The organism is Rhizobium sp. BK619 (assembly GCF_014195245.1).
Taxonomy (GTDB): Bacteria; Pseudomonadota; Alphaproteobacteria; order Rhizobiales; family Rhizobiaceae; genus Rhizobium; species Rhizobium acidisoli.
On sequence record NZ_JACIBH010000002.1, the window covers coordinates 230,259 to 286,138 of the forward strand.

The 55,880-nt window shown below is 62.3% G+C and carries 55 protein-coding genes and 1 tRNA gene (2 of these 56 cut by a window edge); 29 read left to right on the plus strand and 27 right to left on the minus strand.

Annotated features, from left to right (window positions below):
- The 5 genes from FHX14_RS04445 to FHX14_RS04465 form a co-directional block, all read left to right on the plus strand.
- Window positions 1–903, plus strand: the 3' portion of a protein-coding gene (locus FHX14_RS04445) for an FAD-binding oxidoreductase (RefSeq protein WP_184376423.1). The gene continues 381 nt to the left of window position 1, outside the view; the window shows 903 of its 1,284 coding nt (coding positions 382–1,284); the start codon falls outside the window, past its left edge; it ends in the stop codon at window positions 901–903.
- A gap of 25 nt (window positions 904–928) precedes the next feature.
- Window positions 929–2,467 carry an aldehyde dehydrogenase family protein gene (locus FHX14_RS04450; RefSeq protein WP_184376424.1) on the plus strand — a complete coding sequence of 513 codons (1,539 nt, stop codon included), beginning with the start codon at window positions 929–931 and terminating at the stop codon, window positions 2,465–2,467.
- Window positions 2,468–2,785: 318 nt separating this feature from the next.
- The gene (locus FHX14_RS04455; RefSeq protein WP_184376425.1) at window positions 2,786–3,808 is read left to right on the plus strand and encodes an iron ABC transporter substrate-binding protein; all 1,023 of its coding nucleotides are present in this window, start codon (window positions 2,786–2,788) and stop codon (window positions 3,806–3,808) included.
- 63 nt (window positions 3,809–3,871) lie between these two features.
- Window positions 3,872–5,539, plus strand: a complete 1,668-nt coding sequence (locus FHX14_RS04460) for an iron ABC transporter permease (RefSeq protein ID WP_184376426.1) — start codon at window positions 3,872–3,874, stop codon at window positions 5,537–5,539.
- Complete coding sequence (locus FHX14_RS04465) at window positions 5,536–6,573, plus strand: ABC transporter ATP-binding protein (RefSeq protein ID WP_184376427.1); 1,038 nt, start codon at window positions 5,536–5,538, stop codon at window positions 6,571–6,573. Before FHX14_RS04460 ends, FHX14_RS04465 begins: the two co-directional genes overlap by 4 nt.
- Window positions 6,574–6,575: 2 nt before the next feature.
- On the opposite strand, the gene FHX14_RS04470 is transcribed toward FHX14_RS04465, so the two are convergent.
- From FHX14_RS04470 to FHX14_RS04480, 3 genes are all read right to left on the minus strand, one after another.
- Entirely contained in the window at window positions 6,576–7,910 is a 1,335-nt protein-coding gene (locus FHX14_RS04470) for a glucoamylase family protein (protein WP_184376428.1), read from the minus strand.
- Between the two features lie 266 nt (window positions 7,911–8,176).
- Complete coding sequence (locus tag FHX14_RS04475; protein ID WP_184376429.1) at window positions 8,177–9,958, minus strand: gamma-glutamyltransferase family protein; 1,782 nt, start codon at window positions 9,956–9,958, stop codon at window positions 8,177–8,179.
- 71 nt (window positions 9,959–10,029) lie between these two features.
- Window positions 10,030–11,472 (minus strand): M81 family metallopeptidase, encoded by a 1,443-nt coding sequence (locus tag FHX14_RS04480; protein ID WP_184376430.1) that lies wholly within the window; start codon window positions 11,470–11,472, stop codon window positions 10,030–10,032.
- 258 nt (window positions 11,473–11,730) lie between these two features.
- On the opposite strand from FHX14_RS04480, the gene FHX14_RS04485 reads away from it, so the two are divergent.
- Window positions 11,731–12,630: an HNH endonuclease gene (locus FHX14_RS04485; protein WP_012559280.1), complete on the plus strand. Its 900-nt coding sequence runs from the start codon at window positions 11,731–11,733 to the stop codon at window positions 12,628–12,630.
- A 129-nt stretch (window positions 12,631–12,759) separates the two neighbouring features.
- Here FHX14_RS04485 and FHX14_RS04490 read toward each other — a convergent pair.
- Window positions 12,760–12,834 (minus strand) — tRNA-Gly (locus FHX14_RS04490).
- A 256-nt stretch (window positions 12,835–13,090) separates the two neighbouring features.
- On the opposite strand from FHX14_RS04490, the gene FHX14_RS04495 reads away from it, so the two are divergent.
- From FHX14_RS04495 to FHX14_RS04510, 4 genes are all read left to right on the plus strand, one after another.
- Window positions 13,091–13,600, plus strand: a complete 510-nt coding sequence (locus FHX14_RS04495) for a prolyl-tRNA synthetase associated domain-containing protein (protein WP_054182521.1) — start codon at window positions 13,091–13,093, stop codon at window positions 13,598–13,600.
- 56 nt (window positions 13,601–13,656) lie between these two features.
- The gene (gene trxA, locus FHX14_RS04500) at window positions 13,657–14,631 is read left to right on the plus strand and encodes a thioredoxin (protein WP_003589702.1); all 975 of its coding nucleotides are present in this window, start codon (window positions 13,657–13,659) and stop codon (window positions 14,629–14,631) included.
- A 178-nt stretch (window positions 14,632–14,809) separates the two neighbouring features.
- Window positions 14,810–15,496, plus strand: coding sequence for an LON peptidase substrate-binding domain-containing protein (locus FHX14_RS04505; RefSeq protein WP_184376540.1), 687 nt, complete (start codon window positions 14,810–14,812; stop codon window positions 15,494–15,496).
- 9 nt (window positions 15,497–15,505) lie between these two features.
- Window positions 15,506–15,694, plus strand: a complete 189-nt coding sequence (locus tag FHX14_RS04510) for a Trm112 family protein (protein WP_003589705.1) — start codon at window positions 15,506–15,508, stop codon at window positions 15,692–15,694.
- Window positions 15,695–15,713: 19 nt separating this feature from the next.
- On the opposite strand, the gene FHX14_RS04515 is transcribed toward FHX14_RS04510, so the two are convergent.
- Window positions 15,714–16,928, minus strand: a complete 1,215-nt coding sequence (locus tag FHX14_RS04515) for a ubiquinone biosynthesis hydroxylase (RefSeq protein WP_184376431.1) — start codon at window positions 16,926–16,928, stop codon at window positions 15,714–15,716.
- An 84-nt stretch (window positions 16,929–17,012) separates the two neighbouring features.
- On the opposite strand from FHX14_RS04515, the gene tesB reads away from it, so the two are divergent.
- The 7 genes from tesB (at window position 17,013) to FHX14_RS04550 (ending at window position 25,386) form a co-directional block, all read left to right on the plus strand.
- Window positions 17,013–17,897, plus strand: a complete 885-nt coding sequence (gene tesB / locus FHX14_RS04520; protein ID WP_184376432.1) for an acyl-CoA thioesterase II — start codon at window positions 17,013–17,015, stop codon at window positions 17,895–17,897.
- 210 nt (window positions 17,898–18,107) lie between these two features.
- The gene (locus tag FHX14_RS04525; RefSeq protein ID WP_003543684.1) at window positions 18,108–18,458 is read left to right on the plus strand and encodes a P-II family nitrogen regulator; all 351 of its coding nucleotides are present in this window, start codon (window positions 18,108–18,110) and stop codon (window positions 18,456–18,458) included.
- 25 nt (window positions 18,459–18,483) lie between these two features.
- Window positions 18,484–19,917: an ammonium transporter gene (locus tag FHX14_RS04530; protein WP_003589710.1), complete on the plus strand. Its 1,434-nt coding sequence runs from the start codon at window positions 18,484–18,486 to the stop codon at window positions 19,915–19,917.
- A gap of 281 nt (window positions 19,918–20,198) precedes the next feature.
- Window positions 20,199–22,886 (plus strand): DNA translocase FtsK, encoded by a 2,688-nt coding sequence (locus FHX14_RS04535; protein ID WP_184376433.1) that lies wholly within the window; start codon window positions 20,199–20,201, stop codon window positions 22,884–22,886.
- A gap of 141 nt (window positions 22,887–23,027) precedes the next feature.
- Window positions 23,028–23,696: an outer membrane lipoprotein carrier protein LolA gene (locus FHX14_RS04540; RefSeq protein ID WP_003589714.1), complete on the plus strand. Its 669-nt coding sequence runs from the start codon at window positions 23,028–23,030 to the stop codon at window positions 23,694–23,696.
- A gap of 101 nt (window positions 23,697–23,797) precedes the next feature.
- Window positions 23,798–24,601: an exodeoxyribonuclease III gene (locus FHX14_RS04545; RefSeq protein WP_003589715.1), complete on the plus strand. Its 804-nt coding sequence runs from the start codon at window positions 23,798–23,800 to the stop codon at window positions 24,599–24,601.
- Entirely contained in the window at window positions 24,601–25,386 is a 786-nt protein-coding gene (locus FHX14_RS04550; RefSeq protein WP_003589717.1) for an ATP-grasp domain-containing protein, read from the plus strand. Before FHX14_RS04545 ends, FHX14_RS04550 begins: the two co-directional genes overlap by 1 nt.
- A gap of 32 nt (window positions 25,387–25,418) precedes the next feature.
- Here FHX14_RS04550 and FHX14_RS04555 read toward each other — a convergent pair whose 3' ends face one another.
- Window positions 25,419–25,874, minus strand: coding sequence for a cyclic nucleotide-binding domain-containing protein (locus FHX14_RS04555; protein WP_003589718.1), 456 nt, complete (start codon window positions 25,872–25,874; stop codon window positions 25,419–25,421).
- 114 nt (window positions 25,875–25,988) lie between these two features.
- Complete coding sequence (locus FHX14_RS04560; protein WP_003582964.1) at window positions 25,989–26,672, minus strand: response regulator transcription factor; 684 nt, start codon at window positions 26,670–26,672, stop codon at window positions 25,989–25,991.
- 167 nt (window positions 26,673–26,839) lie between these two features.
- On the opposite strand from FHX14_RS04560, the gene FHX14_RS04565 reads away from it, so the two are divergent.
- Both FHX14_RS04565 and FHX14_RS04570 read left to right on the plus strand, forming a co-directional pair.
- On the plus strand, window positions 26,840–27,361 hold the full coding sequence (locus FHX14_RS04565) for a L,D-transpeptidase (RefSeq protein WP_184376434.1): 522 nt from the start codon (window positions 26,840–26,842) through the stop codon (window positions 27,359–27,361).
- A 129-nt stretch (window positions 27,362–27,490) separates the two neighbouring features.
- Window positions 27,491–28,321 (plus strand): aldo/keto reductase, encoded by an 831-nt coding sequence (locus tag FHX14_RS04570; RefSeq protein WP_184376435.1) that lies wholly within the window; start codon window positions 27,491–27,493, stop codon window positions 28,319–28,321.
- A 202-nt stretch (window positions 28,322–28,523) separates the two neighbouring features.
- On the opposite strand, the gene FHX14_RS04575 is transcribed toward FHX14_RS04570, so the two are convergent.
- The 11 genes from FHX14_RS04575 to ffh all read right to left on the minus strand — a co-directional run bounded on the left by FHX14_RS04575 (window position 28,524) and on the right by ffh (window position 37,095).
- Window positions 28,524–28,877, minus strand: coding sequence for a cell surface protein (locus FHX14_RS04575; protein ID WP_184376541.1), 354 nt, complete (start codon window positions 28,875–28,877; stop codon window positions 28,524–28,526).
- A gap of 257 nt (window positions 28,878–29,134) precedes the next feature.
- Entirely contained in the window at window positions 29,135–30,544 is a 1,410-nt protein-coding gene (gene leuC / locus FHX14_RS04580) for a 3-isopropylmalate dehydratase large subunit (RefSeq protein ID WP_184376436.1), read from the minus strand.
- Between the two features lie 75 nt (window positions 30,545–30,619).
- Entirely contained in the window at window positions 30,620–30,784 is a 165-nt protein-coding gene (locus FHX14_RS04585; protein WP_164918664.1) for a hypothetical protein, read from the minus strand.
- A 34-nt stretch (window positions 30,785–30,818) separates the two neighbouring features.
- A complete protein-coding gene (locus tag FHX14_RS04590; RefSeq protein WP_003589726.1) occupies window positions 30,819–31,631 on the minus strand; it encodes an amino acid ABC transporter permease in 813 nt (270 codons plus the stop codon).
- Between the two features lie 16 nt (window positions 31,632–31,647).
- Window positions 31,648–32,445 (minus strand): basic amino acid ABC transporter substrate-binding protein, encoded by a 798-nt coding sequence (locus tag FHX14_RS04595; protein WP_184376437.1) that lies wholly within the window; start codon window positions 32,443–32,445, stop codon window positions 31,648–31,650.
- Window positions 32,446–32,608: 163 nt separating this feature from the next.
- Window positions 32,609–33,160, minus strand: a complete 552-nt coding sequence (gene rplS / locus FHX14_RS04600; protein WP_012559267.1) for a 50S ribosomal protein L19 — start codon at window positions 33,158–33,160, stop codon at window positions 32,609–32,611.
- Between the two features lie 212 nt (window positions 33,161–33,372).
- Window positions 33,373–34,074: a tRNA (guanosine(37)-N1)-methyltransferase TrmD gene (trmD, locus tag FHX14_RS04605; RefSeq protein ID WP_003589729.1), complete on the minus strand. Its 702-nt coding sequence runs from the start codon at window positions 34,072–34,074 to the stop codon at window positions 33,373–33,375.
- The gene (rimM, locus tag FHX14_RS04610) at window positions 34,074–34,643 is read right to left on the minus strand and encodes a ribosome maturation factor RimM (protein WP_184376438.1); all 570 of its coding nucleotides are present in this window, start codon (window positions 34,641–34,643) and stop codon (window positions 34,074–34,076) included. The genes trmD and rimM overlap by 1 nt, the downstream gene beginning before the upstream one ends.
- Before the next feature lie 115 nt (window positions 34,644–34,758).
- Window positions 34,759–35,130 (minus strand): 30S ribosomal protein S16, encoded by a 372-nt coding sequence (rpsP, locus tag FHX14_RS04615; protein ID WP_003589731.1) that lies wholly within the window; start codon window positions 35,128–35,130, stop codon window positions 34,759–34,761.
- 44 nt (window positions 35,131–35,174) lie between these two features.
- On the minus strand, window positions 35,175–35,495 hold the full coding sequence (locus FHX14_RS04620) for a chorismate mutase (protein WP_003543666.1): 321 nt from the start codon (window positions 35,493–35,495) through the stop codon (window positions 35,175–35,177).
- A 16-nt stretch (window positions 35,496–35,511) separates the two neighbouring features.
- A complete protein-coding gene (gene ffh / locus FHX14_RS04625) occupies window positions 35,512–37,095 on the minus strand; it encodes a signal recognition particle protein (RefSeq protein ID WP_012559264.1) in 1,584 nt (527 codons plus the stop codon).
- A gap of 403 nt (window positions 37,096–37,498) precedes the next feature.
- Here ffh and FHX14_RS04630 point away from each other — a divergent pair, with 403 nt between their 5' ends.
- The 6 genes from FHX14_RS04630 to FHX14_RS04655 all read left to right on the plus strand — a co-directional run bounded on the left by FHX14_RS04630 (window position 37,499) and on the right by FHX14_RS04655 (window position 42,915).
- A complete protein-coding gene (locus tag FHX14_RS04630; protein ID WP_172643263.1) occupies window positions 37,499–37,723 on the plus strand; it encodes a hypothetical protein in 225 nt (74 codons plus the stop codon).
- Window positions 37,724–37,834: 111 nt separating this feature from the next.
- Window positions 37,835–38,740, plus strand: a complete 906-nt coding sequence (dapF, locus tag FHX14_RS04635; protein ID WP_003589734.1) for a diaminopimelate epimerase — start codon at window positions 37,835–37,837, stop codon at window positions 38,738–38,740.
- Complete coding sequence (gene mtaB, locus FHX14_RS04640; protein ID WP_184376439.1) at window positions 38,737–40,011, plus strand: tRNA (N(6)-L-threonylcarbamoyladenosine(37)-C(2))-methylthiotransferase MtaB; 1,275 nt, start codon at window positions 38,737–38,739, stop codon at window positions 40,009–40,011. Before dapF ends, mtaB begins: the two co-directional genes overlap by 4 nt.
- Window positions 40,012–40,027: 16 nt before the next feature.
- Window positions 40,028–41,608, plus strand: a complete 1,581-nt coding sequence (gene ftsY / locus FHX14_RS04645) for a signal recognition particle-docking protein FtsY (RefSeq protein WP_184376440.1) — start codon at window positions 40,028–40,030, stop codon at window positions 41,606–41,608.
- A gap of 78 nt (window positions 41,609–41,686) precedes the next feature.
- Window positions 41,687–42,331: a septation protein A gene (locus tag FHX14_RS04650; protein WP_003589739.1), complete on the plus strand. Its 645-nt coding sequence runs from the start codon at window positions 41,687–41,689 to the stop codon at window positions 42,329–42,331.
- Window positions 42,328–42,915, plus strand: a complete 588-nt coding sequence (locus tag FHX14_RS04655) for a DUF2585 domain-containing protein (protein ID WP_003589741.1) — start codon at window positions 42,328–42,330, stop codon at window positions 42,913–42,915. Before FHX14_RS04650 ends, FHX14_RS04655 begins: the two co-directional genes overlap by 4 nt.
- A gap of 18 nt (window positions 42,916–42,933) precedes the next feature.
- Here the strand turns inward: FHX14_RS04655 and FHX14_RS04660 are convergent, their stop codons facing one another.
- The 5 genes from FHX14_RS04660 to ccmA form a co-directional block, all read right to left on the minus strand.
- Complete coding sequence (locus FHX14_RS04660) at window positions 42,934–43,542, minus strand: DsbE family thiol:disulfide interchange protein (RefSeq protein WP_003589742.1); 609 nt, start codon at window positions 43,540–43,542, stop codon at window positions 42,934–42,936.
- Window positions 43,539–43,706, minus strand: coding sequence for a heme exporter protein CcmD (ccmD, locus tag FHX14_RS04665; RefSeq protein ID WP_003589744.1), 168 nt, complete (start codon window positions 43,704–43,706; stop codon window positions 43,539–43,541). The genes FHX14_RS04660 and ccmD overlap by 4 nt, the downstream gene beginning before the upstream one ends.
- 3 nt (window positions 43,707–43,709) lie before the next feature.
- A complete protein-coding gene (locus tag FHX14_RS04670; protein WP_003589745.1) occupies window positions 43,710–44,471 on the minus strand; it encodes a heme ABC transporter permease in 762 nt (253 codons plus the stop codon).
- A gap of 48 nt (window positions 44,472–44,519) precedes the next feature.
- Window positions 44,520–45,179 carry a heme exporter protein CcmB gene (gene ccmB / locus FHX14_RS04675; protein ID WP_003589746.1) on the minus strand — a complete coding sequence of 220 codons (660 nt, stop codon included), beginning with the start codon at window positions 45,177–45,179 and terminating at the stop codon, window positions 44,520–44,522.
- Window positions 45,180–45,417: 238 nt separating this feature from the next.
- Window positions 45,418–46,065: a heme ABC exporter ATP-binding protein CcmA gene (ccmA, locus tag FHX14_RS04680; protein WP_184376441.1), complete on the minus strand. Its 648-nt coding sequence runs from the start codon at window positions 46,063–46,065 to the stop codon at window positions 45,418–45,420.
- A gap of 262 nt (window positions 46,066–46,327) precedes the next feature.
- Here ccmA and acnA point away from each other — a divergent pair, with 262 nt between their 5' ends.
- From acnA to FHX14_RS04695, 3 genes are all read left to right on the plus strand, one after another.
- Window positions 46,328–49,018: an aconitate hydratase AcnA gene (gene acnA, locus FHX14_RS04685; RefSeq protein WP_003589748.1), complete on the plus strand. Its 2,691-nt coding sequence runs from the start codon at window positions 46,328–46,330 to the stop codon at window positions 49,016–49,018.
- Between the two features lie 235 nt (window positions 49,019–49,253).
- Entirely contained in the window at window positions 49,254–49,994 is a 741-nt protein-coding gene (locus FHX14_RS04690; protein WP_184376442.1) for a thioredoxin family protein, read from the plus strand.
- A 349-nt stretch (window positions 49,995–50,343) separates the two neighbouring features.
- Window positions 50,344–50,745, plus strand: a complete 402-nt coding sequence (locus tag FHX14_RS04695; protein WP_097624950.1) for a DUF2794 domain-containing protein — start codon at window positions 50,344–50,346, stop codon at window positions 50,743–50,745.
- Between the two features lie 42 nt (window positions 50,746–50,787).
- On the opposite strand, the gene FHX14_RS04700 is transcribed toward FHX14_RS04695, so the two are convergent.
- From FHX14_RS04700 to FHX14_RS04715, 4 genes are all read right to left on the minus strand, one after another.
- Window positions 50,788–51,345, minus strand: a complete 558-nt coding sequence (locus FHX14_RS04700) for a GNAT family N-acetyltransferase (protein ID WP_184376443.1) — start codon at window positions 51,343–51,345, stop codon at window positions 50,788–50,790.
- Between the two features lie 105 nt (window positions 51,346–51,450).
- On the minus strand, window positions 51,451–52,179 hold the full coding sequence (locus FHX14_RS04705) for a Bax inhibitor-1/YccA family protein (protein ID WP_003589753.1): 729 nt from the start codon (window positions 52,177–52,179) through the stop codon (window positions 51,451–51,453).
- A 180-nt stretch (window positions 52,180–52,359) separates the two neighbouring features.
- Window positions 52,360–54,903 carry an ABC transporter permease gene (locus tag FHX14_RS04710; RefSeq protein ID WP_184376444.1) on the minus strand — a complete coding sequence of 848 codons (2,544 nt, stop codon included), beginning with the start codon at window positions 54,901–54,903 and terminating at the stop codon, window positions 52,360–52,362.
- Window positions 54,900–55,607 (minus strand): ABC transporter ATP-binding protein, encoded by a 708-nt coding sequence (locus FHX14_RS04715; RefSeq protein WP_183692602.1) that lies wholly within the window; start codon window positions 55,605–55,607, stop codon window positions 54,900–54,902. The genes FHX14_RS04710 and FHX14_RS04715 overlap by 4 nt, the downstream gene beginning before the upstream one ends.
- Before the next feature lie 72 nt (window positions 55,608–55,679).
- Between FHX14_RS04715 and FHX14_RS04720 the strand changes: the two genes are divergently transcribed.
- Window positions 55,680–55,880, plus strand: partial view of an arylesterase gene (locus FHX14_RS04720; RefSeq protein ID WP_184376445.1) — the beginning only. 444 nt of this gene lie beyond the right edge of the window; 201 of the gene's 645 nt are visible here — the first part of the coding sequence; its start codon is at window positions 55,680–55,682; its stop codon lies beyond the right edge, outside the window.

The following is a 55,880-nucleotide window of genomic DNA, read 5'->3' on the forward strand; positions in this document are numbered from 1 at the left end:
CTGCATTGCGCTGTCGGGGCGGAGGGGCTGAAGGAGATCGAGGACCGAGCGGCGCAATGGGCCGCGCGCGGCGCGCCCGTAAAACTGCTCGATGCGGCGGAGACGGCCAGACGCATCGGCAGCGATGCCTATACCGGTTCGTTGCTCGACATGCGCGCCGGCACGCTGCAGCCGCTAGCCTATGCGCGCGGCCTTGCCCATGCCGCCGTCAAATCAGGCGTCGCCATCCATACGTCGAGCCCGGTCATCGCAACGGAGCAAAACGGCAGCCGCTGGACCGTGAAGACCGCAAAGGGCGAGGTCAGCGCGGACTGGATCATCGTCGCGACCGATGCCTACAGCACCGGCCCCTTCGAGCAGGTGCGCAACGAGCAGGTCTATCTGCCCTATTTCAATTTCGCCACTGTGCCGCTCGGCCACAATCTGCGTCAGTCGATCCTGCCGGGGCGGGAAGGCGCATGGGATACCAAGGAGATCCTTTCCTCCTTCCGCATGGACCAGGCCGGGCGTCTCGTTTTCGGCAGTGTCGGGGCGCTGCGCAATACCGGGCTTGCCGTGCACAAGGGTTGGGCCAAACGCGCCCTGAAGCGGCTCTTCCCTATTATCGGCGATGTCGAATTCGAGTGCGAATGGTATGGCCAGATCGGCATGACCGACAATGCGCTGCCGCGCTTTCATAAATTCGCGCCCGGTGTCATCGGCTTTTCGGGTTATAATGGCCGCGGTATTGCGCCCGGCACGGTCTTCGGCCGGACGCTGGCGGAGCATATCCTCGGCCGGCTGACCGAAGCCGATCTGCCGCTGCCGCTGACATCACCGACCGAACCGAGCTTCCGCGCGCTCAAGGAACTATGGTACGAAGCCGGCGCTCAGGTCGCCCATTTCGCCGATGCCCGCTTCTGAGAACAACAAGATTGGAAACACGACAATGAACATCGCCGTCCTCGATCTCGCCACCGAAACCGCCAAGCTGCTTGCCGAACTCGGCGTTGACGCCGGCCGCTATCACGGCGGCACGCTTTCCGTCGCCTCACCGGTGACGGGCAAGGAAATCGGCAAACTCAGGGAGCATACTGTTTCCGAAACCAAAGCGGCGATCGAAGCGGCGCACAAGGCCTTCCTCGAATGGCGTGACGTGCCGGCGCCGAAGCGCGGCGAGCTGGTCCGCCTGCTCGGCGAGGAGCTGCGCACTGCGAAGACCGCGCTCGGCCGTCTCGTCTCGATCGAGGTCGGCAAGATCACCTCGGAAGGTCTCGGCGAAGTGCAGGAGATGATCGATATCTGCGATTTCGCCGTCGGCCTGTCCCGCCAGCTCTACGGCCTGACGATCGCCACCGAGCGCTCCGAGCACCGGATGATGGAAAGCTGGCATCCGCTCGGCGTGGTCGGCATCATCTCCGCCTTCAACTTCCCGGTCGCCGTCTGGTCGTGGAATGCGGCACTGGCCATGGTCTGCGGCAATTCCACCGTCTGGAAGCCCTCGGAAAAGACACCGTTGACCGCACTTGCCGTGCAGGCGCTGTTCGAAAAGGCGCTGAAGCGTTTCATCGCCGAGGGCGGCACGGCGCCGGCCAATCTGTCGACATTGATCATCGGCGGCCGCGAGGTCGGCGAAGTCCTCGTCGACCATCCGAAAATCCCGCTCGTCTCCGCCACCGGCTCGACCGCGATGGGCCGTGCCGTCGGTCCGCGCCTGTCGCAGCGTTTTGCCCGCAGCATTCTCGAACTCGGCGGCAACAATGCGGCGATCGTCTGCCCGAGCGCCGATCTCGACCTGACGCTGCGCGGCGTTGCCTTCTCTGCCATGGGCACGGCCGGCCAGCGCTGCACGACGCTGCGCCGTCTCTTCGTGCATGAAAGTGTCTATGACCAGCTGGTGCCGCGGCTGCAGAAGGCCTATGGCTCCGTCACCATCGGCAATCCGCTCGAAACAGGCACGCTTGTCGGACCGCTGATCGACGGCCAGGCTTTCGAGAAGATGCAGGCAGCACTCGGCGAGGCGGCATCGGCCGGCGGCAAGGTGACGGGCGGCGATCGCGTCGGCAACGGTTTGACCGATGCCTTCTATGTTCGCCCGGCGCTCGTCGAAATGCCGGCGCAGACCGGCCCGGTCGAGCACGAGACCTTCGCGCCGATCCTCTATGTGATGAAATACAGCGATTTCGATGCGGTGCTGGCCTTGCACAACGCGGTGCCGCAGGGACTGTCGTCGTCGATCTTCACCAACGACATGCGCGAGGCCGAAACCTTCGTTTCGGCGCGCGGATCGGATTGCGGCATTGCCAACGTCAATCTCGGCCCGTCGGGTGCGGAAATCGGCGGCGCCTTCGGTGGCGAGAAGGAAACCGGCGGCGGCCGCGAATCCGGCTCGGATGCCTGGAAAGCCTATATGCGCCGCTCCACCAACACGATCAATTACGGCAGAACGCTGCCGCTCGCCCAGGGCGTCAAGTTCGACGTCGAATAATCCGGCTTGCAGAAAAGCTCGAAAATGGAGGGCGGCACCCCCTAAAGCGCGTCGCACGCAATTCGATTCATGCGACGCGCTTTAGCTCTTCTTTTGATGCATGTCATTGTCCCGGAACCGCTTCACACTTCCGGGCGACATGCATGGAATGCCGCCTTGTTCGACCGATCGAGATTTATTCCCTTTTAATATGAAATATTTAGTCAAGATATTGTGATGACTTTTCCTTGCAGGCGAAACTTGAAATCGACAGTCAGGAAAAATATACGCCTCTGATCGCCCTTGCGAAGCTCGGGCGGCATTGCCACGGAGGCCATCATGAACTTTGCTCTCAACCGTTTTTCGCAGGCGCTTGCGCTTGCCGCCTCGTTTCTCTCCGCAACTGCGCTCGCCGGCAGCGCCAATGCGCAGGACGAAGGTCTCGTCGTCTACAATGCCCAGCACGAAAGCCTCGGCCGCGAATGGATCGACGCCTTCACCAAGGAGACCGGCATCAAGGTCACCATGCGCCAGGGCGGCGACATGCAATTCGCCAACCAGATCATCCAGGAAGGCGACGCCTCACCGGCTGACGTATTCCTGACCGAGAATTCGCCGGCGATGACGCTGGTCGATGGCGCGGGCCTCTTTGCCCCCATCGAAAAGGACACGCTGGATCAGGTTCCTGATCAGTACCGGCCGTCCGACGGCATGTGGACCGGCATTGCTGCCCGCACCACGGTTTTTGCTTATGACAAGACGAAGCTCACCGAAGACAAGCTGCCGAAGTCGATGCTCGACCTCGCAGACCCGGCCTGGAAGGGCCGCTGGGGCGCGGCGCCTGCTGGCGCCGACTTCCAGGCCATTGTCGCTTCCCTGCTGCAGCTTAAGGGTGAAGACGCCACCAAGACATGGCTGAAGGGTCTCAAGGACAACGCCACGCCCTATAAGGGCAACAGTGTCGCCATGAAGGCGGTCAACGCAGGCGAAGTCGAAGGGGCTGTTATCTATCACTATTACTGGTTCGGGGATCAGGCGAAAACCGGCGAGAACAGCAAGAATGTCGGCCTGCACTATTTCAAGAACCAGGATCCAGGCGCTTTCGTCAGCGTTTCGGGCGGCGGTATCCTGAAGTCCACGCAGCACATGAAGCAAGCCCAGGCTTTCCTCAAGTTCGTCACCAGCAAGGCAGGCCAAGCTGTGCTCAAGGACGGCACGTCCTATGAATATGCCATCGGCAAGGATACACCCTCCAACGACAAGCTCACGCCGCTTGCCGATCTCAACGCTCCGAAGGTCGAAGCTTCGACGCTGGACAGCAAGAAGGTCGTCGAGCTGATGACGGCCGCCGGCCTGATCTGACGCTTCTGCCGCAGGCTTGCCATGGCCAAAACTATTGCTTTTGGCTCAAGAAAACCTTAGGGCATGACGATATCCGGCAACCGCTCCTCAAAGGCGGTTGCCTTCCTTTTTCGGCGTATGAAGGCATCGGCCTTGCTGCAGGACAATAGATTGCTCGCATCCGGCAACGAGGCGCCGGTCGCGCCGAAGGCCGTGCGCATGGGTTTGCCGCGCGCACGCATGCCGCACGCCTCCGTGCTCCTGCTTGCCACCATCGTCGCGATCTTCAGTCTGGTGCCGCTCGGCTTCATCGGCTGGGTCACCTACGATGTCGGCTGGGACACTGTGAAGGCCCTGGTTTTCCGGCCGCGCGTCGGCGAACTGCTCGTCAATACGGTCCTGCTTGAGACGATCACCATTCCGCTGTCGATCGCGCTTGCGGTGACGCTTGCCTGGCTGACCGAGCGGACCGACATTCCTTTCGCGAGGCTCTGGGCCTGGCTTGCCATCGCCCCACTCGCCGTGCCCGCTTTCGTGCACAGCTATGCCTGGGTCAGCCTCCTCCCCGGCATGCGCGGCCTGCAGAGCGGTGTCTTCATCTCGGTGATCGCCTATTATCCCTTCCTCTATCTGCCGGTCGCCGCAGCCCTGCGCCGTCTCGATCCGGCGATCGAAGACGCCGCGGCCTCGCTCGGCCTTAATCCCTGGCGGGTGTTCTTCAGGGCGGTGCTGCCGCAGCTCCGGCTCGCAATCTGCGGCGGCTCGCTGCTGATCGGACTGCATCTGCTGTCGGAATACGGCCTGTTCGTGATGATCCGCTTCGATACCTTCGCGACGGCGATCGTCGACCAGTTCCAGTCCTCCTACAACAGCCCTGCCTCCAACATGCTCGGCGGCGTGCTCGTCGCCTGCTGTCTTTTTCTGCTCGGCTTCGAGGTGCTGGTGCGCGGCAACGAACGGTATGCCCGCGTCGGCACCGGCTCGCCGCGTCCCACGGACCGCCGGCGGCTCGGCTGGTTCATGCTGCCCGCCATTTTGCTGCCCGTCGCCCTGGCGGTGCTGACGCTCGGCGTGCCGCTGGTGACGCTTGGCCGCTGGCTTTATCTCGGCGGCGCCGAGATCTGGCGCATCGAGGTCGGCAGCGCCTTCCTGCAGACGATCGTGCTTGCCATTGTCGGTGGCGTGCTGGCGACGATTGCCGCGGCCCCGATGGCCTGGCTTTCCGTGCGTGCGCCCGGCCGCTTCCAGCGCGTGCTCGAAGCCTGCCACTATTATGTCGGCTCGCTGCCGGGCGTGGTGGTGGCGCTGGCGCTGGTGACGATCACTGTGCGTCTGGTGCTGCCGCTCTATCAGACATTCGCAACGCTGCTCGTCGCCTATGTGATGCTTTTCCTGCCGCGGGCCATGGTCGGGCTGCGCGCCAGCATCGCCCAGGCGCCGGTGGAGCTGGAGCGCGCCGCGATGGGGCTTGGCCGCACGCCCGGCCAGGCGGTGCGGCAGATCACCATGCGGCTTGCCGCACCCGGCGCGGCCGCCAGCGTGGCGCTGGCGGCCCTCGGCATCACCAACGAACTGACGGCGACGCTGATGCTGTCGCCCAACGGCGTCGATACGCTGGCGACGAAATTCTGGTCGCTGACCAGCGAGATCGATTATGTCTCGGCGGCACCTTATGCTTTCATGATGGTCGTTCTGTCGCTGCCGCTCACCCTTATGCTCTATACCCAATCGAAACGGACCGCCGGCCAATGACGCTGCTTACGATCGAAAACATCAGCAAGCGCTATGGTCCCGTCCAGGCGCTGAAGGATATTTCGCTCGAGGTCCAGGCGGGCAGCCGCACCGCCGTCGTCGGCCCCTCCGGTTCCGGCAAGACGACGCTACTCCGCATAATCGCCGGCTTCGAACAGCCCGATATCGGCCGGGTGACGTTAAATGACGAGGTGCTCGCCGACGGGCCCGCGACGGTGCCGGCCCATAAACGCGGCATCGGCATTGTCTCCCAGGACGGGGCGCTGTTTCCGCACTTAAGCGTTGCCGAGAATATCGGCTTCGCCTTCGAGCGGGGGGCTGTGGATCGCGAGAAGCGCATCGTCGAGCTGCTCGATATGGTCGAGCTCGACCGCGGCATGCTGGCGCGGCGCCCGCATCAGCTCTCCGGCGGTCAGCAGCAGCGCGTGGCGCTGGCGCGCGCGCTCGGCCGCAAGCCGCGGCTGATGCTGCTCGACGAGCCTTTCTCGGCCCTCGATACCGGGCTGCGCGAGAATATGCGCAAGGCGGTTGCGCGCGTTCTCAAGGCGGCCGGCATCACCGCCATTCTCGTCACCCATGATCAGGAAGAGGCGCTGACCTTTGCCGATCAGGTGGCGGTGCTGCGGGAAGGGCAACTGATCCAGGCAGGGTCGCCGCAATCCCTCTATCTGCATCCGAGGGACCGCGAGACGGCGCTGTTTCTCGGCGATGCCGTGCTGCTTCCCGCCATCATCCGGAATGGTATGGCCGACTGCGCGCTTGGCAGCGTCGCCGTTGAAGGCAATCGGCAGGGCAAGGCGGAGATCATGCTGCGGCCCGAGCAAATCCGCGTCGTTGCCGATGAAGGCGATCGTCGTTATGGCGGGCGTGTCGTCGAGGTGGAGTTCGGCGGCGCGGTCTGCACCGTTGCCGTTTCGCTCGACGGCGTCGCGCTGCCGCCGATCCTGATCAAGACCTCAAGTGTCGCGCTTCCCTCACGAGGCGATCTCGTTCGCTTGGATATCGCTGGTAAGGCGCATGTTTTCGAAAGCTAAATTCAGCCGAACTTGCGCACCACTTCTTCCGGCTCGATACCTTCGAGCCAGCCGCCGGTGAAGCCGGCGCGCTCGAGCCCGAGGCGGATGGCCGGCGATTGCCGCATCAGCTTCCAGATGAAGTCGGAGCGCTCGTTCTCGATGGTCATGACCACAAGACCCTGGTCGATGCCGACGGTGCGGTCGTCGACCCAGCCTTCCGGCCGCTTGGTCTTGACCGTCGGGTTGAAGCCGCCGGGAAAGCCGCCTTCCAGGAGCAGGTTCGGATAGTTGGTCAGCAGAGCCTTGGTGCCGTCCAGAGCTGCCTGCCGGTCATAGGGCAGGCAGGCAAGGGCCGCCCAGGGTGCGATCGTGCCGTCGTCCGGGCCGAGCGGCGCGCCGCGGGCGGCATAACCCAGAACCTTCGGCTGGCGGCCGCCGCGCATGCGCCGTGTCGGCGGCGGACCGTCGCAGGCGGAAAAGCCCCAGATATTTCTGTTATAGCCGACGAACTGGCCGGGATTGCGCTCGGCATAATCACGCTGGACGTTGATGACGACCTGCGTGTTGCGGAAATAATCCCAGTTCCGTTCGGCCATCGGTCTGTCCCGGATGCCGCGGAAATCAATCCAGGCGTGGGAGAAGAGATGGATGAACAGCGGCCCGGCATAGAGATAGGGCTGTTCGCCGTGCATCATCCATGAATAGCTCGACGTAAAGGCGTCGTAGCACGATTGCGGGATCGGGTGTGTCGGCGAGGCGAGCGCCAGGGCATAGAGGATGATTGCTTCGTCGAAGCCGTGATAGCGCCAGCGCAGGAAGCCGGAGGAGGGCTTCCAGCCCATGGCAATGGTATCGCCCTTGTTCAGCGCCCAGCGCCAGTCGACGCGCTCGTAGATGAAGGTCGCGAGCTCGCGGATTTCCGTTTCTGTCTCGTCGTCTTCGCGATCGAAATACTGTGCTGCCGTCAGGATGCCGGCGACGAGCAGCGCCGTGTCGATGGTCGAAAGTTCGCTGTTCCAGGCGCGATTGCCGGTATCCATGTGCAGGAAGTGGTAGAAGAAGCCGCGATACCCTGTGGCGTGACGTTCCTCGCCCTGGCGCGCCTCGGCGAAGAAACGCAGCGTATTGACCACGCGTTCGGCGGCTTCCCTGCGGGTGATCCAGCAACGCTCGACACCGACGGGATAGGAGGAGAGGGCAAAGCCGACGGCTGCGATGCTTGCCGGCACGCCGCCGATCGAGGTATCGGCCACCAGGCCATTTTCGGGATTGGAATATTTCAGGAAATACTTGAATGCCGAATGCTGCAGCCTGTCGATGAGTGCTGCATCAATGTCTTCAATCCGTTGCAGCATAGGCTCCTACCCAACTGTTGCATCGCCCCATGCTTGAACATGGCGGCCGTCCCCGGGCAAATCAAACCTTTTTGATTCGCAGGGATAAGAGAACACAAATGGGCGGAATTGGTCGTTAATAATTATTGGTGAAATAATATCTAGCAGAAGTCATATAAGCGGTGCAGCAAAAAGAGCCGGTCGCGCACCACCGGCCCGGGTTATTTTCCCGTAATACTTATTGCCTCCACCCCTCTTGGAAGCGGTCGACGACGCGCGCTCAGGCGCTATCGTCCGACCGCATAGGCCTGCATGAGGCGCGGGGTGGCCGCGGCGCGCAGCAGCCCGTCGGCATCGCGCCGCGCTGCGGTCAGCCGGCCGATGGTCCAGGGATCGGTGACCGTCAGCTTGTGGCCCTTGCGGGTGAGCGCATCGAGCACAACGGGGCCGAAATTCGCTTCCGCCATCAGGCTGCCGGGTTCGCGGGTGCGCGGATAGAAGGAGCTCGGAAAATGGGCGGTGTGAAACAGCGGCTGATCGATTGCTGCCTGCAGGTTCAGCTGGTGATTGACATGGCGCAGGAAGAAGGAGAGCTGCCATTGTTCCTGCTGGTCGCCGCCCGGCGTGCCGAAGGCCAGGGTCGGGCGGCCCTCGTAAAGGCCGAGCGAAGGCGTCAGCGTCGTGCGCGGACGCTTTCCCGGCGCCAGCGAGGTCGGCAGTCCCGGCTTCAGCCAGAACATCTGGGCGCGAGAATTGAGGCAGAAGCCGAGGCCGGGAACGGTCGGTGAAGACTGCAGCCAGCCGCCGGAGGGGGTGACGGAGACCATGTTGCCGTCGCGGTCGATCACGTCGATATGCACGGTGTCGCCGCGTTTTTCCAGATGCGCCATGGTCGGCTCGTAGACCGTGCCGGTCCCGGAAGCGGCGCCAAGCATCGTCATCGTCAGATCATGCTGCGCCTCGAAGCCTGGAACGATGCCGGGGCGAAGATCGAAGGATGCGTCGGCGCGGATCAGCTTGCGGCGCTCGCTCGCATAGGCATCCGACAGCAGATGCGCGACCGGGACCTCGGAAAAATCGGGATCGCCGTAATAGACCTCGCGGTCGGCGAAGGCGAGCTTCATCGCCTCGGTAACGGTATGGACGAAATCGGCGCCGACAGGGTCCATCGCGGCGAGATCGAAACCCTTGAGGATCGACAGGGCCTGCAGGAAGACCGGACCCTGGCCCCAGGGACCGGTCTTGGCAATGGTCCAGCCGTGATAGTCATAGGTCAGCGGCTCCTCGATCGTTGCCGACCAGGTCGCCATGTCGTTGGCGGTCAGCACGCCTTTGTGGCGGCTGCCGCTCGCATCCATCACTTCGGCAGTCTTCAGATAGGTGTCGATCTTTTCGGCGATGAAGCCGCGGTAGAAGGCGTCGCGTGCCGCCTCCACCTGTGCCTCGCGGCCGCTTTTTGCCTCGGCTTCGGCAATGACGCGCTTCCAGGTTTCGGCAAGCACCGGATTCCTGAAATTCGCTTGCCCCGCGGGGACGCTGCCGCCAGGCAGCCAGGTCGCGTAGGAGGTCGGCCATTCCTTTTCGAAGAAAGCGGCAAGCCCCTTGATGGTCGCGGAGACGCGCGGCAGCAGGGGATGGCCGTGCTCGGCGTAATAAATCGCCGGTTCCAGGACGTCGCGCACGCTCATCGTGCCGTAGTCACGCAGCATCAGCATCCAGCCGTCGAAGGCGCCGGGGATGACTGTCGCAAGCAGGCCGTCGCCGGGGATCAGCGTCAGGCCTTCGCTGGTATAATGCGCGATCGTCGCGCCGGCGGGTGCCGGCCCCTGGGCTGAGATGACCTCGACCTTGTCCTTTTTCTTCGAATAGATCACCGCGGGCAGGTCGCCGCCCGGGCCGCAGAGATGCGGCTCGACGATCTGCAGCACGAATCCGGTCGCCACCGCGGCATCGAAGGCATTGCCGCCCTTTTCGAGAATGCTCATGCCGACTGCCGAGCCAATCCAGTGCGTCGAGGTAACGACACCGAAGGTGCCGAGGATTTCGGGACGGGTCGTGAATTCGGTCATTCGGGATGCCCTTCTGGCCGGATGTCTTTTCTGGCCGAATGTCTCTTCTAGGAAGTCGGGTGGCGCGAAGCTCAGGCGTGCGCCGAGCGCGCGGAGAGGAAGACCTGCGGCTCGAAGGCGAAATCCTTCTCGAAGGGGTAGGTTAAATGCTGTTTGCGCAGCCGAGGCAGGCGCTCGACGAACTGGTCGACGACACCTGTCGAGAGCGCCATCAGGTTAGGATTGGCGATCGGCGCCAGCTCGGGCGAGAGATAACCCGATTTGACGACGATGATCCTGGCGCCGTGCGGATCAAGGCCGAGCCGGGTGAAATCGACGATGTTGTGGTATGGCCGGCGTTTGGCAGAGAGCACGAGATCGATGCCACCGGTCGAAACCACCGCCTGGCGGTCGGCCGGATCCGACGTTTCGTGCAGGAATTTCACGGTGACGCGGGCCATGACCGGTTGGCTGCCCTTGGTGTCGAGTGAGGCGCCGACGCTGAGATTGAGTTCTGCGCCGATGCCGCCGGCATAACAGGCCTCGGTCGCCGCCTTGTCGGCAATGCCGGCGAAAACAACGCCCGTCGCCCCGCTGGCGATCAGCGCGGCCAGCACGTCGGCCCGGTCACCGACGCCACCGCCTGTGGGGTTGTCGCCGGATTCGGCGAGCACGACAGGAGCGGTCGGGCTTGTGATGGCTTTCGCAACACATTCTTCGACCGAGCCGGTCTCGCAGCCGAAGACGAAATCCTCGCGCGCATCCCAATAGGCGCTCGCGAGGCGTTTGGCTTCACGCTCCAGCACGGCGCGATCAGTGCCGGTCATGATGGCGGCGGCCGTGGCGCGCGGTTCGTCGGCCCAGACGTAGCCGACCATCAAGGATGCATCCCAGACGCCGTCGATCGCGTCGATGCCGGGCAGCATGTCGTAGAGGCTTTTAGCCGGCTCATCGACGGTGCTGGTGCGCTCGCCGGGCAGCACGACCGGGATCGGCGACCAGAGAACGGTGGGCCTCACGCCGGTTGTCAGGCTCCTCACCAGCATGGCGACCGAACGGCGCATCGTCTCCTCAACATCGATATGCGGCGCGGTGCGATAGGTGGAATAGATGTCGAGCGCATCGATGATCCGCTGGGTGACGTTGCCGTGCAGGTCGTAGCTTGCCGAAACCGTGCAATCCTCGCCGACCAGCGCACGGGCAGCACCAATCCAGTCGCCTTCGGCATCCTCCATGCCCTCGACATACATGGCGCCATGCATGGCGAGATAGAGACCGTCGAGCGGCAGCATCGGCTTCAGCCGCTCGAGGAATTCGCTTTTGAAAGCCTCATAAGTGGCGCGTGAAACCGGGCCGCCGGCAATGGCGCGGGCATGCATGGTCGGCAGGAATTCGGCGTCATAATCCTTCAGGAAGGCGAAGTAGGGGGATTCCAGCAGGGCTTGGCCGCGCAGCACCCGAAAATCCTTCTCCTCGTTCAGCACGGGATTGTATGTGCTGCACTCGATATGAATGCCACCGACAGCAATGCGCATGAAAAACCTCAGCTGATGTTTGGGAGCGATCAGGATTTTATGGGTAATGTCGGCGCCGATGCGTCAGGGTAGGAGAGGCGGCGGCAGAAGGGGCTGAACTGAACATGGGGGTCTCGATCCGAAGACGTGTTCACTTTGCCTCGACAATAAGTTTACAGACGAAGCAATCAACCAAAATAAATTACAAACTTGATCAAGCTTCGGTGCCGCCCCAGCCAGCGCCCTATGCAGCCAAAGCGGATATGTTATACGACGACCATGGGATTCGGGGTCTTCATCCACCGCTCAGATTCGATTTATGATGACAGCCCGGCTGAGCGATATCAGTTTCCAAGCCAGTATCTCCGGCGTGTCCAGGCATGCCTCGGCGACTGGATCATCTATTACGAACCTCGAAAGGTGACAGAGACCCGAGGTTATTTCGCTGTGGCGAGGGTTGAGCAGGTCGTTCCTGATCCCACTGCGCCAGGCGTGTATCTGGCATTGATTGAACCCGGAAGTTATCTCGACTTCGTCAACCTTGTTCCATTCAGCGGAGCCGATGGTGTAGTCGAGCGTAGCGTGCTGAACGCGCAAGGCCGGATTTCCGGCCGTGCGCAGTCGGCTGTTCGCGCGATTTCGTCGAACGACTTCAGCAGGATCATTGCGTTGGGCCTCGATAACAGCGAGCCACTGCTTCCGCGCGTCGACGCCAACGCATCCCCCTCGGGCTTTGAGGAAGAGCAGGCACCGTTTCAATTCGAGCAGAGCCGCGATCGTGTGAGTTTTATCGCGTCACGGATCGTTCGAGACCGAGTGTTCCGCCAGGTCGTCTTGCGCGCCTATGACAAGCGTTGCGCAATTACCGGGCTCAAACTTATCAACGGTGGAGGCCGGGCGGAGGTCGATGCAGCGCATATCCGACCGGTCGAGGCGAGCGGTCCCGATATCGTCAGCAACGGAATTGCCCTATCCGGCACGGCCCATTGGATGTTCGATCGAGGATTGATCGGTCTGTCTGATGATGTGGAGATTCTCATCTCGCGACACGTTAATGATCCCGAAGCGGTACGGGGCCTGATCAACAAGACCGGCCGCGCGATAATGCCCCGGCGCGCATTCGAACGACCGCATGTGCATTTTCTGCAATGGCATCGCGAACATTGCTTCAAGCAGTAAATGCGTCGGCTATTTATTTTCTCGGGGATTGCAGAACGATAGCTAACCGCGCGGTAGCGCACACGACGCCGTCACCCTATCTCGGCTACGTCCCGTACCCATGCCGTCGGTATGAACAAGAGAGAAAACTGGAGCGGGCGAAGGGATTCGAACCCTCGACCCCAACCTTGGCAAGGTTGTGCTCTACCCCTGAGCTACACCCGCTCAATCCGCATCGGTCCGGGGTAGTTGTTGGACCGTGGGCGCCGCCTCGTGGCGACGGGCGCTATATGGCCTAACGGATTTTCAAATGCAACAGGGAAATGACGAAGAGGCGAAGAAAAATTCGCAAGGTCGCAGGAGGCAGGCGGAAAGGCCGCAAATGCGGGGGTAGAGCGTCGGTGGCGAAGATTGCCAAATGCTGGGGACGGATTTAATCAGGACGCCTCGACTTTGTCCCTCCTGCGCAATGGATTATCCGATGTCCGAAAATACCCCCAAGACCAGAGAAGATCTGTTCGCTTTCCTCGACGGGCTCGGCATTGCTCATAAGACGGTCGATCACGCGCCGGTTTTCACCGTCGCCGAATCGGTTGCGCTGCGCGATGAGATCCCCGGCGGCCACACCAAGAATCTCTTCATCAAGGACAAGAAGGACAGGTATTTTCTGCTGACCGTCGAGGAAAATGCCGAGGTCGACCTCAAGCAGGTGCATAATTTGATCGGCGGGTCCGGACGGGTCTCCTTCGGCAGGGCGGAGAAGCTGATGGACTATCTCGGCGTCATCCCCGGCGCGGTCACCGCCTTCGGCGCGATCAACGATACGGCGGGGAATGTCACTTTCGTGCTCGATGCCGATCTGATGCGCGAGGAGATCCTCAACTGCCATCCGCTCTCCAACGATGCGACGACATCGATTGCAAGCAGCGATCTCGTCCGTTTCATGGAGGCGACCGGACATAAGCCGCTTGTCTTGAAAGTGACGTCCTGACATACGATTTTAGCGCTACAATGAGGCCGGCAGGATCGGCACGGCGGGAGATACCTATGAGCGGCAGCGACAACCCCTACAACGGTTCCTTCGGAAATCAGATGACGGCGACGACAAGCTTCGGCGCTCAGCCGGCAACCGCCGCTGCGGCAGGCAGCTATATCACCGATACGACGACCGCGAATTTCGGCAAGGACGTCATCGAGGAATCGCGCAATCAGCCGGTGCTGGTCGATTTCTGGGCGCCCTGGTGCGGACCGTGCAAACAGCTGACGCCTGTTTTGGAGAAGGTGGTCAACGAAGCCAAGGGCCGCGTCCGGCTGGTCAAGATGAATATCGACGACCATCCCTCGATCGCCGGACAGCTCGGCATCCAGTCTATCCCCGCCGTCATCGCCTTCGTCAACGGCCGCCCCGCCGACGGTTTCATGGGCGCGGTGCCGGAAAGCCAGATCCAGCAATTCATCGACCGCATCGCCGGTCCGGCCGGCGCCGACGAGGCGGCCGAGATCGAGGCCGTGCTCACCGAAGCGGCAGAATTGCTGGCCGCCGGCAATATCAATGAGGCAGCCCAGCTCTACGCCGCGGTGATGCAGGCCGATCCCGAAAATGCCAAGGCGGTTGCCGGAATGGCCGAATGCATGATCGCCGCAAACCAGCATGAGCGGGCGCGCCAAACTTTGACGGATCTGCCGGAAGAGCTGGCGAAAGACGCCGGCATCCAGGCGGTGCTGAAAAAGCTCGAACAGATCGAGGAAGCCCGCAAGCTCGGCGATCCCGTTGCGCTCGAACGTGATCTTGCCGCCAATCCCGACGACCACGAGGCGCGGCTGAAGCTTGCTAAGATCCTCAATGTCGAAGGCCGGCGCGACGAAGCGGCCGAGCACCTGCTGCTGATCATGCGCAAGGACCGCGCCTTTGACGATGACGGCGCCCGCCGCCAGCTGCTGCAGTTCTTCGAGGTCTGGGGTTTCAAGGATCCGGCGACGGTTTCGGCCCGGCGCAAGCTTTCGGCGATGCTGTTCTCTTAAGGGGTTGCTGCTGCGTCCATAGGGCGCGGCAAGGCGCTGTGCCGCTTTGAAGCCGCGTCCGATCCTGTTGAAAGTCGATTCCGATTTTCGGGGTATGCACTAAGTTTCGCGCATCTGCCCTTGCGTTTTCGGACGCGGGCACCACATTCTCGTCAGGACGGGCATGCCCGTTACAAGAATGCGGGACGGTTTCATGCAAGTCGGGAATGCCAGATACCTGAAGCCGGGCGATCTGCCTGATACAATCGCCGTCTTCCCCCTGACCGGTGCCCTCCTTCTGCCGGCCGGGCAGCTTCCGCTCAACATTTTCGAGCCGCGTTACCTGGCGATGCTGGATGCGGCACTGATGGGAAACCGGCTGATCGGCATGGTCCAGCCGGCGCTCGGCGAACACGAGGACAAGGGCGGCGATCCCAACCTTGCCGCTGTCGGCTGCCTCGGCCGCATCACCTCCTTCGCCGAAACCGGCGACGGGCGCTATATCGCATCGCTGACCGGCGTCTGCCGCTTTCGGCTGCTGGAGGAGAAAACCACCAGCGATCCCTTCCGGACCTTCCGGATCGCCCCGTTCATCGCCGATCTCTCGGCCGCGAACGAGGAGGAGGCGGTCGATCGCGCAGCACTTCTGACCGCCTTCAAGGCCTATCTCGATGCCAACAAGCTGGAAGCCGACTGGGAGAGCGTCGAGCGGGCGAGCAATCTGACGCTCGTCAATTCGCTGGCGATGATGTCGCCGTTCGGGCCGGCGGAAAAGCAGGCGCTCTTAGAGGCGCCCGATCTGAAGACGCGGGCCGAAACGCTGATCGCCATTACCGAGATCGTGCTGGCGCGCGTCTTCGGTGACTCCGACACCGTTCTGCAGTAAACTTCAGCCATGGACGAAAAACTCAGCCGCGTCGATCCAAAGCTGCTCGATCTCCTGGTCTGCCCGCTCTCCAAGGGCCGGCTTTCCTATGATCGCGAGCACAATGAGCTTGTCTCGGAAAAGGCGCGGCTTGCCTATCCGATCCGCGACGGCATCCCGATCATGCTGGTCTCTGAAGCCCGCCGCCTCGACGAATAACGTCTCTGAAAATCGGGTTTTAGATCGCTTGGCCGGCCAGCAGCCGCGGATTGTCCTTTGCCGTCGTTCCGGCCGCCTGGCCGATGAAGAAGGATTTGAGGCGCGGCAGCCGGTCGACGAGGCCGAGGCCGATGTCGCGGGCGATGCGGATCGGCGTTGCGTCGTTGGAGAATAGCCGGTTCAGCACGTCTGTCGTCATTCCCATCCGGAACGTGTCGAAGCGGCGCCAGGTCTGGTAGCGTTCGAGAATGTTGATCGAGCCGATATCGAGGCCGAGGCGATCGGCCTCGACGATCGTTTCGGCAAGTGCCGCCACATCCTTGAAGCCGAGATTGAGGCCCTGTCCCGAAATCGGGTGAATGCCATGGGCGGCGTCGCCGGCCAGCGCAAAACGCGGTGCAACGAAGGCGCGCGCCAGTGTCAGGCCGAGCGGAAAGGCGCGTTTGTCGCCGATGACCTTCAGTGCCCCGAGTTTGTGGCCGAAGCGGCGCTCCAATTCCTCCTCGAAGACCAGATCGTCGGCGGCAACCAGCCGGTCCGCATCATGCGTCCGCTCCGTCCAGACCAGCGAGGAGCGGTTGTTGCGGAGCGGCAGGATGGCAAAGGGGCCGGCCGGCAGGAAATGCTCTTCTGCGCAGCCCTCATGCGGCCGCTCATGTTCGACCGTCGCAACGATGCCCGACTGGCCGTAGTCCCAGGTGACGGTCTTGATGCCGGCGAGGTCGCGCAGTTTCGAGCGCACGCCGTCGCAGGCGACCAGCAGCCGGCTCTCCAACGTGCTGCCGTCCGAAAGCGTGACGGTCACATGGCTGTCTTCGGTCTTTAGCTCGGTGGCGCCGAGCCCATGGCGGATGTCGATGCCGAGGCGTTCGCAGACGCCGCGCAGGGCTGCGACCATCGCCACATTCGGGATCATGTGGGCGAAAGGCCGGCCTTCGGCCACTTCGCCGTCGAAGGTCAGAAAAACCGGGCGGACCGGATCGGAGGTTTTGGAATCGGTGACGATCATCTTGGTGATCGGCTGAGCCTCCGGCTCGATCTCGTTCCAGATGCCGAAGATTTCCAGCATCTTTGCCGCCGCCGCAATGACGGCCGAAGCGCGCGTGTCGTTTTTCCAAACATGTTCGGGGGCCGCCTCGACGACCGCGACGTTGAGATGCGGTGCTGCCTGCTTGACCGCGACAGCGGCGGAAAGGCCGACATAACCCCCGCCCACAACCAGCATATCCAGCATCGCGCCGCTCCCTTACCTTGTGCCTCAGATGTGACCTATATAGATCATCGCAACTTCACTTCCTACCGCCGGGAGGCATGCAAAATGACGCGCGAGACATCAGGGCCTTCGGCGATGGAGACGCTGCTTTCGACGCTCGACCTGGAGCCGATCGAAGTCGATATCTTCCGCGGGCGCAGCCCGCAGGCCGGCTGGCAGCGGGTCTTCGGCGGCCAGGTGATCGGCCAGGCGCTGATGGCGGCGCAGCGCACCATCGAGGGCGAGCGTTTCGTCCATTCGCTGCATGCTTATTTCATGCGTCCGGGCGATCCCTCGGTGCCGATCATCTATCAGGCGGAGCGGATCCGCGACGGATCGAGCTTCAATACCCGGCGCGTCGTCGCCATCCAGAACGGCAAGGCGATCTTCACGCTGTCGGCTTCCTTCCAGGTGGAGGAGCCGGGCTTCGACCACCAGATCGCCATGCCCGAGGTCGAAATGCCGGAAGCGCTGCTCGGCGAACAGCAGATCAAGGATCAGTATCTGACGCATGCGCCGGAGGCGATCCGAAAATACTGGCAGCGCGAGCGGCCGATCGAAATCCGTCCCGTCTCGCTGACGCATTATTTTTCCGACAAGAAGCTCGACCCCAAACAGGATGTCTGGGTGCGCGCCACTGGCCCGGTTCCCGATGATCGGCTCTATCAGGCGGCGGTTCTTGCCTATCTCTCGGACATGACCCTGCTCGATACCTCGCTCTATGCACACGGCACCTCCATCTTCGACCAGAGTCTGCAGGTGGCGAGCCTCGATCATTCCATGTGGTTCCACAGACCCTGCAAGCTCGACGACTGGCTGCTCTATACGCAGGACAGCCCCTCGGCTTCGGGCGCTAGAGGGCTGACCCGGGGCAGCCTCTTTGCCCGATCGGGTGCGCTGATCGCCTCCGTCGCGCAGGAAGGTCTGATTCGGAAAAAGGCAAATGAATAAATAATAGGCATCTTTGAAAATTTGCGCATTATTTGTGCGCTTATTGGCCAATCATTTGCCTGTTTATTGGCTCTCCATATTATAATTGTTATTTTTCAATAAGTTATATCGCGCTTCGAATCTGGCACGTCCCTTGAATGTATATCGCCGGTCGCTGTTCAGGAACGTCAGCGGCAAGGAGAGTCGGCTCCGTGCCGAGGATAACGAAGGATGGGAAACCAGATGAAAATTGTGATGGCTATTATCAAGCCGTTCAAGCTCGATGAGGTCCGCGAAGCTCTTACGGCGATCGGCATTCAGGGGCTGACCGTGACCGAAGTGAAGGGATACGGGCGCCAGAAGGGGCACACCGAAATCTATCGCGGCACCGAATATGCAGTCAGCTTCCTGCCGAAGCTCAAGATCGAAATCGCCGTTGCGTCCGAACTCGTCGACAGGGCGGTCGAAGCCATCGCGGCGTCGGCCAAGACCGGTCAGATCGGCGACGGCAAGATTTTCGTCTATTCGATCGACCATGCCGTGCGCATCCGTACCGGCGAAACCGATTCAGAAGCGCTGTAAGCGGCAGATCAAGGAGCTTTTTTCAATGTCGATTTCGAAGTTTTCTTCCCCCTTTGCGCTGATCTGCGCAACGTCGGCCGCGCTTCTGGCGCCGGTTGTCGCTTTCGCGCAGGAAGCTGCGCCCGCCGCCGCCACCACCGCTGCTGCCGCTCCTGCCTTCACCATGGACAAGGGTGACAATGCCTGGATGCTGATCTCCTCGGCACTCGTCCTGCTGATGACCATCCCCGGCCTTGCGCTGTTCTACGGCGGTCTCGTGCGCGCCAAGAACATGCTCTCCGTGCTGATGCAGGTGTTCATGATCACCGCCGTCGTGGCGCTGCTCTGGGTCACCTACGGCTATTCGCTCGCCTTCACCGACGGCGGCTCGCTGAACAGCTTCGTCGGCGGCTTCTCAAAGGCGTTCCTGGCCGGCGTCAATACCTCGTCGCTCGCCGAAACCTTCTCGAAGGGCGTCGCCATTCCGGAATACACCTTCATCGTCTTCCAGATGACCTTCGCCTGCATCACGCCCGGCCTGATCGTCGGCGCATTCGCCGAGCGCATCAAGTTCTCGGCCGTCATGCTCTTCGTCGTGCTCTGGGTCACCTTCATCTACTTCCCCATGGCGCACATGGTCTGGTTCTGGGGCGGTCCGAGCTCCTACACCTCGCCGGCCGGCCTGATCTTCTCCTACGGCGCAATCGACTTCGCCGGCGGCACGGTCGTCCACATCAATGCCGGTATCGCCGGCCTGGTCGGCGCCATCATGCTCGGCAAGCGCACCGGCTATAAGAAGGAAATCATGGCTCCGCATTCGATGACCCTGACCATGGTCGGCGCATCGCTGCTCTGGGTCGGCTGGTTCGGCTTCAACGCCGGCTCCAACCTCGAAGCCAATGGCTACGCCTCGCTTGCCTTTATCAACACCTTCGTCGCGACGGCTGCTGCCGCCGTCTCCTGGTGCATTGTCGAAAGCCTGACCCGCGGCAAGGCTTCGATGCTCGGCGGCGCTTCCGGTGCGGTTGCCGGTCTCGTCGCCATCACCCCGGCTGCCGGTTTTGCCGGCCCGATGGGCTCGATCGTTCTCGGCCTTATCGTCTCGCCGGTCTGCTACTTCTTCGTCGACGTCGTCAAGAACAAGTTCAACTACGACGACAGCCTCGACGTCTTCGGCGTGCATTGCGTCGGCGGTATCCTCGGCGCACTCGGCACCGGTATCCTCGTCAACCCGGCGCTCGGCGGTGCAGGCATTGTCGATTATTCCACGGCCGATTTCGCTGCCTCCTATGCCGGCACGGCAACCCAGGTCTTGGCCCAGGCCAAGGGCGTTCTGACGACGCTTCTGTGGTCGGGCATCGGTTCGGCGATCCTCTACAAGATCGTCGACGTCGTCATCGGCCTGCGCGTGAGCGTCGAAGCCGAGCGCGAAGGTCTCGACCTTTCGACCCACGGCGAAGCCGCCTACCACGCCTCTTGATCGCAGCCTTTGCGGCGCCCGGCACAAGGGCGCCGCTTCACGGCCCGTCGCGGCCTATCTAGAGCTTTTCCGGGTTAGACCCGGAAAAGCTGTCATAGACCGCATTTGGCCCGAACCTTTCCAGGTTCGGGCTTTTTTTGATTTCCATGCCCGGAATGCCCGTCCAGGCATGCATGGTTAACATCGCTTTAACCCGGCTCTGATTAGGTGGAGCGGACGCATTTTGGCATGGCGAAGCTTCGGTGATTCGCATGCCCTCAGGCATTGGACGGGTTAGACACATGGCAAGAAGCACGTCGCCGGCGATGGATGGCCGTCCGGATCGGTTCTCCTTCTCGGCATTCATGCTGCGGCAGATCCAGGCGCTCATCGGCTTTGCGATCTTTCTGCTGCTGGCGCTCTGCGTCGCGGCGCTGGCGACGTGGAACGTCGCGGATCCGAGCTATTCCTATGCCACGGCCAACCTGCCGACGAATATTCTCGGTTACAGCGGCGCCGCCTTTGCCGATATCGTCATGCAGTTCCTCGGCCTTGCCAGCGTCGTTTCGATGCTGCCGATCGTCGCCTGGGCGCTGACGCTGATCTCGGGCCGCCGCTTCAGCCGCATTCCCGCCCGTGCCGGCGCCTGGCTTGCCGGTACGGTGCTGTCCTGCGCCGTGATCGGCTGCTTTCCGCCGCCGCTCACCTGGCCGATCCCGAACGGCATCGGCGGTGTCGTCGGCGACATGATCCTGCGTTTTCCCGCACTCTTCGTCGGCGCTTATCCCACCGGCACCTTCGCCATGGTCGTCGGCTGCATCTTTGCCGCGCCGACCGCCTGGATGATGCTCTTCGCCTCGGGTCTGGTCGGCCGCAGTGAGGCCGAGGAGGAGATCGAGGAAGATTACGTCGGGACGACAAGCAAGGCCCGCGTCGTCGGAGACGAAGACGAAGAGGACGAGTCCCGCTGGGTCGCCCTCAGCGGCGCGGTGACGCATGCCTGGTATATGAGCCAGGGGCGGTTGCGCCGGCTCTTCGGCATGGGGCCGCGCAAGCGCCGCCAGGGCGATTTCGAATCCCCCTATGATTTCAACGATGACGAGTTCGGCACGCTGAACGAACCGGTTCGCGCCAAGGCGCCGGCTGCGCGCGGCGAGCGGATGGAGCCGTCGCTGGAGCCATCGATGGGAGCAAGGTCGGCTTCGCCGCGCCGCATCGTGGCGGCGCCGTCGCTTTCGATCGATGACGAGGATGACGACGACGATCTGCCTTTCGACCCCGACATGCCGCCGCGCCCGGCCGACATCCTGCCTGACGACGATGACGACGACTGGATGATCCGCGCGCCGGCGAAAGCCGCCGGCAAACAGGAGCCGCGCGTCGTTCCCGCCGTCACGCGTCCGAAGCCCGGCGCCCGCGTCGAGCGGGAGGCGCAGGGCTCGTTCATTCGTCCTGAAGGTTTCCAGCTTCCCTCGATGCATCTGCTTGCCGAACCGAAGAATGTCGTGCGCGATTCGACGCTTTCGGCCGATGCGCTGGAGCAGAACGCCCGCATGCTCGAAGGCGTGCTCGAAGATTTCGGCGTCAAGGGGGAGATCATCCATGTCCGCCCCGGTCCGGTCGTCACGCTCTATGAATTGGAGCCGGCGCCCGGCATCAAGTCGTCGCGGGTCATCGGCCTTGCCGACGATATTGCCCGCTCGATGAGCGCCATTGCCGCCCGTGTTGCCGTCGTGCCCGGCCGCAACGCGATCGGCATCGAATTGCCGAACCAGACGCGCGAGACCGTTTATCTCCGCGAACTGATCGCTTCCCGCGATTTCGACGGCAGCAAAGCCAAGCTCGCCATGGCGCTCGGCAAGACGATCGGCGGCGAAGCTGTCATCGCCGACCTCGCCAAGATGCCGCATCTGCTCGTCGCCGGCACCACCGGCTCGGGCAAGTCGGTCGCCATCAACACGATGATCCTGTCGCTGCTCTACCGCATGACGCCGGAACAGTGCCGGCTGATCATGATCGACCCGAAGATGCTCGAACTTTCCGTCTATGACGGCATCCCGCATCTGCTTTCGCCCGTCGTCACCGATCCGAAGAAGGCGGTCGTCGCGCTGAAATGGACGGTGCGCGAGATGGAAGAGCGCTACAAGAAGATGTCGAAGATTGGTGTCCGCAACATCGACGGCTTCAACACCCGCGTCGAGCAGGCCTTGTCGAAGGGCGAGGCGATCTCGCGCACGGTGCAGACCGGCTTCGACCGCCACACCGGCGAGGCAATGTACGAGACGGAGGAATTCGATCTCAGGCCGATGCCCTATATCGTCGTCATCATCGACGAGATGGCCGACCTGATGATGGTCGCCGGCAAGGATATCGAAGGCGCCGTCCAGCGCCTGGCGCAAATGGCGCGCGCCGCCGGCATCCACGTGATCATGGCGACGCAGCGCCCGTCGGTCGACGTCATCACCGGCACGATCAAGGCGAACTTCCCGACCCGCATCTCCTTCCAGGTGACCTCGAAGATCGACAGCCGCACCATTCTCGGCGAACAGGGCGCCGAGCAGCTGCTCGGCATGGGCGACATGCTCTACATGGCGGGCGGCGGACGTATCCAGCGCGTGCACGGCCCGTTCGTCTCGGATGTCGAGGTGGAAGAGATCGTCTCCTACCTGAAGACCCAGGGCTCGCCGCAATATCTCGATGCGATCACTGCCGATGACGACGAGGATGGCGATTACGGCGGCGGTGGCGGCGGCCCTGCCGGTACGTCGAACCTTTCGGATTCGGAAGATCCTTACGATCAGGCCGTCGCCATCGTGCTGCGGGACGGCAAGGCCTCGACCTCCTACGTCCAGCGCCGGCTCGGCATCGGCTACAACCGGGCCGCCTCGCTCATCGAGCGGATGGAGAAGGAAGGCATCATCGGGCCGGCCAACCATGCCGGCAAACGCGAAATTCTCGTTCCGACCGAAGGCGACATCCTCGACCGCTGAAATAATCGGCATATATTTCCGATGGGGACCGCTTTTGCGGAAACCTGACGGCAGCCAAGCCGTTACCTCACGCGGGCCCGATCGCAACGCCTTGAAGACGCCGCCTTTCGGCAGCATGCAGATCGCATAAAGGAGATTTAGATGAGTAACTCCGACACCTTCCTCTCCGGCCTGACGGTAACGCGCCGCGATCTTCTCGGCGCCTTTGCGGTCGCTGCGATGGCAAGCGCCATTCCCTTCGGCGCGCATGCGCAGGCGGCGGCTCCCGCCTCCGGCACGGCGCAGGCGATCGCCGACCATTTCTCCGGCGTCACGACGATGCAGGGCGAATTCGTGCAGTTCGGCCCGCGCGGTGAGCAGACCGGCGGCAAGTTCTTCATTCAGCGCCCCGGCAAACTGCGCTTCAACTATGACGACCCGTCGCCGATGCGGGTGATCGCCGACGGCAAAAACGTCGCCATCGGCAATACCAAGCTGAAGACCTGGGATCTCTATCCGCTCTCCAAGACGCCGCTCAGCCTGCTGCTGGCGCAGCATATCGACCTGTCGGCCGGCATGGTGAAACGCGTGAAGGAAGAGTCCGATCTGACGACGATCGCGCTCGGCAACAATACGGTGTTCGGCAATTCGACGATCACCATGATGTTCGACCCGAAGACCTACGACCTGCGTCAGTGGACGATCACCGACAACCAGGGCAAGGACACGTCGGTGATGATCTTCAACGTCAAAACAGGCATGCAGTTCGACGATCGCGTGTTCCGCGTGCCTTACGAGAGCATTCCGGGCACGGCAGCCTCACGCGACTGAGGGTTTTCGGTTGATGGCCCGCGGCTTTTACACGCGGCCGGTTCCCTCCTGTCCACCTTTGTTCTAAAGCCCTTTCATGAAAGCATGAAAGGGCTGGGAATATGGGCTTGTCGATCACCACCTGGAACATCAACTCGGTGCGGCTGCGCATGCCGATCGTCGAGCAGCTGGTTCTCAAGCATCGGCCGGATATTCTCTGCCTGCAGGAAACCAAGGTGACGAACGAGCTCTTTCCGGCGGCGCCGCTGCGGGCGATGGGCTACGACCACATCATCATCCACGGCCAGAAAGGCTATCACGGCGTGGCGATCGCCTCGCGCATTCCGCTGACGGAGGATCACCGGCAGGATTATTGTGGGGTCGGCGATGCCCGCCACATCTCGGCGATCTTCGAGCACGGCAACCGCCGGATACGGCTGCATAATTTCTACGTCCCGGCTGGCGGCGACGAGCCGGATCGCACGATCAATCCGAAATTCGGCCACAAGCTCGATTTCATCGAAGAGATGAAGCTCTTGAAAGCCAATGGCGAAGCCAACACCTCCGCCATTCTGGTCGGCGACCTCAACATCGCGCCGCTGGAGCACGATGTGTGGTCGCACAAGCAGCTGCTGAAGATCGTCAGCCATACGCCCGTCGAAACCGACGGGCTGCTCGAGGTGATGAAGCGCGGCAACTGGCTCGACCTCATGCGCCAGCATGTGCCGGAAAGCGAGAAGCTCTATACTTGGTGGAGCTACCGCGCCAAGGACTGGGAGGCGGCCGACCGCGGCCGCCGTCTCGACCATATCTGGTCGTCATCGGATCTCGGGCCGCACCTCAAGCGCATCGAGATCCTGAAAGAGGCACGCGGCTGGGACCGGCCCTCGGATCATGTGCCGGTCACGGCGCATTTCGATTTCTGATGCAGTGGCTTCTCCAGGAGTTCGAAGACACCCATAAGCTGGCCGAGGCACTCGACCGGCTCGATATCCCTTACACCTGGCACAAGGTCGTTCCGTTCGTCGGCGAGCTTATTCCCGATCCCGTTGTCGCCGACCCGGGCTCAGTGGTCATGTTCGGATCCTACTCGCTGTGGAAGAATGCCGAGGCGAACGGTTACTGGCCTGGTGTGTTCAAGCTGCGTCCCTTCGTCCAGGAAGAGGCGTGGCATCCCTACCTCCTCAACGGCGCCGACGCGCTGTTCCTGACGCTCCGCGACGTTCCCGCCCGTCTGACCGACGATGGAAGGGAATGGTTCCTGCGCCCGGTCGACGACAGCAAGGAGGAGCCCGGCAACGTGAAGTCGACGGGCGAGATCATCCGTATGGCGGAGAGGGTCCTCACACTTGACGAGGATGAAATCCCGACCGGATCGCTTCGCCACGACACGCTGCTGATGTTCACCAAGCCTGTCCGCATTTTGCGCGAATGGCGTCTCTGGGCCGTCAACGATCGGATCGTCACCTATTCGCTCTACAAGGACGGATCGCGTGTCATCCACCGCCATGAGATCGATGACGATGCGCTGGAATTCGGGCAGCGCATGGTGGATATCAATCCCGGTTACTCGTCAGCCTATGTCATCGATATTTGCCGTACCGAAGAGGGGCTGAAGCTGCTCGAGACGAATTGTCTCAATGCCGCCGGGTTCTACGCCGCAGATCTTGCGACACTTGCGGCGGCAATCGACGGCCTCACCCGCGATTAGGCTTGCGCTTTATCGATGCGCTCCAACAGTGCTCAGCTGAAGCGGTAGAACTGGCTTGCCGCCTTTGCGGCAAGTTCGGCGAGGTTGTCGCGGATGCGGTTCTCGATCAGCCGGGCTGCGTCCGGATATTCTTCGATCAGCCGGTGGAAGAGGGCACGGGTGATGCGGATGATGCTGGTGTCCTCGCGCGCGACCGCGGTGAATTTGCGTTCCACCAGCGTGACCAGCGCCAGCTCGGACACCAGCGTTCCCGGACCGGCGATCCCCTCTGTCTTCTGTATGCCGTCGCTGCTCGTCGCGCTCAGCTCCAGGCTGCCGCTGATGATCACGTAGGCGCTCTCGGCGGGCGAGCCCTGGCGAAACAGCATCTGGCCGGCGGCGATCAAGCGCCGGTCGGCGCCGAAGGCGATCAGCCGCAGCTGATCCTCGTTCATATCCCTGAACAAAGGAAGCTGCGCGAGCATGCGGATGTCGTCAGTCAGCGCCATACGGGCTTTTCGCCTTAGAGCAATCCCAGCAAAACTGCGTCGCGGTCTTGCTTCCGGAATTGCGTGAAAACAAAGAGATAGAGCATTTTCGTATTCTGAGAAAACGGAAATGCCCTAGGGTATGATCTTGTAGCCGCCGTTTTCCGTCACCAGGATTTCCGCATTAGAGGGATCGCGTTCGATCTTCTGGCGCAGGCGGTAGACATGGGTTTCCAGCGTATGCGTCGTTACGCCGGAGTTATAGCCCCAGACCTCTTCGAGAAGCACGTCGCGGGTGACGACCTTCTGTTCGGCGCGGTAGAGGTAGCGGATGATCGCCGCTTCCTTTTCCGTCAGGCGGATCTTCTGGCCGTTGTCGGTGGTCAGCAGCTTCTGGCTCGGCTTGAAGAGGTATGGGCCGACGGTGAAGGTGGCGTCCTCGCTCTGCTCGTGCTGGCGCAGCTGCACGCGGATGCGCGCGAGCAGCACGGCGAAGCGGAAAGGCTTGGTGACATAATCGTTGGCGCCGGCTTCGAGGCCGAGGATCGTATCCGAATCGGTATCGTGGCCGGTCAGCATGATGATCGGCGCCTTGAAGCCGCCTTTGCGCAGCAGCTTCACCGCCTCGCGGCCGTCCATATCGGGCAGGCCGACATCCATGATCAACAAATCGACCGGTGTCGAGCGGGCGGTTGCAACACCCTTGCCGGCGTTGGCTTCCTGCAGAACCGAAAATTCCTCATACAGCGACAATTGCTCCGTCAGCGTCTGACGAAGGTCATCGTCGTCATCCACCAGAAGAATGGTGCGTGCGGTCATGCCCTTGCTTTCCTCATGTTAAGTCCCCTAGTCCTACGCCAAATTCCTGGTTTGGCAAGGATGGGGCGGCGGGCTGTTGCCGCGCAGGTTTTGATATGATTTCAATTGGAGCCCCAGACAATGCAAGACATGCGAGAAAAATGGAAAAAACAAGGCGGGAGCCGGGGATGAAGCCGTCGACGATCGTGGTGCGGCCGGCGCCGGGGCGCAAAAGCCGGGCGATCGTCCAGCTCGGGGCGATCACCGTCCCCGCCGCGATCGGCCGCTCCGGCCGCACCGCGATCAAACGCGAGGGCGACGGCGCCACACCGATAGCCTCGATGCGGCTGATATCAGGCTTCCGGCGCGGTGAGCGGAACGGACGGCTCGCCACTCCGCTTCCCATCCGCCGCATCCGCGGCGACATGCTCTGGTGCGATCAGCCCGGAAACGCCAACTATAACCGCCTCGTCCGGGCGCCGTTCGACGCAAGCCATGAGGAGATGCGGCGTAGCGACGGGCTCTACGATGTCTGCCTGGTGATGGATTGGAACATCTCCTCGCGGGCGCGCAATCGCGGCTCGGCGATCTTCTTCCATCTCATCCGGCCGGGCTACGAGCCGACGGCCGGCTGCGTGGCGGTAAGCCTCGCCGACATGCGCCGGCTTCTGCCGCACCTTCGGAAGGGCACGATTGTCCGGGTCCTCTGATTGTCTTCCGGATGCGGCCGCCTATATGTTTCCGGTGACCGGACGCTCCGGCTGAAATGCGTCCCGGGACGCCCAAGTGCGGGCGCAATCCATGCCGCGTCCAATTCTTCAAACTCCCGGAGATATATCGTGGCCGCTCAACCCATCATCACTTTCCATGACGGACATTCCATTCCTCAGGTCGGGCTCGGCGTCTGGCAGACGCCGCAGGAGATTGCCGCTCCGACGGTGCGTACCGCGATCGCCGCCGGCTACCGCCATATCGATACGGCGTCCGGCTACGACAATGAAGAGGGTGTCGGCGAAGGCATCCGCTCTTCCGGCCTCGACCGCAAGGACATCTTCGTCACCACCAAGCTCAGAAACACCGATCAGGGCTACGACAACACGCTACGCGCCTTCGACGGCAGCCTGAAGAAACTCGGTTCCGACTATGTCGACCTCTATCTCGTTCACTGGCCGTCGCCGCATCGCGACCTCTATACCGAGACCTGGAAGGCTTTCGTGCGCATCCGCGAAGAGGGCCGCGCCCGCTCGATCGGCGTGTCGAACTTTTGTCCCGAACATCTGGAGCGCATCATCGGCGAGACTGGCGTCGTTCCCGTTATCAACCAGATCGAGCTGCATCCCGACTTTCAGCAGAAGGCGGCGCAGGAGGTGCACAGGAAACTTGGTATCGCCACCGAATCCTGGAGCCCGCTCGGCCAGGGCCAGTTCATCTCGAACCCTGTGATCGGTGAGATCGCCCGAAAACATCGGAAGACGCCGGCCCAGGTCATCATCCGCTGGCACCTCGATACCGGCCTCGTCGTCATCCCGAAGTCGGTGACGCCGTCGCGCATCGAGGAGAATTTCCAGGTGTTCAACTTCAAGCTCGATGCCGACGATATGGCGGCGGTCGCCAGGCTCGACAGCGCCGGCGCCCGCATGGGACCGGATCCGATGACGGCGACTTTCTGATCGCCGTTGCGATCATCGCTAAAGCGCGTCGCATTAGACGGGATTCATGCGACGCGCTTTAGCTCTTTGGTTTGATGCATGTCGTTATCCCGGAACCGCTTCACACTTCCGGGCGACATGCATTAAAACAATTGTCGGCGGCGGTCTCGGGGGAGGAAATCACCCGCGACCACCACCGCATAACTGGGCATGCAGTTTGCGGTCAATAATTGCAATTCGACGATCCGTTTGTCGGGGCAAAGCCGAAGTCGCAGCTATTGCGCATGCGCTGCGGCCGTCCGATCGAGCCGGTATATTCGTCAGAAGCGTTGAAAGCCCGCGCAGGGTACCAATAGCCGTTCGAGCTCTTGCTATAGCCGGGCCGGGCGCTGCCATAGCCGCGATAGCCGCTGAGGGACGGGATCTTGTTTTGCGCGACCTGCTGCAGCAGGCCGGACGCGGTCATGACCGGCATCGCCGGATGGATCGTTCCGGCGCCGGCGGCGTCGATCGAAGTCAGGGATGCAAAGACGATCAGGCTGGCTTGCAGTAAACTCCGTACCATTTTCTGCCTCATGGCCATTCCCTCGATGGCGCGTGTTTGCCGAAGCCGGAACGGTATCTGTCGCGTATCGCGCCACATATAAATGAGGCCACAGGCGCTCCTGGATGTCGATTGCCCGAACGGATGAAATCGGGACGACGGGCGATGCACAAACGGGCTTACCCGTTGAATGACAGCGGGATGGGGAAGCACCGCCGCCATGAAAAGCAAAACCGCCCGATGCGCAGAGCGCATCGGGCGGTTTTCATTTTCTTCCGTCGGACGACGGATCAGTTCCACTCGCGGATGTCGACGAAGTGACCGGCGATCGCTGCGGCCGCGGCCATTGCCGGCGAAACCAGGTGCGTGCGGCCCTTGAAGCCCTGGCGGCCCTCGAAGTTGCGGTTCGAGGTGGACGCGCAGCGCTCGCCCGGCTTCAGGCGGTCGTCGTTCATCGCGAGGCACATGGAGCAGCCCGGCTCGCGCCAGTCAAAACCGGCGGCCTTGAAGATCTTGTCGAGGCCTTCGGCTTCCGCCTGCTCCTTGACGAGGCCGGAGCCCGGAACGATCATCGCATCGACGGTTGAAGCAACCGTCTTGCCTTCGACCACCTTGGCGACTTCGCGCAGATCCTCGATGCGGCCGTTGGTGCAGGAGCCGATGAAGACGCGGTCAAGCGTGATGTCGGTCATCTTGGTGCCGGGCTTCAGACCCATATAGTCAAGGGCGCGCCATTTGGAGGTGCGCTTGGTCTCGTCCTGGATGTCGTCGGGATTCGGGACGATGCCCTGGACGGAGATGACGTCCTCGGGCGAGGAGCCCCAGGAGACGATCGGCGGCAGGCTGGCGGCATCGAGCACGACGACGCGGTCGTAATGCGCGCCCTCGTCGGTCTGCAGCGTCTTCCAGTAGGTGATCGCCTGTTCCAGCGCTTCGCCCTTCGGCGCGCGCGGCTTGCCCTTGATGTATTCGAAGGTCTTTTCGTCAGGGGCGATCAGGCCGGCGCGGGCGCCGCCTTCGATCGTCATGTTGCAGATGGTCATGCGGCCTTCCATCGACAGCGAGCGGATCGCTTCGCCGGCAAATTCGATGACGTGGCCGGTGCCGCCGGCGGTGCCGATTTCGCCGATGATGGCGAGGATGATGTCCTTGGCGGTGACGTGCGGCGGCAGCAGGCCGTCGACACGCACCAGCATGTTCTTCGCCTTCTTCTGGATCAGTGTCTGGGTCGCCAGCACATGCTCGACCTCGGAGGTGCCGATGCCGTGCGCCAGCGCGCCGAAGGCGCCGTGCGTCGAGGTGTGGCTGTCACCGCAGACGATGGTCATGCCGGGCAGGGTGAAACCCTGTTCCGGGCCGACGATGTGAACGATGCCCTGGCGCTTGTCGCTTGCCGAATAATATTCGACGCCGAATTCGGCGGCGTTGGTCGCCAGCGCTTCCACCTGGATGCGGCTTTCCTCGTTCTTGATGCCGAGATGGCGGTCGGGCGAGGTCGGAACGTTGTGGTCGACGACGGCAAGCGTCTTTTCCGGGGCGCGAACCTTGCGGCCGGTCATCCGCAGGCCTTCGAACGCCTGCGGCGAGGTGACTTCGTGGACCAGATGGCGGTCGATGTAGAGAAGACAGGTGCCGTCCGGCTGTTCGTCGACCAGGTGATCGTCCCAGATCTTGTCGTAGAGGGTACGCGGTGCGCTCATGGCGTTAAGTCCGTTTTTGGATGCTTTTGGGAAATCGAGTAAAAAGCGGATCAAGCTCCGCCGGCCGTCATTCGATCAACGAAGTCGGCTGTTGAGCGCACCGGACACGCATGCAAAGAACCGCGCCGGCAGGCGATAATGGTCCTGCAGCACGAAAATATGCGCGCCTGTGCATCTGAACTTAGATTCCATTGCCTGCATATAACGATTTTTCGCGGCGGCTTCAATTTGAATCATCAACAGCCCGTCCGCCGCCTGCTCAGCGTGCCACCCTTTACCGCGACTTCATCCATTTCTCCGTCCGCCGCAGCGCCAGCGACAGGCCGATCGTCAGGATCAGGTAGATGTAGGTGACGATCGAATAGGTCTCGAAGAAGCGGAAGGAGCCGGCGGCATAGACCTTGCCCATCTGGGTGATGTCGGCGACGCCGAGCACGGAGACGAGCGATGAATCCTTCACCATCGAAACGAAATCGTTGGAAAGCGGCGGGAAGATCACCCGGATCGCCTGCGGGAAGACGACGGAGCGGAAGCGCCGGTAGCGGGAAAGGCCGAGCGCCTTGGCCGCCTCGATCTGGCCGAGATCGACCGACTGGAAGCCGGCCCGGAAGATTTCGGCGATGAAGGAGGAATAACCGATCGTCAGCGCGATGATCGCCCGCCACATCAACGAGAGATCGCGCACCAGGATGGGCTCGGCCATGCCTGAACTCACCAGCGGCGAAATCAGAAAATTATAGCCGGCAACCAGGGCCGGGGCGCCGACGAAGGCGACGTAGAACAAGAGCACGAGGATCGGGATGCCGCGGATGATCTCGATATAGAAACGCGCGATCTGCCGCGCGATCTGGCTGTCGGCCATGCCGAGCAGGCAGATGCCGAGACCGAGCACGGTGGCGAGCACGAAGGCGACCAGCGTCACGAAGACGGTGATGCCGACGCCGTTGACGACGGTGCGGAAAACCTGGGCGTAGATATCGTTGGTGACGATGACGGCGGCAAGGATGACGCCGATCGCGACGAGCGCGACCAGCCACCAGGGATAGTCGTCCTTGACGTGTCTGTCGGGAGATGGTCGCAAAGCCATCAGCAATGGCTCGGCGTCATTCGCCCATCTTGTAGTCGAGGAACCACTTCTTGTTCAGCGCATCCAGCGTGCCGTCGGCCTTGAGAGCTGAAATGGCGGCGTTGACGGGAGCGACGAGATCGGAGCCCTTCGGGAAGATGAAGCCGAAATCCTCGGTGCCGAGCGGTTCGCCGATCAGCTTCAGGGCGCCGTTCGAGGCGTCGACATAACCCTTGCCGGCGGTGCCGTCGGTCAGCACCACGTCGACGTCGCCGGCCTTCAGCGCCTGGACAGTGGCGCCGAAGGTTTCGAAGAGCTTGATGCGCGGGTTCTGCTCGTTGCCGTCGAGCACTTCATAGACAGCCGTATAGAAGGGCGTGGTGCCGGGCTGGGCGCCGACCAGGCCATCCTTGAAAGCGGCGAAGGACTTTCCATCGGTGAAACGCTTCTCGTCGCCGCGCACCAGCATGAACTGCTGCGAGCGCATATAGGGGTCGGAGAAATCCACCTTCTGCTTGCGGTCTTCCTTAATGGTGATGCCGGTCATGCCGATATTGTACTGGCCGTCGGAAACCGCCTGGATCATCGCGTCCCAGCTGGTGTTCTGATATTCGACCTTGAAGTTCAGCCGCTTGGCGATCTCGTTCATCGCGTCATATTCCCAGCCGATCGGCTTGCCGGATTTCGGATCGACGAACTGCAGCGGCGGATAGGCATTCTCGGTGACGACGACGACGCTCTTGCCGCCGAGATCGGGCAACCCGGCCGCCGATGCGGTCAAGGGTGCAAGCGCAAGGGCGGCAAAGCTCGCAAGGACGGTACGACGAAACAGCATGGAACGGCTCCCGGATTGAACGGCGAAAACTGTCACGGAAGACCTGCCGAAGGCAAGGCCGCCGGCTGCGTGCCCAAGCAAAAAAGAGAAAAGGCGACCCGAAGGCCGCCTTTCCAAGCGAAAAAATTTTGCTCCAAGCGAAGAATTTTGCGTGGCGCAGATCTTATTCTGCTGCTGGTTCCGCAGCGGCTGCTGCTTCAGCGGCGGCCTTTTCAGCAGCTGCCTTGGCTTCGGCAGCTTCTGCTGCTGCCTTCTCGGCGGCGAGCGCCTGAGCTGCTGCAACCTTTTCAGCTTCGATGCGGGCCTTTTCCTCGGCGATGGCGGCGCGCTCGGCGTCGTTGAGCTTGCGGGCGCGGACGCCGGTGTCTTCAACGATACGGGCAGACTTGCCGCGACGGTCGCGCAGGTAATAGAGCTTGGCGCGACGGACCTTACCGCGGCGCACGACGTCGACGCTTTCGATCATCGGCGAGTAGACCGGGAATACGCGCTCGACGCCTTCGCCGTAGGAGATCTTGCGGACCGTGAAGTTTTCCTGCAGGCCGCCGCCGGAGCGGGCGATGCAGACGCCTTCATAGGCCTGAACGCGGGTACGGTTGCCTTCCGTGACCTTCACGTTGACGCGGACGGTATCGCCCGGGGAAAATTCGGGAAGCGTGCGCTTGGCTTCGATCTTGGCGGCCTGTTCGGCCTCAAGCTGCTGAATGATGTTCATCGTCTTAACCTTTGGTTCTTCTGAAACAGCCAGAGCGCTCGACACTGATCCTTTGGAACTGGCCTCAGGACTTTGCCCTTCAGGGCGGGAGCGGGTTCGCCATTCTTTGTTTGCTGGCAGACGGGGATAACCCCATTTCCGCGTGCGCCAATACACGAAAGGCCGGGGCTTGTCATCCCTCGCACGACATTTTTGTGGAGAGGAGGCTGGAATCAGCCGTTTTTCTCGGTTTTCGCCTTTTCCAGGAGATCCGGCCGCCGTTCCCGCGTCAGCCGCACCGCCTCCTGGTGCCGCCACTTTTCGATGGCGCCGTGATTGCCGGAGGTCAGGATCGCGGGAATTTCCCGGCCTTCCCACGCCTGCGGCCTGGTATAATGCGGATGTTCCAGCAGCCCGCCTTCGAAGCTTTCGTGCAGGCCGGAAAGATCGTTGCCCATGACACCGGGCAGGATGCGGATGATCGCGTCGAGCACGATCAGCGCCGCCGGCTCGCCGCCTGACAGCACGTAGTCGCCGATCGAAACCTCTTCCAGGCCTCGCGCCTCGATCACCCGCTGATCGACGCCCTCGAAGCGGCCGCAGACGATGATGACGCCGTCGCCTGAAGCAAGCTCGCGTACGCGCTCCTGTGTCAGCGGCCGGCCGCGCGGGCTCATCAGCAGGCGCGGGCGGGTATCGTTTTCCGCGGTGCTGTCGATCGCACGGGCGAGAACGTCGGGTTTCAGCACCATGCCGGCGCCGCCGCCGGCCGGGGTGTCGTCGACGGTGCGGTGCTTGTCGGTGGCGAAATCGCGGATCTGCACCGCATCCAGCGACCATTGCCCGCGCTCCATCGCCTTGCCGGCGAGCGAGAAGCCCAGATGCCCCGGAAACATTTCCGGATAAAGTGTCAGCACGCTCGCCCGGAAAGCCATCACTTCTTCTTTTTCGGCTTGTCCGCGGTGAATTTCGAAAGCTCTTCGGGATCGTCGACCAGCCCTGCCGCCAGCGGGTCGATCAGCAGCGTTCCGGCCTCGAGGTCGATCTCCAGCACCGAGGCTTCGGAGAAGGGGATCAGCACCGGGCGCTTGCCCGGACCTTTGAGCTCCAGCAAATCGCCGGCGCCGAAATCGAAGACGCCGGTGACGGTGCCATAGCTGGCACCCTTGTCGTCGCGTGCTTCGAGACCTTCGAGATCGGCATAGTAGAACTCGTCATCTTCAAGCTCCTCGTCTGGCAGGTTGTCGCGCTCGATATAGAGCTCGAGCCCGTTCAGCGCCTCGGCGGTATTGCGGTCGTTGACGCCGCGGAACCGAACGATGACGACATTCTTCGTCTCACGGATTTCGAGGACTTCGAAGCTGCGGCCGTCCATGCTGTGCAGGTGGCCATAATCGCCAAGGGCGCTCGGATCGGCCGTGTAGGCCTTGGCGCGCACCTCTCCCCGGAGGCCTTGCGCGCCGCCGATCGTCGCCATCAGAACGGGGTTTTCAAGCTTTGTCATGGGTTCCTTCATGTGAAGCCGAAAGACAGGTTTCTCATAAACGAAGTGCGGATAATTGGAAACGAAAACGGGCGGCATGTCGCCATGCCGCCCGTTAGACAAGGGATTGTCCCGATTATTCCGCGGCGTCGGCAGCAGCGGCGGCGGCGTCAGCCACCTTCTGAGCCTTTTCGGCGGCGCGTTCCTGGGCGCGCTTGCCAGGCTTTGCCTTGACCGGGTTGTTCTTGGCTTCGCGCTTGGCAACGCCGGCTTCATCGAGGAAGCGCAGAACGCGGTCGGTCGGCTGGGCGCCGTTTTCGATCCAGTGCTTGATGCGCTCGGCGTTCAGCTGAACGCGCTTCTCGTCGTCCTTGGCGAGCATCGGGTTCCAGGAACCGAGGTTTTCGAGGAAGCGGCCGTCACGCGGGCTGCGCGCATCGGCGAGAACGACGTGGTAGTACGGGCGCTTCTTGGAGCCACCGCGGGCGAGACGAATTTTCAGTGCCATGTTCTTTACTCCTTAGGCTTTTCTTGATCGCCTGATCAGGCGGGTTATCGGGCTGCGGCGCTTTGTTCAGCGTGATCCGCAGCGATCTGCTCATGATGCCGGATGACTTCCTTGATGACGAAGTTCAGGAACTTCTCGGCGAAATCCGGGTCCAGATTGGCGGCTTTCGCCAGCTGGCGAAGGCGTTCGATCTGGTATTCCTCGCGCGCCGGATCGGCCGGCGGCAGATTATATTTGGCCTTCAGCACGCCGACCTCTTTGGTGCAGCGGAAGCGTTCGGCCAGCATGTGCACGAGAGCGGCATCGATATTGTCGATCGACTGACGATAGCTCGCGAGCTGGGCTTTGACGTTTGGATCAATCATGGGGCAAGCGATCCTTTCACTTCTTCTTCGGCAATCCGGGCAATCCCGGGAAACCACCACCGAGGCCCGGCAGCTTTGCGCCGCCAAGACCGGGCAATCCGCCCGGCAAGCCTCCGCCTAGACCGGGCATACCCCCACCCGGTTTTCCCAAACCCGCGGCTTCCGCCTGCTTCTGCAGCGCTTCAAGCTGCTTCGGGTCCATATTCGAGAGATCAGGCATGCCGCCCATGCCGCCGAGGCCCCCCAGCCCCATCTTGCCGGCAAGGCCGCCCATCATCTGCTTCATCATGCCGCCTTTGCCCTTGCCGCCCATCATCTTCATCATGTCGGCCATCTGGCGGTGCATCTTCAGAAGCTTGTTGATGGCGGCGGCATCGGTGCCGGAGCCGGCGGCGATGCGCTTCTTGCGCGAATGCTTGAGCAGGTCGGGATTGGCGCGCTCGGCCTTGGTCATCGACTGGATGATGGCGATCTGACGGCCGAAAAGCCTGTCGTCGAGGCCGGCTGCGGCCATCTTGTCCTTCATGCCGGCCATGCCGGGCATCATTCCCATGATGCCGCCCATGCCGCCCATCTTCTGCATCTGACGCAGCTGGTCGGCGAGGTCGTCGAGGTCGAATTTGCCCTTGGCCATCTTGGCGGCCATGGCGGCCGCCTTCTCGGCGTCGATATTCTCGGCCGCACGCTCGACGAGCGAGACGATGTCGCCCATGCCGAGGATGCGGTCGGCGATGCGGCGGGGATGGAACTCCTCGAGCTCGCTCATCTTCTCGCCGACACCGATCAGCTTGATCGGCTTGCCGGTGACGGCGCGCATCGAAAGGGCGGCACCGCCGCGGCCATCGCCGTCCATGCGGGTCAGCACCAGACCGGTGATGCCGACGCGTTCGTCGAAGTTGCGGGCGAGGTTGACGGCGTCCTGACCGGTCAAGCTGTCGGCGACCAGCAGGATTTCATGCGGGTTCGAGCGCTTCTTGATGTCGGCCATCTCGACCATCAAGGGCTCGTCGATATGGGTGCGGCCGGCGGTGTCGAGGATGACGACGTCATGGCCGCCAAGTCTTGCCGCCTGCACGGCGCGGGCGGCGATATCGGTCGGCGACTGGCCGGATATGATCGGCAGCGTGTCGATGCTGGCTTGGGCGCCGAGCTGGCGAAGCTGCTCCTGGGCTGCCGGACGGCGCGTGTCGAGCGACGCCATCAGCACTTTCTTCTTATCGCGCGTCGACAGGCGATGGGCAATCTTGGCTGACGTCGTCGTCTTGCCGGAGCCCTGCAGGCCGACCATCATGACGACGACGGGGGCGGGCGCATGCAGGTCGATGCCGACGCCCTCACCGCCCAGCATTTCGATCAGCTCGTCATGGACGATCTTGACGACCATCTGGCCGGGCTTGATCGACTTCAGGATCTCGGCGCCAACGGCCTTTTCGCGCACGCGGTCGGTGAAGGAACGCACGACGTCGAGCGCGACGTCGGCCTCCAGCAGCGCACGGCGAACCTCGCGCAGCGCTGCGGAAACATCGGCTTCCGAAAGCGCGCCACGGCCTGTCAGTCCATTCAGAATGGATCCAAGACGGTCCTGGAGGTTTTCAAACATCGGCTCTTCCTTGATACGTTTCGGGCGGGTTCGATCTGCCCGGAAACGTCGTGCTTTTCCTTGACGAAAACAAGACGCAAAGCCAAAAAGCACCCGAGGGCGCATCGCGCTGTCGGGTGTTGACCTCCGGGATCTCAGGTCCCGGTCGGCGGCTCGGAGTCATGCGGCTCGTCGCGGATTGGGCGCGGTAAACAGGAAAGCCGCGCGAAAGTCAAGGCGAAAGCGTGGAATGACCGCTTGGCCAGTGTTTGGGATGCCGATGGCGCAGAAAGCGATCAGGTAAAAATTCCCGGCCGGCGGCCCGAATTCCCAATAGTGGCCAGTTGCAAAATATTCCACTTATGATTCTACTTTCTACTTAAGTGCGTCCTGTAAAATGATTCGTAAATATCCTTGATGCCGGATGATCCGGCGGAGATATCGAATGATAAGTCCTGATATTGAAAGCTGGGCACTGGCACGGGCCCATCATATTGTCCTGAACGAAGGCCTTAATCTTGCAAAAGCGGCACAGGATCTGGATCGCAAGCGGTCCCGCTCGCTGGTCTACGAGCTGAGAAAGGTCATCACCGCCGCCATCGTCGAAGCGCATGCGGCGTCTTTTGCTTCCGATGGTGTTGAGCGGTAAACCGGACTGCCTCGAAAGGGCGGCCGGCGGCAATGGCTGCGCGGCACTCACCCACTGGTAATTCCTTCGCATTTCCGCCATATACAGCGGAAACACGGACGGAATGTTACTATGAGCGCAACGGTCGAATTCGCGAGGATGAACGGGCTTGGCAACAAGATCCTGGTCGTCGACATGCGCGGCCGCCCCGATAAGGTGATGCCTGCGGCAGCGGTCGCACTGAATGCCGATCCGCAGACGGAGTTCGACCAGATCATGGCGATCCATGATCCGAAGGCCGACGGCACCGATGCCTTCATCGACATCCTGAATTCCGACGGCTCGAAGGCGCAGGCCTGCGGCAACGGCACGCGCTGCGTCGTGCAGGCGCTTGCCGCCGAGACCGGCCGCAAGGCCTTCACCTTCCAGACGGTCGCCGGCATCCTCAACGCCGTCGAGCATGAGGACGGGACGATCTCCGTCGATATGGGCCGGCCGGTCTTCGATTGGAACAGGATCCCGCTGGCGGAAGAATTTCACGATACCAGCCGCATCGAATTGCAGATCGGCCCGATCGACAATCCGGTGCTGCATTCGCCGTCTGCGATGTCGATGGGCAATCCGCATGCGATCTTCTGGGTCGACAGGGACGTGATGTCCTATGATCTCGCCCGCTTCGGGCCGCTGCTCGAAAACCATCCGATGTTTCCCGAACGCGCCAATATCACCCTGGCGCAGGTGACCTCGCCGACGTCGATGACGACGCGCACCTGGGAGCGCGGCGCGGGATTGACGCTTGCCTGCGGCTCGGCTGCGTGTTCTGCCGCCGTCAGTGCGGTGCGCACCGGCCGCACCGGCCGCAAGGTGACGATCAACGTGGCGAGCGCCAAGCCGCCGGCTACGCTTTCGATCGAATGGCGTGAGCGCGACGATCACGTGATCATGACCGGCCCGGCCGAATGGGAATGGTCGGGCAGTCTCGATCCCTCGACCGGCCTCTGGTCGCGCGACGGTACCCAAGAGGCGGGGGCGCGGTGAGCGGCGTCGACGTCATTACCTTCGGCTGCCGCCTCAACACCTATGAATCCGAAGTGATGAAGGCGCAGGCCGAGAAGGCCGGGCTCAACAATGCCATCCTGGTCAACACCTGTGCGGTGACCGGCGAGGCCGTGCGTCAGGCGCGCCAGGCGATCCGCCGCGCACGGCGGGACAATCCGCATGCCCGCATCATCGTCACCGGCTGCGCCGCACAGACGGAAAAGGAAACCTTCGCTGAAATGGCGGAGGTCGATGCCGTGCTCGGCAACGAGGAGAAGCTCGCGAGCGCCTCCTATCGCAGCCTGCCGGATTTCGGCGTTTCGGCCGAAGAGAAGCTCCGCGTCAACGATATCATGAGCGTCAAGGCGACGGCGCCGCAGATGGTCAGGCATATCGACGGGCATGTGCGCGCCTTCATCCAGGTGCAGAACGGCTGCGACCATCGCTGCACCTTCTGCATCATCCCCTACGGCCGCGGCAATTCCCGCTCGGTGCCGATGGGCGCGGTCGTCGACCAGGCCCGCAAGCTCGCCGACAGCGGCTACCGCGAAATCGTGCTGACCGGGGTCGACGCCACAAGTTATGGCGGCGACCTGCCGGGAGTGCCGACGCTCGGGCTTCTGGCGAAGACGCTGTTGAAGCAAACCCCCGAAATACGCCGCCTCAGGCTTTCCTCGATCGACAGTATCGAGGCCGATGCCCATCTGATGGATCTGATCGCCGACGAGCCGCGTTTCATGCCGCATCTGCATTTGTCGCTGCAGCATGGCGACGACATGATCCTGAAGCGGATGAAGCGACGGCATTCCCGCGCCGATGCGCTGCGTTTCATCGAAGACGTACGCCGGCTTCGCCCGGAGATGAGCTTTGGCGCCGATATGATCGCCGGCTTCCCGACGGAGACGGAAGAGATGTTCGGCAATGCCGTGCGGCTTGCCGAAGAGGCCGGCATCGCACATCTGCATGTCTTTCCCTACAGCCCGCGTCCCGGCACGCCGGCCGCCCGCATGCCGCAGCTCGACCGGTCGCTAGTCAAGGAACGCGCTGCCAGGCTGCGTGCCACTGGACATAGGCTGCATCAGTCCCATCTCGACGGCATGGTCGGCAGCCGGCAATGGCTGCTTGTCGAAAACAACGGCCTGGCGCATACGGAAAACTTCGCGCTGGTGGCAGCACCCGGCCTTCGTCCCGGTGAACTTGTGCCGGCCACGATCACCGGCCACAATGGCAAACATCTCGACATGCAATTGACGGCCGCAGCCGCGGCCTGACTTTCACGGAATCCCCATGGCGCTCAGTTTCATCAAAAAGGTCTTCACCTTCGGCAAGGACAAGCCGGCGGAAGAGCCCGTGCCTGAAGCCGTGGCAAGGGAGCTCAAGCCGCGCTCGCGCGCCGAGGATCTGCCGATCGCCGATGATCCGGTGCTTCCCGAGGAGATGGATACGGCCGGCGGGCCAGCTGGTGATGTCGGTGAGGGCAAGGAATCGGACATCCTCGATGAGGCCTTGCCTTTGCCTCCCGCAAATCAGATGAGCGATTTCGGCTTGGTGCCGCTTTCACTGCTGGAGATCGAGGCCGAAGCAGAGACGCAGGCGAGTGACGAGAGCGAGGCGGAAGCACCCCCCTCTGTCCCTTCGGGACATCTCCCCCACAAGGGGGGAGATCGTTCGGAGGCTGACGCGCCGGCTTCGGTCGAGGAGACCGCGGAAGTCGCAGAAGCGCTCTCAGAGGAAATTCCTGCTGAGATCGATGTAGAAGAAGACATTTCCATCCAGCCGATCTCCCCCCTTGTGGGGGAGATGCCCGGCAGGGCAGAGGGGGGTATCACACCCACCGCGCCTTCCGACACGACTGCGGAACAGCCGAAGCCGGAATCTCCTGTCCTCCCTAAAGGCTTCGCCACCGGCCCGGCAATCGTCGAACAGCAACCCATTGCCCCGCAACCAAAACTCAGCTGGTTCCAGCGCCTGCGCGACGGCCTTGCGCGCACCTCCTCTCAGCTGACCGGCCAGATCACCGCGCTGTTCACCAAACGCAAGCTTGATGACGAGACGCTGCAGGATCTCGAAGACCTGCTGATCCAGGCCGATCTCGGCGTCGAGACCGCACTGCGCGTTACCGACACGCTGGCGTCCGAGCGTTATGGCAAGGATGTGACCGGCGAGGATGTCAGCCGGATCATGGCGTCCGAAATCGCCAAAGTTCTCAAGCCGGTCGCCAAGCCGCTGCAGCTCGACCTCTCGCACAAGCCGCATGTCATCCTCGTCGTCGGCGTCAACGGCACCGGCAAAACGACGACGATCGGTAAGCTTGCAGCAAAACTTTCCGGCGCCGGGCTGAAGGTGATGCTGGCCGCCGGCGATACCTTTCGCGCCGCGGCGATCGAGCAACTGAAGATCTGGGCCGAGCGGACGAATTCCGAATTCATCGGCACCAAGCTTGGCGCCGATGCCGCCGGCCTTGCCTATGATGCCTTCGAACAGGCGAAAGCCCGGAAATGCGACGTGCTGATCGTCGATACCGCCGGCCGGCTGCAGAACAAGGCGGAACTGATGGCCGAGCTCGAGAAGATCGTGCGCGTGCTCGGCAAGCTCGATCCCGATGCGCCGCACACCGTGCTGCAGACGCTCGATGCGACGACGGGGCAGAATGCGCTGAGCCAGGTCGAGATCTTCCGCAACGTCGCCGGCGTCAACGGCCTCATCATGACCAAGCTCGACGGCACGGCACGCGGCGGCATCCTCGTCGCCATTTCCGCCAAGCACAAGCTGCCGGTCTATTTCATCGGGGTCGGCGAGGGTGTCGAGGATCTGGAGCCGTTCGAGGCCGAGGATTTCGCGCACGCCATTGCCGGACTTCCCCAATGATGCCACAGATATGCCGCCGAAAGCCTGCAAGGCACGGGCGGCAACCAGGTTTTCAGGAATAGCAGGTTTGAAGAACGCATGACCACCGAAAGCGATATCACCCCGACCCCGGCCGACCGGCATCATCCGCTGTTGAAGCTGGCGCTGGAACTCGGGCCGCTGTTGATCTTCTTCTTTGCCAATCTGCGCGGCCAGTGGCTGGTGGAGAGATTTCCTGCCCTTTCCGAGCTCGGTGGGCCGCTGTTCGTCGCAACCGGGCTCTTCATGGCGGCGACGATCCTTTCGCTGGTCGTTTCGAAGATCGTACTCGGCCATCTGCCGATCATGCCCTTTGTCTCCGGCATCGTCGTCGTCATCTTCGGCTCGCTGTCGATCTGGCTGCAGAACGAGACCTTCATCAAGATGAAGCCGACCATCGTCAACGCGCTCTTCGGCGTTGCGCTGCTCGGCGGACTTGCCTTCGGCCGATCACTGCTCGGCTACGTCTTCAACGCCGCCTTCCAGCTCGATGCCGAAGGCTGGCGCAAGCTCACCGTCCGCTGGGGCATCTTCTTCCTGTTCCTCGCCGTGCTGAACGAAGTCGTCTGGCGCAATTTTTCGGACGATACCTGGGTCGCCTTCAAGGTCTGGGGCACGATGCCGATCACCATCATCTTCACGCTGGCGCAGATGCCGCTGGTGCTCAAACATAGCATCAACCTGGAAACGGACGGCGAAAAGTGAGCGCTGCAGACGCCGAATATCGTGTCAGACACCAAAGCTTCTGGTTCGTTGCCTGCCTTGCGGTGCTGGTCGCACAGATCGTCGCCGAATATCTGATGGGCCGCGTGCCGATCTGCGCCTGCGGTTATGTCAAACTGTGGGAGGGCGGGGTCAATACCAGCGGCAATTCGCAGCATCTGTCGGACTGGTACACGCCGTCGCACATCATCCACGGTTTCCTGTTCTACGGGCTCGGCCATCTCGTCCTGCGCCGCAAGCCGTTGGCGGCAAAGCTGCTGCTGGCGCTGTTCATCGAATCCGGCTGGGAACTGCTCGAAAATTCTCCTCTGATCATCGACCGCTACCGCACGGCGACGATCGCGCTCGACTATTACGGCGACAGCATTCTGAATTCGGCGATGGACACCGTCTTCATGTGCCTCGGCTTCTTCTTCGCATCGCGGGCGCCAGTGGCGGCGACGGTTGCGATCGCGATCTTCTTCGAGATTTTCACCGGTTATGTGATCCGCGATAATCTGACGTTGAACGTGGTGATGCTGATCTGGCCGGTGGAGGCGATCAAGGTCTGGCAGGGCGGGGTTTAGCCTCACGTCTTTCTTGATTTACGAAACCGGCTTCCCCAGCGCCTTTTCCATCGCCGGAAACAGCCCTTCCTTCAGGCTGATATCGTCGAAGGGGCCGACGCGCTTGTAGAGGATCGTGCCGTCGGGGCCGACGAGATAGCTTTCAGGAATGCCGTAGACGCCCCAGTCGATCGCTGCCTTGCCGTTCGGATCGATGCCGATCGCCTGGTAGGGATTGCCGAGCTCGCCGAGGAAACGCAGGGCGTTGTCGCTCTTGTCCTTGTAATTGATGGCGACGATGTTCAGCCGTGGGTCCTTGGCCAGTTCTTTCAACAAAGGATGTTCGTCCCGGCAGGGGATGCACCACGAGGCGAAGACGTTGACGAGAGTCAGCTTGCCCTTGATTGCCGCGTCGTTCAGCGCCGGCAGGTTGGCGCCATCGAGCGGCGGCAGGTTCAGCGCCGGCGCCTTGGTGCCGATCAGGGCGGAGGGGATTTCGGCGATGTTCTTGCCGTGGAAATCCTGATCGTAGAGCATCTTTGCGGCCGTCGCCGCAATGCCGCCGAAGACGATCAGCGGCAGAAGCGCCAGTGCATAACGGCCAAGGCCGCGCGGCTTGGCGGTTCCGGTTTCGGGCGTGTCGCTCATTCGCTATCCTTGTTGCGGGCCGAACGGCGGCGGATGCCGGCGGCTTCGAGCGCTGCGAGTTCCCGGCGGCGGGCCCGGCCGTCGGCCCAGGTCCAGAGCGTGACGGCGACCGTCATGAATGCTGCAAAGCCGTAGGAGGCGTAGACATAGAAGGCATGCGTCACCGGCTATTCCTCCCGGCTCGCCATGCGGGCTGCAAGACGGCGCTGGGCGGCGATGCGGCGGCGCCAGATCTCGTTGCGCATCGCCATGATATGCAGCGTGAAGAAGAGCAGGGTGAAGGCAATCGCCATGACGAAGAGCGGCCGCAGGAATTCCGGGTCGATCGCCGGGCCGTCGAGGCGCATCACGCTTGCCGACTGATGCAGCGTGTTCCACCACTCGACCGAGAATTTGATGATCGGGATATTGATGAAGCCGACGAGGATGAGCACGGCGGAAACGCGCGCGGCCTTCGACGGATCGTCGATGGCGCGGCTGAGCGCAATCAGGCCGAGATACATCAGGAAGAGAACGAAAACCGAGGTCAGCCGCGCATCCCAGACCCACCAGGTGCCCCACATCGGCTTGCCCCAGAGCGAACCGGTGACGAGCGCGAGCAGGGTGAAGGCGGCGCCGAGCGGGGCTGCGGCCTTGGCGGAGACGTCGGCGAGCGGATGACGCCAGACCAGCGTGCCGATCGCCGAGACACTCATGATCGTATAGCACATCATCGACAGCCAGGCCGCGGGCACGTGGACATACATGATGCGCACCGTCTCGCCCTGCTGGTAATCGCCCTCGGTGGAGAAGCTGAGATAGAGGCCGATCAGAAAACAGAGGGCGGTGATGCCGGCCAGCCACGGAATGACGCGTGCCGCCAGCGCCAGAAACCGCGTCGGGTTGGCGAGATCGCTGAATTTGCTGATGGCAAGGCTCGTTTGGCTCATGTCCGCTTCCTTACCTTGATCCGGCTTTTCCCGCAATCGAATGGCTGGTCAATCCGCCGTGTTTCGCAGCGCCAGCGCGGCGGCAGCCGGGCCGATGACCGCAAAGAACAGCGTCAGCGCGATGAGGATGAGGAAAGGCGGCAGGAACGGGGCGGGATCCTCGACCGCGGCATAGGCGGCACTGACGCCGAAGATCAGCACCGGGATGGTCAGCGGCAGCACCAGGATCGAAACCAGCAGGCCGCCGCGCGGCAGCGCCACGGCGACGGCGGCGCCGACGGCGCCGATGAAGGTGATTGCAGGCGAGCCGACAAGAAGCGTCAGCGCGGTGGCGCCGATCGCCGTCTCGTCCATGTTCATGAACAGGCCGAGCAGCGGCGAGGCGATGACCAGCGGCAGGCTGGTCGCCGTCCAGTGGGCGAAGCATTTGACGAGGACGGTGAGGACGAGCGGCGTGTCCTGCATCAGCATCAGATCGAGCGATCCGTCGTCGCGCTCGGCCTGGAACAGCCGGTCGAGGCCGAGAAGGGCGGCCAGCAGCGCGCCGATCCAGACGATGGCGGGGCCGATGCGCGACAGCAGCTTGAGATCGGGACCGACGCCGAAGGGGATGACGGCGACGATCGTGAGGAAGAACAGCACCCCGACCAGCGCGCCGCCGCCGGCGCGGATCGAGAGTTTGAGATCGCGGAGGAAGAGGGCGGTCATGCGGGGCAGCTCTCAACATGTGTGGTGGACGGGGCACCCCCCTCTGCCCTGCCGGGCATCTCCCCCACAAGGGGGGAGATCGGCAAGATGCACCAGCTTCGCGAAAGCTTAATCGTGCGCCGAGCGGCTTGGGCTATCTGACGCGTTTCATTAGAGAAAGAGGGCGCCCCTGGCCGATCTCCCCCCTTGTGGGGGAGATGCCCGGCAGGGCAGAGGGGGGTATCAACACGAAGAAACATCACCCCCACACCCCCTGATCCACACCGGCAAAGCCCGTCATCTTCAATTCCTGCGCATTCTTCAATCCCAGCGGCTGATGCGTCGCCGCCAGCACGATGCCACCTTTGGCCAGATGCGCTTCGATCAATCCGGCAAACAGCCGGTCGGCACTGGCATCGAGTGCGGCGGTGGGTTCGTCGAGGATCCAGATGGGGCGGTGGGCGACGAGCAGCTTGGCGAAGGCGAACCGGCGCTGCTGGCCGGCGGAGAGGTAACCGAAGGGAAGGTGGGTGATTCCCGGAAGGCCGACGGCCTCGGCGGCGTCTTCGACGGAGAGGCCGGCAGAGCTGCCGGTGCCGCCGAGAAAACGACGCCAGAAATCCAGGTTCTCTGCAACCGTAAGTTCATTCTTCATCGCATTCCGATGGCCGAGGTAGTGGCTCAACTCGCCAGGATGCCCGTCTTCCCGGCCGTCTCCGGTGCGGACGATGACAGTGCCTTTTTCCGGCTTGAGCAGGCCTGCAACAACGCGCAGTAAAGTGGACTTTCCCGATCCATTTCTGCCTGTCAGGATGAGCGCCTCGCCGGCAGCCAAGTAAAAGGAAATGCTAACGAAAATCAGATCCTCACCGCGCCTTGCGGCCAGATTTTCGGCGGTGAGATGCATGCGTCGGCTCTTTCTTCGTTTCGGCTTCCGGAGGGCTTAAAAAATCTCCGATTTTGACCTTGCTCGGGTATGGCAAGTTTTTAGGAAATTATCTATAAGACCGGCAACCACGCCAGCGGTCGGCGTGAATTTCATCCTTGCGCCGAACTTGGAGCATCTGTTCCACGTGCGGACAGCGGAAATGGCCGTACCCGCATCCTGATGTGCATTAAGTGCATAGGCGTTCGCACGACTGTGTTGGCTATCAGAAACGGGGTCTCTCGTGTCTAAATCTCTTGACAGTTTCAATTGTCGTTCCACGCTTTCCGTTGGTGGAAAGGACTATGTCTATTACAGCCTGCCCAAGGCTGAGGCAAACGGTCTGCCCGGCGTCTCGAAGCTTCCCTATTCGATGAAGGTGCTGCTCGAAAACCTGCTGCGTTTCGAAGACGGCCAGTCGGTCACCAAGGAGCACATCCTGGCTGTTGCCGAATGGCTGAACAACAAGGGGGCAGTCGAAAACGAGATCGCCTATCGCCCGGCGCGCGTGCTGATGCAGGACTTCACCGGCGTTCCGGCCGTCGTCGATCTTGCCGCGATGCGCGACGCGATGGTGTCCCTCGGCGGCGATCCCGAGAAGATCAACCCGCTCGTTCCCGTCGATCTCGTCATCGACCACTCGGTCATCGTCGACGAGTTCGGCACGCCGCAGGCATTCGCCAAGAACGTCGAGCTGGAATATCAGCGCAACGGCGAGCGCTACCGCTTCCTGAAGTGGGGCCAGCAGGCCTTCAAGAATTTCCGCGTCGTGCCCCCCGGCACCGGCATCTGTCACCAGGTCAATCTCGAATATCTCGGCCAGACCGTCTGGACCAAGGAAGAGGACGGCGAGACGATCGCCTATCCGGATACCTGCGTCGGCACCGACAGCCACACGACGATGATCAACGGTCTCGGCGTTCTCGGCTGGGGCGTCGGCGGTATCGAAGCTGAAGCGGCGATGCTCGGCCAGCCGGTCTCGATGCTGCTGCCCGAAGTCATCGGCTTCAAGCTGACCGGCAAGCTCAAGGAAGGCGTCACCGCGACCGACCTCGTTCTGACCGTCGTGCAGATGCTGCGCAAGAAGGGCGTCGTTTCGAAGTTCGTCGAATTCTTCGGCCCCGGCATGGACAATATGCCGCTCGCCGACCGCGCGACGATCGGCAATATGGGCCCGGAATATGGCGCCACCTGCGGCTTCTTCCCGGTTGACGGCGAAACCATCAACTACCTCACCATGTCCGGCCGCACGCATGACCGGATCGCCCTTGTCGAAGCCTATTCGAAGGCCCAGGGCATGTGGCGTGACGGCGACGGTTCCGATCTCGTCTTCACCGACACGCTGGAACTTGACCTCGGCGACGTCGTGCCGTCGATGGCCGGTCCGAAGCGTCCGGAAGGCCGCATCGCGCTCGAAAACATCGCTACCGGCTTCGCCGGCTCGATGGATGCCGACTACAAGAAGCCCGGCCAGCTCAACAACCGCTATGCGGTCGAAGGCACGGATTTCGATCTCGGCCATGGTGACGTGGCGATTGCCGCCATCACCTCCTGCACCAACACCTCGAACCCGTCGGTGCTGATCGCTGCCGGCCTTCTCGCCCGCAACGCCGTTGCCAAGGGCCTGAAGACCAAGCCGTGGGTCAAGACCTCGCTGGCACCGGGATCGCAGGTCGTCGGCGAATATCTCGCCAAGTCGGGCCTGCAGGCCGACCTCGACAAGCTCGGCTTCAACCTGGTCGGCTTCGGCTGCACCACCTGCATCGGCAATTCCGGCCCGCTGCCGGCGCCGATCTCGAAGACGATCAACGACAAGGGCCTGATCGTATCGGGCGTTCTCTCCGGCAACCGTAACTTCGAAGGCCGCATTTCGCCCGACGTGCAGGCGAATTACCTGGCTTCGCCGCCGCTCGTCGTCGCCTATGCGCTCGCCGGCACGGTGCAGAAGGATCTCACCAACGAGCCGATCGGCGAGGATCAGAACGGCAACCCCGTCTACCTCAAGGATATCTGGCCGACCTCGCACGAGGTGCAGGAATTCATCCAGAAATACGTCACCCGCGAACTGTACGAAAGCAAATATGCCGACGTCTTCAAGGGCGACGTCAACTGGCAGGCCGTTCAGGTTCCGCCGGGCCAGACCTATGCCTGGGACGACAATTCGACCTATGTCCAGAACCCGCCTTACTTCGTCGGCATGGGCAAGAAGGGCACCGGCGTCTCCGACATCAAGGGCGCCCGCGTCCTCGGCCTGTTCGGCGACAAGATTACCACCGACCACATTTCGCCGGCCGGTTCGATCAAGGCGGCGTCGCCGGCCGGTGCTTACCTCATCGACCATGAGGTCGCCGTTGCCGACTTCAACCAGTACGGCACGCGCCGCGGCAACCATGAAGTGATGATGCGCGGCACCTTCGCCAATATCCGCATCCGCAACCATATGCTTGGCCCGAACGGCAAGGAAGGTGGTTACACCATCCACTACCCGTCGAAGGAAGAGACTTCGATCTACGACGCCGCCATGCAGTACAAGGCCGAAGGCGTGCCGCTCGTCATCTTCGCCGGTGTCGAATACGGCAACGGCTCTTCGCGCGACTGGGCTGCCAAGGGCACCAACCTGCTCGGCGTCAAGGCTGTCGTTGCCCAGTCCTTCGAGCGTATTCATCGCTCGAACCTGGTCGGCATGGGTGTCATCCCCTTCGTCTTCGAAGAGGGCACGACCTGGCAGAGCCTCGGCCTGAAGGGCGACGAGCTCGTCACCATCGAAGGCCTCGACAAGATCAAGCCGCGTGAGAAGAAGATCGCCAAGATCACCTATGGCGACGGCACCGTGAAGGAAGTTCCGCTGCTGTCGCGCGTCGATACGCTCGACGAGGTGGTCTACCTCAACAATGGCGGCATCCTGCAGACGGTTCTGCGCGACCTCGCTGCCTGATTGTTAATAGCCTCGTATGATAATGGCCGCCGGAAAGCATTTTCCGGCGGCCTTTTCTTTGCGGTGACGGGATTTGCGGGGGGCTCACGATGATTTGTTTTCTGCCGGTTCCGGTCGCGCTGCGTCTCACCCGTTCGTGACTTTTCGTTTGGACCCGGAAGGATTATTCGTACGTTCATATGTCAGGGCCTCCGGTTCGAACATGCCGTCGGCGCTGAAAAAGAGGTGCAGGTGAATGTCCCCCCGTTTTTTGATTCCGCTGATCGCCGGCGTTGTTCTCTCAGGCCCGCTGCAGGCCGAAGACGGCACGCCGAAAGGTGTCGTCGAACTTTTCACGGCGCAGGGCTGCTCTTCCTGTCCTCCCGCTGACGCGGCTTTCCGCAAGCTGGTAAGCCAAGGCGATGTCATCGCGCTCGCCTATCATGTCGATTACTGGAATTATCTCGGCTGGGCCGATACGCTGAGCTCCAAGGAAAACACAGAGCGGCAGTATGGCTATGCGAGGACAATGGGCCGCAGCAACGTCTATACGCCGCAGGCGATCGTCAACGGGCGCGGCCATCTGGCCGGCGCCGATCTCAACGGCATCAACAGCAAGATCGACACCTATAGCGGCGAAGGCAACGGGCTGACCGTTCCCATCAGCGCGGCAATGCGCGGCGACGAGCTGGAGATCAAGATCGGCGCGGGACAGGGCAAAGCCAATGTGGTGATGGTCTATTTCGACAAGGAAAAGACGATCGAGGTCGAAAAAGGCGAGAACAGCGGAAAGAAGCTGTCCTATTTGCACAGCGTCACCAATGTCGAAACGGTCGGCATGTGGGACGGCAAGGCGACCAGTCTGACACTGCCGGCCAGCGTCCTGCAGCGACCGCAGCTCGAGGGCTGCGCGATCCTGCTGCAATCGGCGACCGACAACGGCGATCCGGCGGCGATCCTTGGCGCGACCGTGGTGATGGCTGGCAAAAACATCTGAGATTTCATCCGCTTGCGGATGAAGTACCGGGCGGCCCGGCTGAGCGTATTCGGGGCTGGGGTTAAGGTCGATACGCTCCGCCGGGCCCTTTGGCGCGCTGGCGCCAAACCGGGATTCATAAATCTCCTGCAAATGAGGCGCTGTTTTGACTGAAATGCGGCGCTGCCGAGAAAGCGACAGCGCTGTCATGCGCATCTGACGATGCGCCTATTCAAAGTGCTACAGCGTCCTTACGCGCTGACGCGCGGCGCTGTAGTGCGGCCGAATGTGACGGCCGGCGCTCTTGCAATTTGCGGCGGCTCGGGCACACTGTCACCCACCTGTCACATGCAGAGGCCTTGGAGACTGAATGACAGATCAGCCGGATTTGCGACACGGCGAAAGCCGTTCCGTCGACAATAGTTCCTCAGTCGTCGTCGATCTCAGGGAATACAAGCAGAGCAAGGACCCGCTTCCGGTGACCTTTCACCGGCGCGAACTGGACGCGATCCTCTGGATCTACGGCCGTATGGTCGGTGACGGCGAATGGCGCGACTACGCCATCGATCACCTGAAGGACAAGGCGGTGTTCTCCGTCTTCAAGCGCTCCGGCGAAATGCCGCTCTTCCGCATCGAGAAAAATCCCAAGCTCGCCGCCAAGCAGGGCGCCTATTCGGTGATCAATGTCCACGGCACCATCCTGAAGCGCGGTCACGAGCTGAACCAAGTGCTGAAGGTGTTCGACAAGGCGCTGAAGCTGGTCGACAAGTAGGCGGTTATCAGGGAACTGCTGCACGCTTCCTGTTGATATGCATCAGCCGGCAAACAGCGTGCCGGGATAGGCGGAGGGATCCGGGTCGGTCGTCATGCCCTCGCCAAGGCTGCGCTGCATGAGCATCGTATCCAGCCAGCGGCCGTGTTTGTAGCCGGCGCCCCGCATCAGACCGACCTCCACGAAGCCCGCCTTGAGATGAAGCGCGATCGAGGCGGGGCTGGCGCCGCCGATGACGGCGATCATCTGACGAAAACCGAGACTTGTGCAGCGGTCGATCAGCTCGGCCATCAGCGCTTTGCCGATGCCGCGGCCGCGGGCTTCGGGCGCCAGATAGATCGAATCCTCGACCATCCATCGATAGGCCGGGCGGACGCGAAAGGCCGAAGCATAGGCATAGCCAAGCAGGCCTCCGTCCGCACCGGCTGCGGCAATATAGGGATATTGCTGGCCGACGATCGCCGCAAAACGCTGCGCCATCTCGGCCTCGGATGGCGGGGTGATCTCGTAGCTCGACGTGCCGTTCAGGACGGATTCCCGGTAGATGCCGGTAATGGCGGGAATATCGGCTTGTGACGCATCGCGCAGGAGAAAGGACATTTCGGCGGCGGGTCCATCAGGAGGAAGGCTTTCCTCAAACCATCCCAGGAAAATCAGCGCAACAAAAAAGGCGGCCGAAGCCGCCTTTTCGCTTAGTCTGCTTGCTTATTTGCGGTTGCCCATGAACTGCAGCAGGAACATGAAGAGGTTGATGAAGTCGAGATAGAGCGTCAGCGCACCCATGATCGCCTTGCGGCCGGCCACGGCAACGTCATCGGCTTCCAGGTACAGTTCCTTGATCCGCTGCGTGTCGTAGGCGGTGAGGCCTGCGAAGATCAGAACGCCGATCACCGAGATCGCGAACTGCATGGCCGACGAAGCCAGGAAGACGTTGACGATCGAAGCGATGATCAGGCCGAAAAGACCCATGATCAGGAACGAGCCCATCGCCGACAGGTCACGCTTCGTCGTGTAGCCGTAAAGCGACAGCGCGCCGAAGGAGGCGGCGGTGACGAAGAAGGTCTGAACGACGCTCTGGCCGGTGTAGACCAGGAAGATCGACGAGAGCGACAGGCCGACCAGTCCGGCATAGACCCAGAAGGTCGTCTGTGCGGCGGCCACGCTCATGCTATTGATGCGGAAGCTCAGGAAGAAGACGGCCGCAAGCGGCGCAAGGATCACGACCCAGCGCAAGGGCGACTGGAACAGGAGCACGCCGAACTGGGTGAGCTGGCCGTCCTGAACAGCGAAGTTGAATCCGAGATATGCGGCCACACCGGTGATCGCCAGGCCCAGCGCCATCAGGTTGTAAACCTTGAGCATATAGGCGCGCAGGCCTTGATCAATCATCTCGCCGGTCTGAGCGCGGCTTTGATAGTTACGAAGGTCAGCCATAGTTTCCTCTTACAAGCTCCGATGGAGATACGGTGTCGGGGTTTTCGACCCGGGCGCCGCTGCGGAGCTCCAGCATGCCTGCAGACAATATGAGGCTTTCGCCGTTTGCAAACAAGAGGGTTGCAAAGGCCCGGCCGGTTAAATCGCCGTAAGGTGAAGGGTTTTGGCGCGGCTCGCCGGTCAAAGCTCGCGCAAAACGGGTGCCGCCTTCTGCCCGAGGATGCGCCAGGTGCCGATGAGGCCGATGCCGACGGTCAGCACGAGCGCGGTCACCAGCGTCAACCCCGCCACATCGGGCAGGAAGGTCGAGGGCAGGCGCATGATGCGGGCGACGATGAACCAGGCGGCAACGCTGCCGGCCATCAGCGCGAAGATCGCGGTTGCCAGTCCAAGGATCAGATATTCGTAGCTGAAGGCGCGAATGAGCATGGCGCGGGTGGCGCCGAGCGTCTTCAGCACCACCGCGTCGTGGGTGCGGGCCCGGTTTCCGGCGGCAAGCGCCCCGGCAAGGACGAGGATCGAGGCGATGAGGGCGACGGAGGCCGCGGCGCGGATTGCGGTCGCAAGCTGCGCCACCAGCTGGTTGACGATGTCGATCGCGTCCTTGACGCGGACGCTGGTGATCGTCGGATAGGTGTTGGTGACGGATTTCAGGATCGCCGCATCTTCGGCCGGCGTCGAGGCGGGATCGGTCAGGGTCGCCAGCCATGCGTGCGGGGCGCCGCGGAAGGTATTCGGCGAGAAGACCATGACGAAATTGATCGACAGCGATTCCCATTGGACGCGGCGCAGATTGGCGATCTTCGCGGTGATGTTGCGGCCGAGCACGTTGACGGTAATCTTGTCGCCGATCTTCAGGCCGAGTTCGTGCGCCTCTTCCGAGGAGAAGGAGACGAGCGGCTCGCCGCTGTAATCCTTGTCCCACCAGCTGCCTTCGGTCAGGGCGGCATTTTCCGGCAGGGCGTCGGCGTAGGTGATGCCGCGATCGCCGTTCAGCACCCAGCGGCCGGCGGCCGGCACGTTCATCTTGCTGACGTCCTCGCCGTTGAAGGCGATGATCCGGCCGCGCAGCATCGGCACTTCCATCAGCTTGCCCTTCGGCGCCTGCGCCTGGACGAGAGCACGGAAAGCATCGACCTCGGCGCTCTGGATATCGACGAAGAAGAAGTTCGGCGCGCCCTCGTTCATGCGGCCGGTCAGCTGCTGGCGCAGGTTTCCGTCGATCAGCGTCAGCGTCACCAGCAATGCCAGGCCGAGGCCGAGCGAGAGCACCACCGAGGGCGTCAATGCGCCCGGGCGGTGGATGTTGCCGATCGCAAGCCGCAATGCCGGCGAGTTGACCCGCGGGCTGCGGCGCGCAAGCCAGGCGATCGCTGCTGCGACCAGGCGCAGCACGACGAAGGCGAAGACGATCGCGCCGACGAAGACGACGGCGATGAAGCGGTCGTAGGCGGTGAGGATGGCAAGGCCGGCAAGGGCGGCCATGAACAGCGCGGCCAGCAGAATATAGGGCCAGGACGGTAGGCGGCGGGCCTCGAAGCCCTGCTCGCGGAAAAGCGCGGTCGCCGGCACTTCGCGGGCATGGCCGAGCGGCAGGATGGCGAAGGCGAGCGTCGTCAGGATGCCGAAGAGCGTCGCCAGCAGCAGGGCGCCGGGATAGAGCGTCGGAGCCGTCGAGACCGGCAGGAACTGCGCCAGAAACTGGGCGGCGAAGATCGGCGACAGGGCGCCGATGAGAAGGCCGATCAGGATGCCGCCGAGCGCGATGATGGCGATCTGGAAAAGATAGATCAGAACGACGACCTGCGCCGGCGCACCGAGGCATTTGAAGGTTGCGATGGTGGTGCGCTTGGAATCGAGGAAGGCGCGCACGGCATTGGCGACGCCGACGCCGCCGACGATCAGCGCGGTCAGGCCGACCAGCGTCAGGAACTGCGAGAAGCGGGTGATGTTTTCGGTGAGCGAGGGGGCGGCGCGGTCGCTGGTGCGAACAGCCCAGCCGGCGGAAGGAAATGCCTTGGCGGCGCGCGCCTGGATGCCCGACATCGCGCCCTTGTCTTCCAGCCGGATCTTGTAGGCATGCTCGACCAGGCTTCCCGTCTGGATCAGCCCGGAGGCTTCGAGCGCCCGGCGGCTGACCAGTAGACGCGGTGCAAAGCCGAAACCTTCCGACAGAGCATCCGGCTCGGTTTTGACGGTGCCGGTGATGCTGAGCTTGACATTGCCGAGCAGCAATTCATCGCCGACCGCAAGCCCGAGCCGATCGAGAAGCAGCGGGGCTGCGACGGCGCCATAGGTGCCGCCCTGGCCTGAAAGCAGGGCTGCCAGCGGATAGTCCGGCTCGGCCACGAAACTGCCGTAGAGCGGGTAGGCGTCATCGACCGCCTTGACCTCGACCAGCGCCTGATCGGAACCGTCAGGCTTGCGGGCCATCGAGCGCAGGCCGGTCGACACCGAAACGGTGCCGAGGCCGTCGAGAAAAGCCATTTCCTCAGGCGTCGCTTCGCGGTTGTTGAGTTCGAAACGGACGTCGCCGGCCAGCAGTTCCTGCCCCTGCGAGGCGATCGTATCGGTGATCGATTGCGAAACGGAATTGACGGCGGCGATGGCGCCGGTGCCAAGCGCGATGCAGGCCAGGAAAATGTAGAAGCCGCGAATGCCGCCGCGCAGCTCACGGAGTGCCAGGCGAAAAGCGAGCGAAACGCGCGGCGTAAGGATGTTCATGCGATCGCCGCCTCGCTGCGGCGGGCGGCGCTGTCGCCTTCGATCCGGCCGGAACGGACGCGGATCTGGCGCGAGCAGCGGTTTGCCAGCGAGACGTCGTGGGTGACGAGAAGCAGGGTCATGCCGCGTTCGGCCTGTTTGGAAAACAGCAGGTCGGCAATCTGGCGGCCGGTCTCGGTGTCGAGATTGCCTGTGGGCTCGTCGGCAATCAGCAGTGCGGGCGAGGGGGCGAGCGCCCTGGCGATCGCCACGCGCTGCTGCTCGCCGCCGGAAAGCTGGCCGGGATAGTGGTTCAGCCGTTCGCCGAGGCCGACCGACTTTAGCTCGCGATGGGCGATCTCGAAGGCGTTGTTGACATTGGCGAGTTCGAGCGGCACGGCGACGTTTTCCAGCGCCGTCATGTTGGCGATCAGGTGGAAGGACTGGAAGACGATGCCGATGTTGCGGCCGCGGAAATCGGCCACTTGATCCTCGCTCAGCGCGTGGATCGGCGTGTCGTTGATATTGATTTCGCCGCTGTCGAGCTTCTCCAGCCCGGCAAGCACCATCAGCAAGGTCGACTTGCCGGAGCCGGACGGGCCGACGATGCCGACGGATTCGCCTGACGCGATATCGAGATCGATGCCCTTCAGCACATGCACGGAAGCGGCAGCACTGCCAAGCGTCAGATCGGCGCCCTTCAACTCGATGATGGTTTTAGCCAACAGAAATCGCCCTATATAAATCCATAACGAAACAGCCGCATAACGGCACTTCGCCAATCTAGGGAAGCCAGAATGAGATTTAAAGTTGCCGCGCTTCAATTCACCGTCATTGCCGTCTCGCTGATCTTTGCCGCTGCCGCCGATGCCCGGACGATCAACCTCGTCGGTTTTGGGGACAGTTTGATGGCGGGCTACCAATTGCCGCCCGGCGACGGCTTTCCGGAAAAGCTGCAGGCGGCGTTGAAGGCGAAGGGGCTCGACGTGGCTATTGCC

Excerpts from the sequence above, each read along its gene's own strand:
- FHX14_RS04660 (WP_003589742.1), bottom strand. The coding sequence starts at position 43,542 with ATGAGCGACACGCCCGAAACCGGAACCGCCAAGCCGCGCGGCCTTGGC.
- leuC (WP_184376436.1), bottom strand. The coding sequence starts at position 30,544 with ATGAGCGCACCGCGTACCCTCTACGACAAGATCTGGGACGATCACCTG.
- FHX14_RS04460 (WP_184376426.1), top strand. The coding sequence starts at position 3,872 with ATGACGATATCCGGCAACCGCTCCTCAAAGGCGGTTGCCTTCCTTTTT.
- FHX14_RS04595 (WP_184376437.1), bottom strand. The coding sequence starts at position 32,445 with ATGCTGTTTCGTCGTACCGTCCTTGCGAGCTTTGCCGCCCTTGCGCTT.
- tesB (WP_184376432.1), top strand. The coding sequence starts at position 17,013 with ATGACGCGCGAGACATCAGGGCCTTCGGCGATGGAGACGCTGCTTTCG.
- FHX14_RS04525 (WP_003543684.1), top strand. The coding sequence starts at position 18,108 with ATGGGAAACCAGATGAAAATTGTGATGGCTATTATCAAGCCGTTCAAG.
- FHX14_RS04560 (WP_003582964.1), bottom strand. The coding sequence starts at position 26,672 with ATGACCGCACGCACCATTCTTCTGGTGGATGACGACGATGACCTTCGT.
- FHX14_RS04540 (WP_003589714.1), top strand. The coding sequence starts at position 23,028 with ATGAGTAACTCCGACACCTTCCTCTCCGGCCTGACGGTAACGCGCCGC.
- ccmA (WP_184376441.1), bottom strand. The coding sequence starts at position 46,065 with ATGCATCTCACCGCCGAAAATCTGGCCGCAAGGCGCGGTGAGGATCTG.
- trxA (WP_003589702.1), top strand. The coding sequence starts at position 13,657 with ATGAGCGGCAGCGACAACCCCTACAACGGTTCCTTCGGAAATCAGATG.
- ccmB (WP_003589746.1), bottom strand. The coding sequence starts at position 45,179 with ATGACCGCCCTCTTCCTCCGCGATCTCAAACTCTCGATCCGCGCCGGC.
- FHX14_RS04555 (WP_003589718.1), bottom strand. The coding sequence starts at position 25,874 with ATGGCGCTGACTGACGACATCCGCATGCTCGCGCAGCTTCCTTTGTTC.
- FHX14_RS04450 (WP_184376424.1), top strand. The coding sequence starts at position 929 with ATGAACATCGCCGTCCTCGATCTCGCCACCGAAACCGCCAAGCTGCTT.
- FHX14_RS04695 (WP_097624950.1), top strand. The coding sequence starts at position 50,344 with ATGACAGATCAGCCGGATTTGCGACACGGCGAAAGCCGTTCCGTCGAC.
- FHX14_RS04515 (WP_184376431.1), bottom strand. The coding sequence starts at position 16,928 with ATGCTGGATATGCTGGTTGTGGGCGGGGGTTATGTCGGCCTTTCCGCC.
- FHX14_RS04505 (WP_184376540.1), top strand. The coding sequence starts at position 14,810 with ATGCGGGACGGTTTCATGCAAGTCGGGAATGCCAGATACCTGAAGCCG.
- FHX14_RS04455 (WP_184376425.1), top strand. The coding sequence starts at position 2,786 with ATGAACTTTGCTCTCAACCGTTTTTCGCAGGCGCTTGCGCTTGCCGCC.
- ffh (WP_012559264.1), bottom strand. The coding sequence starts at position 37,095 with ATGTTTGAAAACCTCCAGGACCGTCTTGGATCCATTCTGAATGGACTG.
- dapF (WP_003589734.1), top strand. The coding sequence starts at position 37,835 with ATGAGCGCAACGGTCGAATTCGCGAGGATGAACGGGCTTGGCAACAAG.
- FHX14_RS04485 (WP_012559280.1), top strand. The coding sequence starts at position 11,731 with ATGGGATTCGGGGTCTTCATCCACCGCTCAGATTCGATTTATGATGAC.
- rpsP (WP_003589731.1), bottom strand. The coding sequence starts at position 35,130 with ATGGCACTGAAAATTCGTCTCGCCCGCGGTGGCTCCAAGAAGCGCCCG.
- FHX14_RS04510 (WP_003589705.1), top strand. The coding sequence starts at position 15,506 with ATGGACGAAAAACTCAGCCGCGTCGATCCAAAGCTGCTCGATCTCCTG.
- FHX14_RS04465 (WP_184376427.1), top strand. The coding sequence starts at position 5,536 with ATGACGCTGCTTACGATCGAAAACATCAGCAAGCGCTATGGTCCCGTC.
- FHX14_RS04550 (WP_003589717.1), top strand. The coding sequence starts at position 24,601 with ATGCAGTGGCTTCTCCAGGAGTTCGAAGACACCCATAAGCTGGCCGAG.
- FHX14_RS04535 (WP_184376433.1), top strand. The coding sequence starts at position 20,199 with ATGGCAAGAAGCACGTCGCCGGCGATGGATGGCCGTCCGGATCGGTTC.
- FHX14_RS04620 (WP_003543666.1), bottom strand. The coding sequence starts at position 35,495 with ATGATTGATCCAAACGTCAAAGCCCAGCTCGCGAGCTATCGTCAGTCG.
- rimM (WP_184376438.1), bottom strand. The coding sequence starts at position 34,643 with ATGACAAAGCTTGAAAACCCCGTTCTGATGGCGACGATCGGCGGCGCG.
- FHX14_RS04565 (WP_184376434.1), top strand. The coding sequence starts at position 26,840 with ATGAAGCCGTCGACGATCGTGGTGCGGCCGGCGCCGGGGCGCAAAAGC.
- FHX14_RS04475 (WP_184376429.1), bottom strand. The coding sequence starts at position 9,958 with ATGACCGAATTCACGACCCGTCCCGAAATCCTCGGCACCTTCGGTGTC.
- FHX14_RS04495 (WP_054182521.1), top strand. The coding sequence starts at position 13,091 with ATGTCCGAAAATACCCCCAAGACCAGAGAAGATCTGTTCGCTTTCCTC.
- ftsY (WP_184376440.1), top strand. The coding sequence starts at position 40,028 with ATGGCGCTCAGTTTCATCAAAAAGGTCTTCACCTTCGGCAAGGACAAG.
- FHX14_RS04480 (WP_184376430.1), bottom strand. The coding sequence starts at position 11,472 with ATGCGCATTGCTGTCGGTGGCATTCATATCGAGTGCAGCACATACAAT.
- FHX14_RS04670 (WP_003589745.1), bottom strand. The coding sequence starts at position 44,471 with ATGAGCCAAACGAGCCTTGCCATCAGCAAATTCAGCGATCTCGCCAAC.
- trmD (WP_003589729.1), bottom strand. The coding sequence starts at position 34,074 with ATGGCTTTCCGGGCGAGCGTGCTGACACTTTATCCGGAAATGTTTCCG.
- FHX14_RS04705 (WP_003589753.1), bottom strand. The coding sequence starts at position 52,179 with ATGGCTGACCTTCGTAACTATCAAAGCCGCGCTCAGACCGGCGAGATG.
- FHX14_RS04470 (WP_184376428.1), bottom strand. The coding sequence starts at position 7,910 with ATGCTGCAACGGATTGAAGACATTGATGCAGCACTCATCGACAGGCTG.
- FHX14_RS04690 (WP_184376442.1), top strand. The coding sequence starts at position 49,254 with ATGTCCCCCCGTTTTTTGATTCCGCTGATCGCCGGCGTTGTTCTCTCA.
- FHX14_RS04650 (WP_003589739.1), top strand. The coding sequence starts at position 41,687 with ATGACCACCGAAAGCGATATCACCCCGACCCCGGCCGACCGGCATCAT.
- rplS (WP_012559267.1), bottom strand. The coding sequence starts at position 33,160 with ATGAACATCATTCAGCAGCTTGAGGCCGAACAGGCCGCCAAGATCGAA.
- FHX14_RS04630 (WP_172643263.1), top strand. The coding sequence starts at position 37,499 with ATGATCCGGCGGAGATATCGAATGATAAGTCCTGATATTGAAAGCTGG.
- FHX14_RS04545 (WP_003589715.1), top strand. The coding sequence starts at position 23,798 with ATGGGCTTGTCGATCACCACCTGGAACATCAACTCGGTGCGGCTGCGC.
- FHX14_RS04710 (WP_184376444.1), bottom strand. The coding sequence starts at position 54,903 with ATGAACATCCTTACGCCGCGCGTTTCGCTCGCTTTTCGCCTGGCACTC.
- FHX14_RS04575 (WP_184376541.1), bottom strand. The coding sequence starts at position 28,877 with ATGAGGCAGAAAATGGTACGGAGTTTACTGCAAGCCAGCCTGATCGTC.
- FHX14_RS04700 (WP_184376443.1), bottom strand. The coding sequence starts at position 51,345 with ATGTCCTTTCTCCTGCGCGATGCGTCACAAGCCGATATTCCCGCCATT.
- FHX14_RS04590 (WP_003589726.1), bottom strand. The coding sequence starts at position 31,631 with ATGGCTTTGCGACCATCTCCCGACAGACACGTCAAGGACGACTATCCC.
- FHX14_RS04530 (WP_003589710.1), top strand. The coding sequence starts at position 18,484 with ATGTCGATTTCGAAGTTTTCTTCCCCCTTTGCGCTGATCTGCGCAACG.